Origin of the sequence: Acanthopleuribacter pedis (assembly GCF_017377855.1) — a bacterium.
GTDB classification, from domain to species: Bacteria; Acidobacteriota; Holophagae; order Acanthopleuribacterales; family Acanthopleuribacteraceae; genus Acanthopleuribacter; species Acanthopleuribacter pedis.
Map to the genome: position 1 here is coordinate 1 of NZ_JAFREP010000005.1, position 57,671 is coordinate 57,671.

The following is a 57,671-nucleotide window of genomic DNA, read 5'->3' on the forward strand; positions in this document are numbered from 1 at the left end:
CGGAAAAACGCAACAGCGTTTCGTTCCCGTCGGCGACCTGTTGGATTTGGAAGGGGGCACCGTCCTCGGCTTGGTGCAGGGTGGTTTGGTTAAGGATGACGCGGTAGGCGGCGATGTGTTCGGGCTGGGCGAAGGAGACGGCGAAAGTGAAGTTGTCGCCGGCGGCAAGGTGGTCGGGGGCGGTGATCGCGGGTTGCGGCGGCTGGTCGTTAAAAGAGAGGGTGATGCTTTGTTCGGCGCTGTTGCCGGCGCGGTCGGTGACCAGATAGGTAAAGCGGTTGTCACCGGGTTGAAGGGCGAGGTCGGGGTCGCGGAAGGCACCGTTTTCCAGCACGACGGGGTTGCCGTCGCGGGTGAGGCTGAGCCGGTCGTCGTGGTCGTCGGCGACCCGCCCGACGAGGGTGTAGGGGGTGCGGTTGACCCGCGCCCTGTCGGAAACTCCGGTGAGGGTCAAGGTGGGTGGTTGCGTGTCGCGGGTGAGGGTCAAACCGCGTTGAAACGGTGGATCATCGCCATGGGTGGCGGCTAAAAAGAAGCTGTTAAAACCGTCGTTCAGCGTGAGGGGGTGGGAAAAGGTACCGTCGGGATTGACGGTGACGGCAAGCGACCCAAGCGTCACGACACTGTCGGCGGGTGTTACGGTCCCGGAAAGGGTGACACTGTCCTCGCGGGTGAATTCAGGCAAGGGATCGAGTACGACGGAGGGAGGCTCTTGGGCGAAGCAGACGGCACAAGCCAAGGCAAGCCAAACAAAGAAGGACCGAATCATGACAACACACCTACAGTTTAAAAAATGAGCCGTCGCCCGGTTAAAGAGAGGACGCCCCAAGCAGGTGCCGCAACAAAGTTAGTGAAGAAGTGCAAAACAGGGCGGCGCCGTTCGGTTTGGGGTGTGCGATATTCGGTTTTAACAGGGGTTTGGGTTGGTCCAGTATTTTAAAGGATAATACGTGTTTTGTGTTGTTTTCTTTTTTGGTGGAGAATATCTGTTTTGTGTTGTTTTCTTCTTGCGTGATTTAAGTTGTTTGTTGAGAAATGCTTGTGTTTTGTCCGCGACTGCTTCGCAAAAGCGTTCGATTTCCGCCTCGTTGTTGACGTCGTGAACCGCCGCGCGGGTGATGTTCGAAAATTTGGCGCGTAGGGCTCGGTTTCGCCGTTGTCTCTTTCGGATCAAGCATTTCACCTAAGAAGCGCTGAAGCAGAAAATGGACGAGGATGGAATCCGTGTTGATGTCCGCGCTTGGTCGCAGGCTGTCTAAAAACCAGCTGGTTTTTGGGGGTTAACATGTTTACCCATCTCGGAGATCCCATGGGCGGCGGAACCTGACCCTGTCCTTGGCCGAAGCATGTATGGTTGTGGCCTGACGAAGGTGTTGCCGATTTTTGCGCCCATGGCTTGTCCGCGTCCCGCCTTCAGGCTAAGCTAGCCCGAACTATCGAACAACCAAAACGAGGGTGAGGTATGACTGTGATTCAAAGTGCCTGGCGCGACGAAGACGCCGAAGCGTTCCGAGGCCAATTTGCCGAACAGGGGGCCGATTTGGCCGACCGGGTTTACACCAGCCGTTTGCTGGGAAGCGATCCCGGGTTGGTGCTTCACGGCGGCGGCAATACCTCCGTGAAAACCCAACAATGCGATGAATTGGGCCGCCCCGTTGATGTGCTCTGCGTCAAAGGCAGTGGCTGGGATTTGGGCGGCATCGCGCCGGCCGGCCTGCCCGCGGTCGCGCTGAAACCTTTGCTCGAATTACGTGAATGTCCCAGCTTGAGTGACGAAGCGATGGTGAATGCGGTGCGCCGCTGCCTGATGGACGCCTCGGCGCCCAACCCCTCGGTGGAAACCCTGCTGCACGCCTTCCTGCCCCACAAATTTATCGACCACACCCACGCCAACTGGGTGTTGGCTCTTGCCAACCAACCCGATGCCGAGGCGGTGTGCCGCCGGGTTTACGGCGACACGATGGGCATTGTGCCCTACATCATGCCGGGTTTCGACCTCGCCCAAAAGGCGGCCGAGGTTTATGAGGCCGATCCCTCGGTTGAAGGTTTGATCCTGATCAATCACGGTATTTTCACTTTTGGTGACACGGCCCAGATCGCCTACGAGCGCATGATCGATAAGGTCGCGCTCGCCCAGCGTGAATTGCGCAAAAATCCCGCGATTCGGGTTGCGCCACCGGCCCCGTCCGTTTTGGGCGCGGTGGTCAGCGAGACGCAGCGCCGCGTGCTCAACCATTTGCGCTCAGCCCTGGTCACCGCCGCGCATTCCCGCGGCGCCCAGATTTTGGTGGTGCGCCGCAATCAAGAGATTTTGGACTTCCTCGAACGCGATGATTTGGATGATTTGGCGCGTCGCGGGCCGATTACACCCGACCATGTGATTCGCACCAAACAGAAGCCGCTGATCCTGCGCCCGCCCGCCGCCCCCGATCAGGTACGCGGCTATCTGGAAAAAGCCGTCGCCGACTATGTCGCCGAATACGTGACCTACTTCGAGACCCAGCAGAAAAACAAGGGTACCGACAAAAAACGACTCAATCCGCTGCCGATTGTGTTCCTGATCCCCGGTTTGGGTCTGGTCACCGCCGCGCCGACCCGTTCCGCCGCGGCCGTCGCCGCCGACTTGTGGCAGCAAACGCTGGTGGTGCAACGCGCCGCCGAACCATACGGGCGCTACCAACCGCTGAACGACGCCCACATGTTTGACATGGAATACTGGTCGCTGGAACAAGCCAAACTCGGTAAAAAGAAACCGGCGCCGATGGCGGGCCGGGTGGTGCTGGTCACCGGTGCCGCCGGCGGTATCGGCCGTGCTTGTGCCGAAATCTTTGCCGCCGAGGGTGCCAACCTGGTGTTGGCGGACGTGGACGGGGAACGTTTGAGCGAAACCCGTCGCGCCCTTGCCAAAAACCACAAGGTTGGGATGACGACCCTTGCCGGTGATATCACCGACGCGGCTTATGTTCAGCGTTTGTGTGACCACGCCGTCACCCTGTTTGGCGGGCTCGACTGCGTGATTTCCAACGCGGGGCGCGCCTTTACCGGACCGATTGCCGAAACGACCGACGCCCTTAAAGCCAGCTTGGACATCAATCTTTTGTCGCACCAGTACCTTGCCGCCGCGGCGAGCAAGGTGATGCAAGCCCAGGGGCACGGCGGTTGTATTTTGTTCAACGCATCCAAAAGCGCCTTTAATCCCGGCCCTGGGTTTGGGGCCTACAGCGTGGCGAAAGCGGCCTTAATCGCCCTCGCCAAACAGTACGCGGTGGAGTTGGCCGGCGACCAAATTCGCGTGATGGCGGTTAATGCCGACCGCATTCGCACCGGCCTGTTTGACGAGAAGTTGGTCGCGGAGCGTGCCGCCAAACGGGGTTTGGAACCGGCCGCTTACTTCCGTGCCAACATGTTGTCCGTCGAGGTGACCGCGGCGGATGTGGCCCGTGCCTTTTTGCACCTTTACCAATCCGCCAAAAGCACCGCCACCCTGTTTACCGTGGACGGCGGCAATATCGCCGCGTCACCGCGATAGTTGAAAGGAACTCCCATGCAACACGAACGTTTCCGCAAGCACGGAAAAGACGTTATTGATTGGATTGCGGATTACATGACCAACGGTTACGACGGTCCCGTTTTTCCCAAAACACAACCCGGTGAGGTGCTGGCGCAATTGCCCATGGAACCGCCCCAAGAAGCCGAGCCGGGCGAGCAGGTGTTCGCCGATTTTGAATCGCTGATCCTGCCCCACACCACCCATTGGAACGATCCACGTTTTTACGCATACTTCCCCGCCAACCACAGTGGCCCCGGCATTTTGGGTGATCTGCTGTCGGCCGGCTTGGGTGTGAACGGCATGAGCTGGGTCACCTCACCCGCGGCAACCGAACTGGAAATGCGCATGATCGATTGGCTGGGCCACATGCTCAAACTTCCCTGGCGTGGTTGCATTCAGGATACGGCCTCCACCGCCACCTTCTGTGCCTTGCTCGCGGCGCGGGAGCAAGTTGCCGATGTGAACCAATCCGGTTTTTACCAACAACAACCCATGACCGTGTACGCGAGCAAACACGCCCATTCCTCCATGCAAAAAGCGGTGTGGATGGCCGGTTTCGGCGAGCGTTACTTGCGGCTGGTGCCGGGGAACGACGACGATTTCGCCATGGATGCCGCCGTTTTGGCCCAAATGGTTGCCGAGGATATCGCGGCCGGCTTTCGGCCTACCTTCGTGATGTCCACGGTGGGCACCACCTCCTCCACCGCGATTGATCCCGTTCACGCGGTGGCCGATATCTGTGAAGCCAACAACATGTGGCATCATGTGGACGCGGCCTTGGCCGGCACCGCCGCCATTTTGCCGGAGATGCGCTGGATCCTCGACGGAACCGAACGGGCCGATTCCTTCTGTTTCAACCCGCATAAATGGATGTTCACCAACTTTGACTGTTCCGTCCTTTTGGTGAAGTCGCCTGACGCACTTAAAAAAGCGATGGCCATTAATCCCGAATACCTCAAGGCCGGCCATGACGCGGTCGTCGAGAATTTTCGCGATTGGGGTCCCCAGTTGGGGCGCCGTTTTCGGGCGCTGAAACTGTGGTACGTCATTCGCTGCTTCGGGGTGGCCGGTTTGCAGGACAAAATTCGCGCGCACCTGAACATGACCCGTTGGTTCGCCGACCAAGTTCGCGCCGAACCCCGCACGCACCTGCTCACCGAGCCCAAAATCAACACGGTATGCTTCCATTTGGACGACGACGCGGCGACCAAGGCTTTGATGAAAGCGGTCAACGACAGTGGCGAAGCCTATCTGTCACACACCGTTTTGCGTGATCGTTATGTGATTCGCGTGTCCTTCGGGCAGATTCACCAATCCCAGCAACATGTCGCCACCTTGTGGGGGCTGATTTCCCGGCTGTTGCCCTAGGCGGTCGGTTGTGCCCACGAATCGAACCTTGGCGCGGGCGCCCAACCACTTGTCCCATCTGTCGTCGCAACCGATAGGATGGTATTGACGGCGGGATGACCGGAAGGCGCCGGCCCGCCACCCCAAGCGAAGGCGCGCGAAATTTCGCGCTTCCTCGCAATCCTCATGCGACGAGGTTTGCTGTATGAAAGGAAAGGATATGCTCCGCACTTTGGCGTATCGCCCGCCTTATGTGACGGTGTCCTTCACCCTTTTTCTTTTGATGTGTAATCTCTGGACCATCGCCTTGGCCCGTTTTCCCGACGCTTCTTTTTTTCGGGACCGCGACGCCTTGGTCCAGCTCTACCTTCAGCACCCGGATGTGGTGCTGGAAGGGGACAACTACTGGTACGCCAACAACCCCAGTTTTATCGCCGGCGTACATCGAGTGAATCCGCAACAGGCGGCCCGGCTGGTATCCCAGATTGAGGCGCGCTTCGCCGAGGTGCCCGCGCCCGATGCGTGGGTTCAATTGCCCCGCCGCTTTGACGCGGCGCCCGGGGCGGGTGTCAGTTCCGCGGGCGCGCGATTCAAAGCGCTGGCGCATAAGCTGATGTTGGCCAACGGCAAGTACCGGTTCGCCCTCAAAGCGCACGCCTTTGAACCCATTAACCTCATCACGTATTTGTTCTTTCACGCCAACTGGTTTCACCTGCTCATGAACGGGTTTATGTTCGTGCTTTTTGTGGAAACCCTTGAGTATTGGGTCCGTCGTCGCTGGTTGTTCGGGGCGTTTTTTTGGGGGGGCGTGTTCGCGGGCGTCGCCTACCTGGTCGTTTTGCCCAGCGCCGCCAATCGCTTTCTGATTGGCTTCTCGGGTTCGGTTTTTGTCGTGATGGGCATGTACTTTTTCTATTATGTAATGCCGCGGCTTCAGTCGCGAGGTCGCGATTTTCTCGTTGCCTCCGCACCGCCCGGATGGCCGATTGCCGTCGCCCTGATGCTGTACCTTCTGGAGCTGGTCGTTTTAAAGATTTGGGTTGAGCCGGCCGGCGCCGCTTCTTCCATGCCGGGCATTGCCATTGCCCATGTGGCCCACGGCGCCGGTTTTCTCTTTGGGCTGGGTGTTGCCGCGATGACCTATCGCAAGGGGTTGTACCCGCTTAACCCGCTGCTGGCCAACCCACGCTGCTTGCGGGAATCAGCTTGGCTGGAAGCGCGACCACCGGTGCCGCGCGAGGAGGCCCCGATCAAACAAAGTGCCCAAAAAGCAAGGCGGCGTCCCGACGAGGCGACGGTGCTCGCGGCCTACTGGGAACAGGCGTGCGCGGCTGATGAACCCTTTTACCTGGCCGAGTCGGGCACTTTTTTGTTTGACCACTTGATTGCGCGGCAATCATGGCGCGAGGCTCTGACTGTCTGGGAAGAACTGGACCGTCTCGTCCCCGGCTATCGTTTACCGACGCGGTCTTTGTGCGAATTGATCGAAGGGCTTGCCGGCGCGGGTTATTCAGAAAGCGCGCGGACCATCTTGGAAAAAACCCGCCCCAAGTTTTTGGACAAGGAGCGGGTCGCACGGGTTTTGTTAAACCGAACCGAACAAGCGGTTTTTGGCAATGGAAATTAGGCGTTTTCGCCTTTTTCCAGTTTGATCATGCTGAACCCGGTGAAGCCGTAAATGGCGGAAATGATCGGGTTAAACATGTTGAAGAAGCAGAAGTACCAGTAGGTGCCGGTGGCGACGCCGAGCGTGGTTGCCATGTAGGCGCCGCAGGTGTTCCAGGGAACCAGCACCGAGGTCAAGGTGCCCGCGTCTTCGAGGCAGCGCGACAGGTTTTGCGGGGCCAGGCCGCGGTTTTCGAATTCCGCGCGGAACATGCGGCCGGGAATCACGATGGCGATGTATTGATCGCCCGCGATGATGTTCATCCCCATGCTGGTGGATAAGGTCGCCAAAACCAGAGAACCGGTTGAGTTGGCGAGCTTAAGTACCTGGCCCGCGATGACCTCGAGGGAGCGGGTTTTTTCCATCGAGGCCCCAAACATCATCGCCGCGATGATCAGCCAGATGGTGTTGAGCATGCTCGACATGCCGCCGCGGGAGAGGAGTTTGTCAAAGGCTTCGTTTTCCGTGCTAATCGCAAAACCGCTGTGTAGGGCCGTCCAGCAACCTTTGACCAGGGCGGGGAAGGTGCTCATGGTGTCGTCGTTGACAAAAGCCAACACGGTTTGTTGTTGGAACAGCATGGCCCAGACGGCGCCGATCAATGCGCCGATCAGGAGCGCGGGAAAGGCGGGCATTTTTTTCATGACCAAACCCAGCACGATCAGCAGTGGCACCAGCATCAGAGGTGAAATGGTGAAATGTTCGTTGAGCAGGTTGAGGTAGGTGGCCAGATCGGCTTCGCCGGTGCCGGGCTGGTAGACAAACCCGAGGATGGTAAAGAGGATGCAGGCCAGGATCATGCTGGGCACCGTGGTCCAGAGCATGTGGCCGATGTGGGTGAAGAGGTCCGTGCCCGCCATCGCCGGGGCCAGGTTGGTGGTGTCGGAAAGCGGCGAGAGTTTGTCACCGAAATAGGCGCCGGAGATGACCGCGCCGGCGGTGGCGCCGAGGTTGAGATCCAATGCCGTGGCGATGCCGACCAGCGCAAGACCGATGGTCCCTGCGGTCGTCCAAGAACTGCCGGTTCCGAGGGCAACAAAGGCGCAGATGATGCACGAGGCCACGTAAAAGATGGTGGGGCTTAGGATCTGCATGCCGTAATAAATCATGGTGGGCACGATGCCGGCGAGAATCCAGGTGCCGATGAGGGAGCCGACGATGAGCAGAATGAACATGGCGCCCATGGAAAGTGAAATGCCGTGAACCATGCCGGCTTCCATTTGTTTCCAGGTCAGTCCGTTGCGCATGCCGACGAGGGCGGCGACGATACTGGATAACATGAGGGCGATTTGGTTGGGGCCGTAGCTTGAATCGCTGCCGTAAAACTGAACTGAGACAAACAAAAGGAAAATGAGTAGGGCGACCGGCGCCAATGCCTGGAGCAGGGAAGGTGCGGCCGGTTGGGGGGTGGGTTCTTGCTGTTCCATAAGGGAGTCCTTCGTGCAAGCTGAGCGCATCCAAGCGCGGTGAACCGCGCGGGCGATGGAGGGCGGCGACAATAAGACCGCGAATCCAGAAAAAGGGTGGCTCAAAAAAATAATGCGGATGGTCACGCTTGCGCCAAGGGCTTGTGGATTCGGGCCCGGAGGGGTGCCCGCCGGGGGTGATCAAAAGCCGAAAAGGGTTGGCTGGGCCGCATACACGGCGCTTTTAGCGCAAAAAGTGGAGCATCGCATCAGAAGGTTACCATCGCGGCGAACGGCAAACCAAGCGAAATGATCGGGGGTTGGGCGGTGGCGGGGACTTTGGTGGGGGAAAATAGAAGCAGCCGGCATAAAGTGTTTACGATGGTTGTTTTCTTGGCGGCAAGTGGATTCCCTGGATGGAATGATTGTTAAATTTTTGTTAAGTGATGGAGAGCGTGATTTTTCGCATGGTGTTCGGGGTTTCGCGGGGGCTAAGTTATCCTTGGAAAACCCGCGAAAATTCGCTATACTTGGCCCTTCGTAAGCGCTTGATCGCTGATTCACCCACTTCTCGTGGGTCCGCCCACGGCTTGTGGGTTAGGCTATACAAAGGGCTTAGCATCGCATTTCGTGTGCTAAGGCGTGATTTAGGACTTGGGGTCCATGCATAAACCTGAACCCAAGTGACAAACATAGCAGCAGGATGGAGGGGGACAATCCACCTGTGACTATGCTTTAATCTTGAGTTCTAACCTTCTCAAATCGAGTGACTTTGGCAATGTGTTGTGTTGGGAGCGATGACTCAGGCTGCTTCCCGACATGGGGCGAATGACACCCGGTTTTCCTCTGAGGACCGCAAGTAAAGCATGCTGATTTATGGTTTCACCTTGGGGACCGATGTTTCACCGCTCCTGTTACTCGTGCTGGGTTGAAAAATTGACGTTCAAATCCCGAAAAGAGTGAACATCCCTATGACCAGCCTCTCTTCTGTTTCTACCTATTTAGAATTGCTGCGGTGGCGAGCCCAGGATCGGCCCGATCACGCGACCTATACCTTTCTTGAGGATGGGGACGGCAAAGAAGCGATCCTTACCAATCACGAATTGGACATTGAAGCGCGTGCCATTGCCGCCAAGCTCCAGTCGGTTGCGCGACCGGGTGACCGTGCGCTGCTGCTGTTCCCGCCGGGTTTACCCTATATCACCGCGCTTTACGGCTGTCTTTACGCCGGCGTGGTGGCTGTTCCCGCCTACCCGCCGAACCGCGCTTCCCTGCAAAAAAACATTCCGCGTCTGCTGTCTATTATTGAAGACGCCCATGTGAATGTGGTGCTTTGTAATACCGACATTCACAGCATGGCCGCCTCCTTATTTGAAGATGAACGGGGGAACGGTCCTCACTTTATTCCGACCGATCAGGTTTCCAGTGATTGGGCTTACGACTGGAGCGAGCCGCGCGTCAATGCCGAGGACATCGCGATTTTGCAGTACACCTCGGGCAGTACCGGCAAACCCAAGGGCGTGATGCTCAGCCATGCCAACATCTTGGATAACTCCAAACAAATCAGCCGCTGCTTTGGTGTTCATGCGGGCACCGTCGGGGTCATTTGGTTGCCGCCCTATCACGACATGGGTTTAATCGGCGGTATTTTGCAACCTTATTACAGTGGTATTCGCGTCATCATGATGGCGCCGTTTAACTTTTTGCGGCGACCCATGCGCTGGTTGCGTGCGATTAGCCGTTACCGCGCCACCTCCAGTGGTGCGCCCAACTTCGCTTACGAACTTTGTCTCCAAAAAGTGACCGAGAAGGATTTGGCCGAGCTGGATTTGAGTTCCTGGGAATTGGCGTTTAACGGGGCCGAACCCATTGCGCCGCGCACGCTCGACCGTTTCGTTGACACCTTTGGTGCCTGTAACCTGAGACCTGAGGCCCTGTATCCCTGTTACGGGATGGCCGAAACCACCTTGATTCTGACTGGCGGCAATCATCGCGAAGCCCATGTGATTCGTCGTTTCGACGAGGAGAAACTGGAAGAACATGCGGCCGTGCCCAACGCCGACCCCGAAACCTCGCGTGCCCTCGTCGGTTGCGGGGAGCCGGTCGCCGATCATTTGGTGGAAATCGTGGATCCCCAAACCCACGAACGTTGTGAACCCGGCGTCATCGGCGAGATTTGGGCCTCCGGTGCGAGCATTGCCCAGGGTTATTTCAACCGTCCCAAGCTGACCGAGGCCGTGTTTCAAGCGCGTTTGGAAGCCTTCCCCGGTCGGCGTTTCCTGCGCACCGGCGATTTGGGGTTCTTCCAGGACGATGCGTTGTTTGTCACCGGTCGTCTCAAGGATCTGATCATCATTCGCGGCCGCAACTATTACCCGCACGATATTGAACGCGCTGTCGAAACCTGCCACCCGGCGATCCGGTCCGGCGCCGCCGCCGCCTTCTCCGTGGAGATTGACGGCGAGGAACAACTGGTGCTGGTCCAAGAGATTCTTCGCAAGTGCAAACCCGACCAATATCCCGAGGTGGTTGAGGTCGTCCGCCGCACCATTTCCGAGGCGTTTGAGGTTCGCGCCCATGGGATTGTCCTGATCAAGCAGGGCAGTATTGCCAAAACCTCGAGTGGCAAAATTCGCCGCAGTACCTGTCGCCAGTTGTTTCTCGACGGCGAGCTGGAGGTGCTGGGTGAGGACTTGTTGTCACAAAAAACGACCGGCCACGACGAGGTATTGTGCCGTCAGCTGGTCACCGACATGTTTGAAACCACCGAGCCGCGAACGCGCCGGGTGCTGTTAACACGGTTGGTGAGTGAAATTTTACGTGGCCAACCAGGATTGGCGGAGGCTAAAATTGCCCCACACACGACATTGAGTTCCGTCGGCGTGGATTCCGTCACCGCGACGGAAATAGCCAACTTGTTGGAAACTTACTTGGAAGTGGATTTGCCCGTGGTGTTCCTGCTCGAAGGGCCGAAAATCCAAGAAATCGCCGAGGAGTTGCAAGCGCTGAAATGGTCCTCGGACGCCGCGCTCTTGGAGGCAGGCAGTGATCGATATGCCGACCTGCATTCTCGCAAGCAGCGCGGGATTCGCCGTGCCGCCCGCAAGAGCCGCAAAGAAATTGTCCTGTCTTAAGGGCGATCATTCGGCTCACTTTTAATCACTTAATATCTTGGCTTTTTAGGAGGCCGGTCATGTGGGAGATGAATGGTACCGAGGTTGCGATCATCGGTATGAGTGGTCGCTTTCCCGGCGCCGCTTCAGTTGATGCGTTCTGGGAGATGCTCTGTGCCGGTCGCGACGCCTTTGTGCCATTGAGCGACGAACAGTCCTTGGCCCTGGGTGCCGATCCGCGCTTTTTACAGATGCCCGCCTTCAAACGGGTGATGTGTGCCATGGGTGGTGTCGACCAGTTTGATCCCGATTTTTTCGACATCCCCAAATCTTTTGCCAATGTGATGGACCCGCAGCAGCGTATTTTTCTCGAGTGCTGCTGGGAAGCGTTTGAAAGTGCCGGCTACAACCCATCCGCCGGCGGCGATGTTGTCGGTGTGTTTGCCGCCGCCGACCAAAGCAGTTATCTCATTTTTAACCTGATCCCCGAAATGCCGCGCCTCATGGGCGAAATTACCATCGACGATATGGAATCGGCCAACAGCAACGACTTTGTCGCCAGCCGGGTTTCCTACCACCTCAACCTGACCGGTCCCAGCTACACCATTAAGTGCGGTTGCAGCTCCGCCTTGGTTGCGGTTCACAATGCCTGCAACGCCTTGCTTGAGGAAGAGTGCGACATGGCCTTGGCGGGCGGGGTTTCGATTTTGGTGCATAAACTGGGCGGTTACTTGGCCGAGGAAAAAGATTTCCACGCCAAATCCGGGCGCATGCAACCCTTCGACAAAGACGCTTCCGGGTTTATCCGCGGTGCCGGCGGCGGGGTGGTGCTGCTCAAGCGCCTCGAAGACGCGTTGAGCGACGGCGACAACATCGTGGCCGTCATTCGCGGCTCCGCGACCACCAACGACGGTGGCGACAAAGCCCAGTTCAGCTCCTCCTCGGTCAGCGGCATCGCCGCCGCGGCGATTGAGGGTTTGGCCGTAAGCGGCGCCCACGCCTCCTCGCTCCAGTACCTGGAGGGCATGGGTTTGGCTTGGCCGACCGACGACCATATCGAGGTTCGTGCCCTCAGCCACGCCTTTCGTGCCGACGGTGCTTTGGAGAACGAATTTTGTCTGTTGGGTTCGCCCAAGGGCAACATCGGGCACCTCTCGGCCGCGTCCGGGATCGCCGGGTTACTTAAAGCGACCTGTGCCGTTGACCGCGGCTTTATTCCCAAAATCGCCAACCTCGAACATCCCGATCCCAAAATTGATTTCCCCAGTACCCCCTTTGTCCCCGTGCTGGAGAATCAGGAATGGCCGGAATCCAACGGCCCGCGTCGGGCCGGGGTGAATATCCGCGGCGCGGGTGGAACAAACGTGTTTATGGTGGTGGAACAAGCCCCGCCGCAAGAACGGCAGACCCAGCGGCGCGCGGCCTATTTTTTCCCGATTTCCGCGCGCACGCCAACCGCCTTGGCGACCATTCGCGAGAACTTGGCGACGTTTCTGACCGAACCCAAGCAGCGTCTCCAGCCCGCTGATGTAGCCTTTACCCTACAAATCGGCCGCAAACCTTTTGCCCATCGCATGGGTTGGGTGGCGACCTCCCTGGAGGAGTTAATCGAGGCCTTGCGCGGGGACGAAGCACCGGTTGCCTTCCGCGGCGCCCACGAGGTTTCCGAAAGCGTGGATCCCGTGTTTTATTACGGGTCGGTGGATGAATCCCGGCTCTTGGCCGAACTGCACTTCATTCACGACGAACCCATTTGTTCCACCATGTTTATCAACCTCTGGCAACGGGCCGGCCTTAACAACGACGGCGGTTTGGGTTTCCTGAAGCGGGTCAAAGAAACCAACTTGGACGGCTTGGAAGAAGTCGACAAAGCCGTGGCACACCTGCTCGCTTGTTATGTGATTACCGACTGGTGGCGCTTCCGCGGCGTGACCCCGCGCGCGGTGGTCGGGCAGGGTTTGGGCGATTTGGTCGCCGCGGCCGTGGCCGGTGCCGCCGGTTTGCCGCAAATGGTGGCGCTGCTGCGGCAATGCCTGCAAGCAGGCGGCGAGGTGGGTCCCGACGATCTACCGGTTCGTTTTAAGGTACCCGAGTTGACGTGGTACTCCGGGCTCATCGGCGGTGACAGCGGCTTTAAGGGCATACCTGTTCCCGAATACATCGAGCATTACCGCGCCGGGGCCTGTAAAAAAGACGAGGCCTTTGCCGAAATTGAAAACGCCGGGTTTATGTACATCTTTGATGTAAGCGGCAAGGACCAACCCAGTGGTGTGGAGCCCGCCTTGGAGGCCAACGGCTTGCGCGTGGCCCACGGTCCCTTTACCGACCACTTCATCCTGTCGCAGGTTGCCGAGCTGTGGCTCGCGGGTGTCGACGTCCAGTGGAAGCAGTTTTACGGCGAAGACCATCCCCACCGGGTCGCCTTGCCTTCTTACCCGTTCGAGCGGCAACGCTGCTGGGTGGATCGCCAATCGGCCACCCGCCCATAACCAAACCGACGACCTGCAAGCACAAAAGCCGGCGATCCGGTCTCGAGGATCACCGGCTTTTTTGGTGGGTTCGGTGGCTACCGCGGGCAGAAACCGTTGTTGTTGAGCGAAGCGATAAAGGTCAACACGGTTGGATTGGCGGTGGAACAAAAGGTTTCCGGTGTTTGCCGGCGGGCATAACCCAAGGCGAGGGTGCAGACCGTGGGGAACACTTCCGTCGAAACCGAGGTGCTGATACCGCGGGTGTTGGTGACGGTTAAGGTGTAGACGTCGCTGGATTCGATCAGTTCTTGGATGAACACCGTGCTGGTGGTCTCGTTTTCCAAAAGCATGCCGTTCCGTGTCCAACGATAGGTCACTTCTTCTCCCAAAATTGGGGGAATACTTAGGACGAGCTGGGTCGATTCGCACTTAAAACTTTGGGCCGGTGGAGCTTGAACCTCGGGTTCGGTACAGCCTGCCAAACGTGCCCGTTCCAAACCGGGTGGACACAGGGTGGGGACCACCACGTCGACCCCGTGAAACGCGGGTGGGGCGGCGTATGCCGGCAGGGTTTGGACGACCCGCATGTTGGTCGGCTCGCCGAGATCGATGACGCTGAGGCCCGAGGAGGAAAAGCCGCCGGTTGCATAGAGGTAGCGGTCTTCAGCCACCGTGCGGGTGATGGAACGGCCGTTTCTATCGAATTCACCGATCATTCGCGGTTCCGCCAAATCGGAAATGTCCCAGGCCTGCACGTGAAAGTACTTAAGGTAGATGTTGTCCCGGCGGTGTAAAATCCCAAAGTGGTTGATATCGAGTTCCCCTTCAAGCTCCAGCCGATTGTTTACCAAACGAAGCACGAGGATGACATCAAAACGCCCTTCGCCAACCAGCAAAAGGTCGTCCTTGAAATGAAGTTCGTTAAACGGTCGGTGGGCACTTGGAAGGAGGTATGTGAACAGGGGCCGGGAAAAATCGAACGGGTTGGCGGGGTAAAGATACACGCGTTCGTCGTCCATTCCCACCAGGTAATCGTCGACTTGGGCACTCGCGTGGTAACCGAAGAAGTGGCGCCGCGTGATTTGGTCGCGGTTGGACACGCCGTAAATGAACAAACCTTGGGTGTCGGTCGATAAACGGCTGTTGATCTGAACCCGTACCATCTCACCGGTAAAGCCGATGTGGGCTTCATCGCCGCCAAGGTTAAAATCGGCCAAAACCCGAGGCGCGACTTCGTCGGACCAGTCGATAAAGGCAAGTCGTCCCTCGGAAAACCCCACCACCAGCTCATCTTGGAACGCAAGCGCGGTAAAACGTGGGAATGCGGTGCGAAGCGCGTGTTCCGTCGCCGAGAATTCGGCGCCGTAGGTCTGTACCGAAAGCCGATTGTTTTTGATGCCGAGCACGCGGTTGCGTGAACCGTCCATCAGGCAGGGATAACAGGGAGAGAAGTCGTTGTCGACCTGGGTGGGTAGGTCCGGTCGACTGACATCGTATTGGATGACCGTATCCTCGTTTGCCGCCAGCACCAAGGACCCGTCAACCAAGATTTGAACGCCCTGGCTGAAGCCTCAGCGTCGGTCCCGGCCCAAAAGGAACGGTTCCTCTGGATTGGAAACGTCGAACACATAAAAACCGCTGCCGGAATCCAATACCAGAAAATCGTCGTTGGGTAAAAAGGCCCCGTTGTAAGGGCTCGAAATGCCTTGGATGTTGCCCAGGTACCTTGCCTCGCTCTCGCTGACCAGTTCCACGATTTTCGTGCCGCTCCCCCTGGGAATCACGTAAAAAATAGTGTCCTTGACGAGGATGTTGATTACCTCGCGGTCGTACCCGGGATAATCGGGGATTTCGATGGTCGTGGGTCGCGGGTCGACGGCGTTGCGGTTGAACCGCACGAAGAAACCGCCCCCGCGGTAGTTTTCGGTTAACACGGTGATCATGTCGTCGACCACGGCCATGTTGCGGACGTGGGCAACGTGACTCAAGTCGTAAACCGCGGTTTCGACGGGTTGATCGCGGTCGGCCAAGCTGTAGGTGTGTAGGGCGTTTTCCGTGAGTCGGAACAAGGTTTCGCCGTGAATGTGGAGCGCGACCAGCGCGTCGGCCGGGGCGGCGATTTGGTTGAGCAAGCGAACCTCGGACAGGTTGTTGAGTTCGTAGACGTCGATGCCTTCACAGGCCCGGTGGGCGTAAATGCGGTCCGAGGCATAACGAAAGGCATCGTATTCCTGCTGAATGAAGCTGGATTGCCGGGTCCAGTTGGGCGGGGTTTGAGCGGTTAGTGAACAGCTTGCCGCCATGAAAAAGCTGAAAAGAATGAAGTGACGCATGGGGTGCTCCTCCAACGAGCGGGGCGTATGGTTTTGTTGGCGGGTTAGGATCTTGCTTTGATAAAGAGATGTTCCGCTCAGCGACACCCGAAGGTTCGGGGCGAGCAAACCGGCCGGCGATCCGACGACCGGTTGCGTCCCAGTGTACCGAGAATTCTTTTCACAGGTTAATGTGGGGTTCGTGCTTGGTTAGGGACAGGTATCGCCGCTGTTGATCGATGCGGCGAAATCCAACACCGTGGGGTTCAGGCGGTCACAGAAGTAGCCGTCGGTTTGCCAGCGCGCATAAGCGGACGACAAATCACAGGTACCGCTGATCACGTCGATATCGATCAGGGTTGCAAAATCACAGGTCCCACTCACCGCGCAACTGTAGCGAACCGGTGGGCCTGCCTGGCCTTGCACCGCCAGGGTGGTGCCGGTTTCGCCCGGGATCACCTCGCCGTCGCGCATCCAGATGATGTTTTGGTATTCGCCAATGAGACCGGAATCGATGACCGTGTTTTCCCCTTCACAGACAACAACCCGCGTTGGGGGATCGTTGAAAATGGGCGGATCACAATCGAAAAAAGAGACGCGAGCCAAGCCGCTGGGACATTCGGTGATAAACAAACCCTCGTTGCCTTGTATCGCCGGATCCCCGTTTAAGCCAGTCACCGAGAGCGTGGTTTGTTTCGGGTTTCGGATATCGCTAATGTCAAAGTGTGTGGTTCCATATAAACCCGAGACAAACAAGCTGTTGTTAAAGGGGGTACTCAGGCGTGCCGGTCCCCACGGGGGGTGGCCGAGGGGTGCCGTGGTGATGACTTGCGGGTCGGCCGGGTTGCTCATGTCTAGCACGATGAGGCGGCTGTCGGCGATGTACAAAACGTCGCCCATCCACAGGAAGGCGCGTGCGCCCATAAAATGCGAGGAGAGGAATTGAATGCCGCTTGGTGTGAATTGGAAAATATTCCAACGATGGCCGACGGTGGTCAAAATGAAGTTGTCTTTTAAAAACACGCGATCCTGGTCGCTGTAGGTATCTCTATCTGAGATGGGTGACCATTCGGCCAAGGGGGTGTGCAGGTTCCAGGGGTTGAGTGAATAGATGGAAATCTTTCTGTCTTTAATGCCGACCAAACGGGCGCCGTCCTGGTGGCTGTCATCGAAATCGAAGAAGTCTACCTGGAAGATGCGGTTGATGTTGGCCACGTTAAACACCCGCAAGCGCTGATTGTCGCGTGCCTCGCGGTCCAGAATTTGGGTGTACAAGTAGTTGTCGGAAAAGCTGAGATCGGCGCGCAAGCCGCCCACGGTGAGGCGTTGGGTGACGCGCGGTGCGTCGGGGTCCGACCAATCGAGGAACCACAGCTCGCCGTCACTGAAGCCGACGACCAAATCGTCGCGCCAAGCCACGTCCGTAAAGGTGCCGTGGGCCTCGCGCAAGCTGGTTGTGGTTGTGGCGATTCCGGCGCTGTAATCCTGAATGGTGAGGCCGTCGTAGCCGGGCGCGAGGAGGCGTTGTTCGGCCGGATCGATCAAACAAGGTTGGCAATGGGCGAATTCCGCTTCGACCAGTTGGGGATTGCCGGGGTTGGCCAGGGAGAATTGGCGGATTTGGGTTTCGGAAATTGCCAGGAGTAGCTGCCGGTCCAGCACCAGTTGGGCCTCGCGTTCCGCGTCAATTTCCGAGGGAGCGGTTGTACGGTGGATGAGACGACCGGGCGTACTGACATCATAGACGTACAACAAGTCTTCGGTCTGGACCAACAGCACCTCGCCGTTGTCCATCAGTTTGAAATCAAACCCATTTAGGACGATTTCCTTGGTGTCGGTGACCACCGCACCCGTGCCCACCTTAAGGGTTGCCGCGGAAACCCTTCGGAAACCCAAAAGATAAACCTGGTCGCCCTCTACCACGATCTTATCGTAGCCGGTCCGATTGTCGTCGATGATGGCGAAGGGCGTTTCTTCTAAATGGGGATGGTCGAGCGCAATGCGCGTGATGCCGTATAGGGGAAAACCGATAAAACCATGTTCGTATAAGGTGCCCCCGTCCTCACTCACAAACCATACCAAATAGGTTTCGCGGACCCGGCGCTGGTTCTCAAAAACCGGCATGACGGGGTCACTGAGGTCGTACCATTGTAGATAGGTCATTTGCTCGGCCAAGGCGTTTTGGAGAAACAGTCGATTGCCGCGAATCCGTATGTCTTCCACGGTGTCACCAGGCAACGGAAAAAAGTTGAGATGGGTCAAACGGTTGTCGGCGTCGAGTTGAAAAATGTCGATGCCTTCACAAGGGCGTGCGGCATACAGATAAGAACCGGCGTAGGCAAATTCGGTATAACCTTGTTGGGTGAAATCTTTGCGATTCGTCCAAAAACCGCTGTCCTGGGCAAAGGTGGCAAGCCCGGCTGTCGCCAAGAGCAGGAATATACAACGCATGTTGGTCTCCAAAGGGTGGTGAAATATAAAAGTTGAATGTGAGAAACAGCCGGCGGGGGGCGCGACCCTCTTTGTCGCCGTCTACTTAGGTACGCGCGCTTCTGAACAAAATCCAATAAAGAAAAAAATTTCGCCGCGGCATGGGGTGATCAGGGTGCCGGGTTAGCGGGGCCGCGTTGCTTTCAACGGCCGTTGAAAAAAGCACGGTGCAACAAAAAAGGGAAAGGCCGCGGCCTTTCCCTTTCGTAATTTGGTTGCCCCGGAAGGGCGCGTTTAGGTGAGGGAACGCTCCATTTGCGTCAGGGCACGGGCACCGGCCTTGCGCAGGATGAGCGCCATTTCCTTGGCGAACGGTGCCTTGGTCCCCTTGAGGCTGCTGAGCATTTCCTCGACCTGCTGCTCCTTGACCATGTAGAGGCGTACCGTTTTGACCAGGTCCTCATCGGTCAGTTTTTGCAGCCAGGAGATGCCTTCCGCGTAAACAATTCGCGCCGCCGTATCCGCCGAGATGATGGCATCCAGGTAGCTGCGGGGAATGTCGCGGAAAAGGCGTTCCTTGAAGCGATCCACCAAAATGTCGGGGACGTAGCTGTAGACAATGTGTTGGTTCAGCGAGGAACGCAGTTCTTCATCGGAGAGTTTGGCCAGGTCCACCGCGACCAAGTCGGTGACGCGGTTGATGACGTTGGAAAGCACCAGCGACAGCTCAACCAGGGTGCTGCTTTTGCCGGCCTCGCGCCATTCGGACAACAGGAGTTTGGCCTCGTTGTCGGCTTTTTGGCGTAACTTCTCCAAAACCTGGGACACGTAGATGTCCTTGATGTCCATGAACTCTTCCGTGGACAGGATGAGTGAGGCCAGGATTTCGAAGGAGGAACAGATCACGCCGCACTTGTTGGCCGAGCTGTCCTTGAACATCAACATGCCCTCTTTCTGCAAGTTTTTGCGGGCCGTTTCCGTGAAAAAGATGTTGGCGCCTTCGACCACCGCTTTGGCGGTCAGGCCACCGCCGGCTTTTTTGAAGAGTTGCCAGGTGTCGCTGTTCACCGTGTAGGGGCGACCACCCGCGGGGATGAAGACATCGGCCTCGGCCAGCGCGTACAGGTTGTTGCGGGTACGGGTGTTTTCGACCGTGTCCGCGGGAATCACGAATGCCTTTTCATTGCCGCTCAGGTGTTCCGCGTTGAACTTCATGATCGATTCGCTTTCGTTGACCAACCGCAAGAGTTCGGGCCAATGCAGGCCCTCGGGATCGTAGGCCGCACCGAAGCCGTCGGCCACCGCGACCACCTTGGCGTTGTCGCCGTATTCGCGGTTGAGGATTTTGAGCTCGTTGCCGGCCACGTCGCCGTCGGGACCACCCGTCATCTTTACCGTGAAGGATTGCTTGCGGGGGTCGATGCCCAGTTCCAACAGCAGGTTGTCGAGGAACACGTTCACGCCTTCACTGGTCACGCCGTATTCCTTGTGGTTGATACCCGCGCCTGGTTTCGAGGACATAAAGGCGTTCGGGTACTTGTAACCGCGGCGCTGTGCCTGACGCACAAAGGCTTCGATCAGGTCGTTGGTGCAGTTTTCATCGGGGCCGAGGTAGATGTTTTCTTCGTGGCCGAAGTAATCGATGATGTTGCTGTCCAACTTGCCGGACTTGGGATCGGTCGTGATCAGGTTGAGGATGGAATCGACCGCACCCAACGCGGCGGTTTCTTTATCGGCATCCGGGGAAAGCAACAGGATCGCCTTGGCGCCGCCCTCGGGAATGTCTTTGTTTTTCAGTTGCTGTGCGTAGGACAGGCCGATAACCTCGTCGAACAAACCGGCAAACGAGGCCTCGTACTGACTGGCGTCACGGGGCATCAAGATGCGCATGCCCCCGCGCGCCGTGTCGCGGAAACGCACTTGGAAACCGCGGTACTCGCGGCCCAACATAAAGAAAAACCCAAAGGGTTTGTTGGGGTAAAACTCGGGATTAAGGCAGTCGGGATCCATGCGGAAGGACAAACCGGTTTTGCGCGGGAAGAAGTAGTTGGTTTTGAGAATGTGGCGGATAAAGTTAAGCGACTCGCTAAAGATATCCTTCTCAATGCGGATGTTGATGTCGCCGATCCCCTCGAGAATCTGCGCTTCGAACTTGTTGATTTGGTCCTGGTTGCTGCCCGCCTGGCGTGGGTCAAAACGCGCCTTGAAGAGGTCGACCAGCAGGCGCAGGATTTCCGGGAAGCGCGTGAAGGTTTTGCGGACCCGTTCTTCTGAGTAGTAGTATGGGTTGCGCTTGCTCAGGAAGATTTGCGACCAAACCGAAATCGAGCGAATGAGGTTGATTTCGTTCAGTGAGAAGTCGCCGATATCGGGACCGCCGTGGCGGCGCCACATCGAATCGAAGTGATCCGTGTCGACCCAACGCAGTGATTTGCAGGCTTTGTTCAGCTTGAGGAAGGGCACCATTTTGCTGCTGACGCGCTGCCCCTCGGTGTGCCGGAAAATGAAGGTAAACACCGTGATCGGTGTATCCGTATGGGCGTTGACCTCGGCGAACATACAGCGGTTGACCTGAAACTCGTAGCGATCAAACAGGTACAACAGGCTGGCCAGCGTTTTGGCGATGGGCATCTTTTTGTAGGCAATGTCGAGGCGCGCGTATTCGTTGAAGTAATCCGGCACCAAGTGCGTCACCGCGTCCTCGCGATCTTTGGCGAGGTGGAACAGGCGGTACAAACGCGCCATGCGTTCCGGGGTGGTGTGAACCACCATCTGGTCGTCCAGGTTGCGAATGAAATCCTTCATCGCCTCCGGGTTGTCTTCTTTTTTGAGCAGATCCAGCGCCTTTTCGACCTTGGCGCGGTTTTTCTCGTTTTCCATGTCCACCGGCGAAAATTCGTTGGTGAAGAAGGTCGAGATTAACAGCAGGCGGTCGTTGGACGTGTACATCGCGCCGTTGGTGACCTGGTGGCGGCGAACCGACTCGGCAATATCGAAAAAGACCTGCTCGTCGTTGCCGGGCGCGAGAAAGGTCGTTTTGGTACGGTGCCGGTTCCAAAGTTGTAACTTTTGCTTACTTTCGAAGATGTGACCCGTAATAACCGCATGCAAATCGCGCACTTTTTCGGCGCGTGGTGTTGTTTGGTAATAAAATTGCGGCATGTTTGAGAAAAACCACGGCGTTAAAATGGCGATCGATTGGTCGATGGCAACCCGCGCACTTTCCTTAATGTCCTCAATGTATTCTTCCAGCTCGCGGCCCTGTTTCCCTTTGCTGTTGAGTTGAACCAGGGTGTCGGCGCCAAATAAGTTGGTACCGATGCCGTCGTCGAGCAACCATTCATCAATATTTTGTTCCTGATCCAAAAGAACCCCCTTGTTATCTCGGCTGTTGCCGATCCCCGCAACCCAGCCGACAAAACCATGAGCCGGTTGAAGTTGCGGTACTTTTGGAACCCCGCTGATTGTACCTGAGCCGTGGACGAACGGCGAGGTGTTTTGTTGGGATCGTTACAGGGCGACGCGTTGCTCCGGCGCCGCCGCGGATGGGACGGGATCGCGTGTCGTTTGATGGTTTGTCTGCTGGAGTAATAGTGTTTCTAGGTTACCAAATGCAGGCCCGATGCTCAAACAATCGCGGCTGATTCAGCTTATTTTCGACGGGTCCATGTGTCATTGTCGAAGGAATCACGGCGAATCTCGGCCACGCGGGCGGCGTTGCCTGGATCCTCACCGGGCAAGGGCTCGAAGTCGATCCCGAAACCGGCCGCGAAAGCGTCGACCAAACGCTGTACCAGCGCACTTCGTTCGGGTAGGGCCAAACCCGCGTCGCGATAGTGATTGCTCAGCGAGGTCATCAGCTCACCCATGTCCAGATTGGAGCCGGTGATCGCCGCCAGGATCTCGGTACGCGCGTGCAGGGGAATGCTGCCGTGCTGCAGGAAGGCGCCTTTGCCGCGTTTTTGTGCCGAACCGATCATCTTCTTGCCGCCGCGTTCGATTTCAGAGCGCGACATGGACGCGAAACAGGGCGTGTGGCGCATCGAACGCACCTTGGCCGGGGCCGGTTCTTCCGGGAACATGGCGCCGCTCGCGGATTCGCCCAAGTCGGTGAAGCGTTTGAGCGCGCGTCCGATGGCGCAGTAGTTGTGGGAGACCTGATTGTTAAAGGGTTCGCGCATGGGTGCAATCAGGCTGTAGGTGATTTCGTCCGTGTCGTGGAGCACCGCGCGTCCGCCGGTCCAGCGGCGCACCAGCACAACGCCGTGTTTTTCCAACTGTTCCTCGTTCACGGTGCGGCGCCATTCCTGGTGGTAACCCAAGCTGAGCGTGGGTTTGGCCCAGGCGTAAATGCGCAGGATCGGCCGGTCGATGCGGCCTTGTTCGAGGGCCTCGAGAAGATACTGGTCAATCGCCATGTTGGCGCCGGCTTCGCGGGCCTCGGCTTCGACCAAATGGTACCAGGTTGTCATAAGTGTCCCTTTTCGATGGGCGGGGGCTGATGGTGCGACCCGCTAAAAGAAAAGCGCGAAACCGAAACTGGTGCAACAGTTGTCGGCCCGCGCCTGTTTGATTGTGTCGGATGGAGCGCCCTAGCTGGGGCCCCGTGGACGCATTAGCGTCTGATCAATTCGTTGATATCGGCGTATTTGAGGTTCTGGTCTTGGGCGACCGCTTCGTAGGTCATTTTGCCTTGGAAGGTGTTTACACCGTTGCGCAGGTGGTGGTTGCGACGGATGGCGTCGATCACACCGTTGTTGGCGATGAACAGCGCGTAAGGCAAGGTGACGTTGGTCAATGCGAAGGTCGAGGTACGGGGTACCGCGCCCGGCATGTTGGCCACACAGTATTGGGTTACCTCGCCGACCTGGAAGGTGGGATCGTCGTGGGTGGTGGGACGGGTCGTTTCAATACAACCGCCTTGGTCAACCGCAACGTCGACTATCACGGAACCGGCCTTCATGTTGTTTTCGATCTGGTGACGCGAAATCAGCTTGGGGGCGTTGGCGCCGGGGATCAACACGCCGCCGATCACCAAGTCCGTGTGTTCCAGGTGTTTGCTGATGTTGTATTCGTTACTCATCAAGCAGGTTACGCGCGCGCCGAAGACGTCGTCGATGTACCGCATGCGGTCGACCGAGGTTTCGAAAATGGTGACCTGGGCGCCCAAACCAACCGCCATTTTGGCAGCGTTCATGCCCACGATGCCGCCGCCGAGGATCATGACCTCGGCAGGTGCGACACCCGGCACACCGCCCAACAACAGGCCGAGCCCGCCTTTGGTGCGTTGTAACCAGTGCGCGCCCACTTGGATCGACATCCGGCCCGCCACTTCACTCATGGGTCCGAGCAACGGCAGACGACCGTCGTTGTCGGTAATGGTTTCGTAGGCGATGGCGATACAGCCGCTGTCCATCAAACCTTTGGTTTGATCGCGGTCCGGCGCCAAGTGCAAGTAAGTAAACAGGATTTGGTCTTCGCGCAGCTGTTCGTATTCTACTTTCTGCGGTTCCTTGACCTTGATGACCATTTCGGCCTTGGCGAAAATCTCTTCCGCCGTATCGACGATGGTGGCACCGGCTTCCACGTATTCTTCGTTGGTGAAACCACTTCCCATGCCCGCATCTTTTTCAATGAGAACTTGGTGGCCTTTGTTGATGAACGTTTTGACATTGGCCGGGATCAAGCCGACCCGGTATTCCTGATTTTTGATTTCCTTGGGCGTACCAATAATCATGCCGTCGTCCTTCCTTCCTGATTTTTCTGTGCTGGAAACAGAGGCTGAAACCCTTCGTACTTAAGGAACAGCAAACACCGCTATTTTTTGCGGTTGCTTTTGTTCGTATCTTTTCCGGTCTTGGAAACCTCGGGGCCCTTTTCCTCTGTCTTCTCGGCGGCTTGAGCATTTTGAACGGTTTTGCCGTCGAGCATGTGGGAATAACCCTCAAAGAATCCGCCTGGCTGATTGGTGAAGACTTTGGTTTTGATGTCGCCGATCAGTTTCCCCGATGCCTCGACCGTGATCTCCTCCGCCGCATCAATGTTGCCTTCCACCTCGCCGAAAATGGCAATGCTTTGGCACTTAATGCTGCCTTGGATGCGACCACTTGCTGCAACAACAATCCGTGACGCGCAGTCCAATTCCCCCTTGATTTGGCCTGCAATCCAGATGTCTTCTTTCGAATCCAGTTTCCCTTCAATCACAAGGTTCGGGCCGACGATGGTAGAATCGCCGCGACCTTTTGTGAATACCTCGGGTTGGCTCCTGGTTTCGTTTTTGCCGTTGCGCCGTTTGTCCAACCAGCCCATTCATTTGCTCCCGTTTCCCAAGCAAACCCCTTGGGTCGCCGGGCTTTGATACATCACTCACGGGGCCTTATCTTAAACCTAAACCAGGGCGAAGCAAAACATGGAATCGGATTCGATTCACTTTTACGCTTGTTGGGGTTGGATTCGGTTCAATCTAATGGGCCGGAACGGGTGACGGTTGGTCCGATTTTCGCGGTTTCATCGCTCACCATCTTCCGTGTGTCGCGCGGTGACCGACCGAAAAACAGTCGCTCACGCCGGTTGACGGTGAAAGCGGGAGACGGGATTCGAACCCGCGACACCTAGCTTGGGAAGCTAGTGCTCTACCAACTGAGCTACACCCGCATCTTTTTTGTAAGAAGGCTCGGCCTATTTTTACACCTGTTGCCGCTTGTGAAACAACCATTAAAATGGGCCGAGTCAGCATTTTCCTGTGAATGATTCGTTTGTCGGTGCCTTCCGTCCCTCGCGCCAGCCCGTCAGCGCTTCCAAAAGGGCGTCGATTTCGGCGCGTTCGTTGTAAAAATGTGGGGCGATGCGCAGGTAGCCGTCCGGGGTGGCCACCGCAAAACCGGCGCGATCCATCGTCTGCACGCAGGATTTCAGTGCCGACGCCGCCAGTGGGAAGCTGACGATGCCCGCGTCACAATGATCCGTCAGCACTGGGAACGCACGGGCGGCCAGTTGTTCGCGGGTGTATCGGGCCAAATCTTGGATTCGTGTCGCAACCTTGTCCAGGCCGACCGTCAACAACATCTGGAGCGCCGCGTCCATGCCCGCGTAGGGATAAGGGCTCATGGTGCCCCACTCGTAGCGCGTCGGTTCCGCGCGGTAGGCCCGCTGGTAATCCACGTGGCCCCCGCCTTCAAACAGAAAGTCAACCGGACGTTCCTGGCTCAGCCAACCCGCCAGGCGCGGTCTTAACTTGGCTTGCCAATCCGGGTTGACGTAGAGGTAGCCGCAGCCCTCTGGTGAGAGCAGCCATTTGTGGGCACCGCTCGCCACGAAATCGAGCGGTGTTTGTTCCAGGTTGAGGCGCAGTGCCGCCAGACCTTGAATGGCGTCGACACAAACCGCCAAACCGAAGCGTTCGCGCAAGGAGGAGAGTTGCGCGAGATCTTGGGTCCAGCCCGTTTGGTACTGAACCCAGCTAACCGCCATGAGTTTGGGGCGGCGGGCCATGACCTTGTGGAAGGCCGGGGATTCGTCGGCAAGGTCTTGGAGCGAGAGCCAAAAAACCTCGAGATGGTGATCGCGGGCCGCTTGGAGCCAGGCCAAAATGTTGGCCGGGAACTCGCCGCGGATCAGCACCAGACCGTCACCTGCTTGCCAGGGGAACTCTTGGGCGACCGCCGTGATCGCGTGGGTCGTATTGGCGACCAGGCCGATGTCGCCGACCGCGCAGCCCAGCATTTGGCTTAAGTGGCCGCGCACCGCGGCGCGGTGGTGGTTGCCTTGGGTCCAGCCGCGCATGCCGTGTTCGGCGTAGGTTTGGATCATCGCCGTCATCGCCGCTTGTACCGGCGCGGCCAGGGGTGAAATCGCCGCGTGATTGAAGTAGCCGCGATAGCGTAAATTGGGAAAATAGGTTTGGCGGTAATCGACCATGGAAACCTCGTTATGCTTCGGATGTGACCGCGGCAACCACCGCGTCGACTTCGATTTCGACCAAGTGCTCGGGATCGATCAGGCGGCTAACCGCAACCATGGTGGCGGCCGGGTAAATAGCGCCAAACACCTCTTGGTGGGCGCGCCCGATTTCCTGCCAATCGTCGATCCGCGTAACAAACATGCGGGTGCGCACCACATCGTTCAGGGTCGCGCCCACGGCAACCAGTGCCTTTTCGATGATGGCAAAAATCGCTTTGGCCTGGCCGTAAGGATCGCCGACGGCCAGGACCGTGCCGTTGGGATCGGTGGCGGTGGTGCCGGCCACGTGAATCGTTTGGCCCACGCGCACCGCGCGGCAGTAACCGACCTTTTGTTCCCAGGGAGAACCGCTAAACACACGGCGGGGAGAAGGTTGTTTCATGGCGAGTCCTTTCAGTGGGGATGGTTCGGGGCCATCATCGCACATTTTGACGCAAAAGGTCGCAAGATGCCTCGGAGCCTCACGCGGCCATGATCCCGCCACATGCCGCCGGCGTCACGGGATCAACCTTGGCGTGACCTTCGGGTTCGTTAGGGTGTTGGGTCACATTGATGCGCGATCTTTGATGTGTAGCTCCGGGTCCTCGGGGTCGAAGACGAGATATTGGGTTCCCTTTGTATCGGTCCCTACAATGGAAAGCCGGGTTTTTGTGAGCGTGTTTGCTTTGATGGTTCCGTAGGTGTACTTAAAGGGACGTCCGTCGGCTTTGCGTTTGCCGTCTTCGTCGTAGAAGTGATTGAATTGTAGTGAAATAGCACCATAAAAACTGAGATGTGTCGATGCTTTGTAGCGCATCTTGCCAACCTGATCGTTTGAGGCATAAACGGGATCGTATGGGTCTTGGTAGATTGGTTTCGACTTTTTTGATGTTCCCGTTTCGAAACGGGAAACGATACCTAAGCCCGGTTCGATCAGATAGTGCATCTGGTTTGCGCCAATTAAGTATTGCGCCTGGTCCTTGCTCGCGGAGAAGGTACCTCTCGCTTGGATTTTCTGATTTGCGAAATCGATAAGTGCGTAGGCTCTTTCCTCTGACAAGGTGCTATAAGACATGACACCGATTCCCTGCGCGTAGGTGTTCACGGCGATGCTTCCTGCGACTGCTAGCGCGTCATAGCCTTCCCAGCGATTAATGAAACCGGTTTGCAGCAATGTGCCCGTAAAGCTCAGTTCGGCATACTTACTGCTGAGATTATCAACGAGGAAAATAGAGTTGTGCCCAGGGATAATCGTTGAAAAAAGCGAGTGGTTTAAGCGCTCATCGCGAACTTCGAGGCATGTTTCTTGGACGTAATCATAAATGACGAGATAACTCTTTGGTCTTCGCGCGTTCGGAAAGACCCAGGCAAAGGTTTTGTTGTCGATAGAAGTCGAGGAAACAATGTCTTGGAATGAAACCTCGTCAAGTTCCACCTTGCTTACGGCTTGGTTTTCTCCTATCAGCAACATTAATCCAACAAGAACCCACATCGCGTACTCCCAAAGTCAGCATATTTATTTTTTCAAAGGCGACATCCCGTGCGGTCGTGCTTGATTGTCCCCCATTTGTACCGCGCATTTATCTGGGAAAAGCGGGGATTTTTTTGACCAATAGGTCGCGGATTGAAGGGTTGGATGGGTGCCTAGTGAGGGGTGAGGTCATTGGGGCCTGACCTGTTTATCGGCCGCGCGCCGCTTCTAAACTTTTTCACGGAAAGGAGAAAGCCGGCGATGTTTACCAGAAGCGACCCGGCTGTAACCAGGGTCGTCGTGGGGCCGCCCCTCCGGGTGAAGGTGCCGGCCGTGCGTTGATCCCGGCCGGTGCCCATGGTAAAGTGGTCGGTTTGCCGGGAGAAGCACCCGCGCGATGCGGTTGCGGCGTTTCTTTTTTGACGATCCATACCCGTTTCTCCCGCTCGCATTCGATGCGAATAACGGTTTGCGGCGCCGCCACATTACAGTTGAAACATTGAGGGCCATCGTGATTAGTGTTAGTGATTTGACTTTGCGGTACGGCAGCCGCGTGCTGTTTGAAGACGTCAGCATCAAGTTTACGCCGGGCAACTGCTACGGCATCATCGGCGCCAACGGGGCCGGGAAATCGACCTTCATCAAGCTCCTCTCCGGCGAGATTCCCACGCAAAGCGGCGATGTCCACATGACGCCCGGTTCCCGCCTCGCCGTCCTGAAACAGAACCACTTCGAGTACAACGACTACGAGGTGCTGGATACCGTGATCATGGGCCACAAACGCCTCTATGAGGTGAAGAAAGAGCGCGACGCCTTGTATGCCAAAGCCGATTTCACCGATGAGGACGGCGTGCGTTCCGCGGAGCTTGAAGGCGAGTTCGCCGACCTCAACGGTTACGAAGCCGAATCCGAGGCCGGCTCTTTGCTCAACGGTTTGGGCATCAAAGATGCCGATCACGCCAAAAAGATGAGTGATCTCGAGGACTCTTTTAAGGTTCGTGTTTTGTTGGCCCAGGCCTTGTTCGGCAACCCCGACATCCTGCTCCTTGACGAACCCACCAACCACCTTGATGTAGCGTCCATCACCTGGCTGGAAAACTTTCTGTACGATTTCGAAAATACCGTGTTGGTTGTGTCTCACGACCGTCACTTCCTCAACAAGGTCTGTACCCACATTGCCGACATCGACCGTTGCCAAATGAAAATGTTCGTCGGTAACTACGACTTTTGGTACAAATCCTCGCAATTGGCGCTGGCCCAAACCCAGGACCGCAACCGCAAAAAAGAAGACAAAATCAAAGAACTCAAAGAATTCATCGCGCGTTTCTCTTCCAACGCATCCAAGGCCAGGCAGGCCACCGCGCGCAAAAAGCAACTCGACAAACTCAACCTGGAAGACATCAAACCCAGCTCCCGTAAATACCCCTACATCATCTTCCAACCCAACCGCGAAATCGGCAACGAGGTTTTGGAAGTGGAAGGGCTCAGCCGCACCATCGACGGCGAGTTGATGTTCAAAGATGTGACCTTCCGCCTTAGCCGCGAAGACAAAGTGGCGATTGTGAGCGACAACGGTTTGGCCATCACCGCCTTGATGCAGGTACTCGCCGGCGAAGCGCCCGCCGACAGCGGCCACTTCAAGTGGGGCGTGACCACTACCCAGGCTTACTTCCCCAAGGACCACGACAGTTTCTTCGACGTCAAACTCAACCTGGTTGACTGGTTGCGTCAGTACTCGGAGGAACAGGATGTCAACTTCGTGCGCCAGTTTCTCGGCCGTATGTTGTTTTCCGGCGACGAGGGGCTGAAAATGGCCGGCGTTTTGTCCGGTGGTGAGAAAGTGCGCTGCATGTTGTCGCGCATGATGATGTCCGGCGCCAACGTGTTGATGTTCGACGAACCCACCAACCACCTTGATCTGGAATCGATCACCGCCTTAAACGACGGCATGATCAAGTTCGGCGGTTCGCTGATGTTTACCTCCCATGACCATGAGTTGACCCAAACCGTTGCCACGCGCGTGATTGAGCTGAAAACCGACGGTGGTATTGAAGACCATCTCGGCAGCTACGACGAGTACTTGGAAAAACGCAACGCGGCCGCCTCGGCCTAAGTTTGCGTCAAAACCCTCAACCTTTGCCCCGTGTGGCGGCCGTTGTGCTTGCCGCGGGGCGCTCTCGGCGCATGGGTGCGCGGCGCAAACAGTTGTTGCCCTGGGGCGATAGTATTTTGTTGCGGGCCGCCTTGCAGCCTTTCACGACCCTGTCGCTCCAGCGATTGGTGGTGGTGATGGGTGATGAAGCGGAAGTCGCGGCGCCTTATCTCGCGGATGTGGATTACCAGTTGCGGGTCAATCCAAACCCCGATGCCGGGATGGGTCACAGCTTGGCCTTGGGCGCCGCCGCGTTGCCGGCCGAAGCCGATTGTTTTTTTGTTGCGCTCGGCGATATGCCCTTGGTGCGACCCGCCACCTTGCGCACCTTGCTGCAGGCTTTTGCCGAAACGTGCCGCCGCGGGGTTGCCGCGCCCGTGATCGTACCGGTTTTTGACGGGCGGCGAGGTCATCCCGTTTTGTTTGACGGCGCCCGACGCGCCGCATTGACCGGCCTTCAGGGCGACCGCGGCGCCAAGGAACTGCTGCGCCAATGGGGCGAAGCCGTGGTGCCCTGTCCCGTGGACGATCCGGGTGTGGTCGGCGATATCGATCAGCCGGACGATTACCGTCGTTTGTTGGCCGAGGCCGGGATTATTTAATCTTTGGCGTAAAAAAGTGCCTTTTCCAGGTAACCCCGGCCTGTTAACTTGTTTTGCCTTTGGATTTGTCGTACTTTAGGAGTAATCACGTTTCGTCCGCCCTGTTTTCTAGAAACCTTTATCTCGGCCTCGCTCAACCGGTGCGTGGCATTTTCGGATAACCCATGTCGCAAATTAACAATGCCGACGATTTAGCCCTACGCGGGTTTTTACCGAGTGTGGTGTCGCCCAATCCGACACTCGGCGGTCAGGGTATTGGTGGACGTGGCGGGCGCGGCGGTCGCGTTGACGCCGGGGATCGCGATACCTTTGACTTTGACGAACTCGAACAAAATACCGTCGATGCGTTGGCCGACGAGCAAGACGAGGCTGCCGCTTCCGAGGGCGAATCCGGCGCCGGTGTTGCCGCGGGCGGCTCGCGCGGACTGGGCGCAGCCGGTTTTAACGCCTACGAACAAAACCAAGAGCCACCGCCGTTTCGCGGTAATTTTGAGAACCAACCCAATGTAAGCGCCGGTTTTGCCTCGTTTTCCTACCGGGTCCAGAATGAACCGACGCTTAGTTTTGGGGCCCTCGGCGGCAATCTCGATCTGGTTGGTTAAGCCGGGTGCCAGATTACCAGGGCAAATCCTGTTGGACGGGCACATGGTAGTGGTCGAGGCGGTGACGGATGCGCCATTCCGACCGTTTGCCCAGGCACCAGGTCGAAACCGGGGAGTAGCCGGCTTGGCAATAACCGTAGGGTGAGACCATCGCGCTGCCGCAGCTTGGGCAGTTTTCGTTTTCGCTGGTGGTCGCAAACACCGAGTGGCAGCTCATGCAAACGGTTAAATCCGGTGCCGGTTGTAGCTGGCTAATGCCCGCGTTGCGCGCCTCACCCAGCAAACGCTGGAGCAAACCCGCGTCGTTGCCGGTGCCGCCGTGCAGGAACAGCACCGTGTTGTGCAAACCACTGAAGAAGCGGTGCAGCTTGCCCTCGTGGCGGAACCGTTCGCGCCAGCCGATGGCTTTAAACGGCAGGATATTGGGGCCCTCGGTATAAATCGGGTGGGATTGGTCCGGTTCGTGGATCAGGTAGGCACCCGCATCCTTGGCGTGGCGTTTGAAATCGAGGTACGCGAAGCGGTAGGCGACGTTGTCGTTTTTGGTGCAGGACAACAGCATCCGCATTTTGTGAATGCGGTTGCGCACCCCAATATCGCCTTCAATCGCCGTCAGGATTTTGATCGCGGTGTTGGTGATCGCCTCGGCCGAGCTAGACGGTGAGCCGTTGAGGGCCGCCGCCGCTTCACCCAAACCGATGAGCTGCATCGGTTGGGTCGCCTGGTCGATTTTCAAAAAGGGCTGGTTACCCAAGCGGTGGCGCAAGAATTGGAGCGGCCCGCGGTTGCCGTAGGCCATCAGGCGCGAAATGAACAGCCGTTTCTGGCGGTGCGCCGTGACCGACACATTAAAAATACGTTCGACTTCTTGCCAAAAACCTTGCTCATCGCGGCCGAGCGCCATGGTTGGCAGGTTCACCGCCAGCGAACTGAGCGAAAAGCCGCGCATTTGGGCCGGATGCTGCATGGCCTTGAGGTAGTCGGAATCGTTTAGATTGAAATAACCCATGGCGCCGCAGTCGCGGCGGCTATCGCTAAAGGCGATGCGTGGGTTGCCGTGGCGGAAGGCGACCTCAACCAATTTTTGGTGCAGGTGGTCCCAAGGCGCGTTGCGTTCGTTGAGGTGAAATACAATTTGGGGTGAATGCCAGGGGTTGCCGCGCGCATCGCCGTTGGCCAGCGCGTTGAGCAAGACCTCGTTGAAACGAACCAAGGTTCGGCCATAGTCCCCGTAACTCCGGCCCATTTTTTCGCCGCCCGGCCCCACCGCGAGGGTGCTGACCAAGGTTTTCGGCAGATCCAAATCAAAGTCCAAAATTACCTGGCGATACAGGCCGCCGCGCTCCAAATCAAGCTGACCGAATTCGTACAGCATTTGCTGGGCGAACTGGTCCAATTCCGCCTCGTTCATGGGTTCCAAAAAGGGGAGCAGCAGCGTGTTGACGTGGCCCCAGTGGATGTCGCCGGCGAAGTGGTTCTGCAGTTCATGGGTGAAGCGGATCAAGTGGGCCAGCAGGACGTCCGCGTGTTTGGCGGGCCCGGCCGAGGGCGCGGAACGCATGACCGGCAGACCTTCGTGTTTGAGGTAATCGGGGGTCAGAAAAACGTGGTGGGGTCGGTCGATGGCGCCGAGGTGAAGCAATTCGAGGCGGCCCTCGTCATGGGCTTGGACCACGTCCTGCTGGTAAATGCGGCGGCAGGCGAATTGGGCCTTAATGCGTTGGGCGATGCGTTGCGAGGTGGCTTCCGGGTTTTGATCGGCGCCGGCCCCGTAACCGACGGGATGGTAAATATTGAGTTCCACATCGCTGAGCGACAGTTCCAGGGATTGCAGCGGGATGGCGCCTACGGGGAACCCTTCTTGGCGCAAAAGTCCGGTTACCCAATGCAAAACAAGCGAGGGCGGGGTTTGTTCCAGGCCCAGATGGTGGGCGTTGGCCTGCACGCGGTGAATGACCTTTTGAATGACCTCGCCGGGGATTTGGCTGTCTTTTTGGAGGGTCTCGCGTAAACGGTTGAAATCCAGCGTTTGCGGTTGGTGGTCCATGCTCCGAAAAATGGAGGATTGGAGTTCCGACTCGGTCAGTTGATCGAGGTGTAAAGAGCTGGCACCGCGTGAGTTGTTTGGTTGTTTATTGCCAACGCTAACCAAAGCTTCCGGCTCCCTTCGATGACCTATCCCGGCACAAGGTGAGGGGTTGATGAGCGGGATATTTGCGCGCGCGGTCTTAAAGTGCACCGCCGTTCCCGTGCATCATACCAAAGATCGCCAACCATCGCTTCTCCGTTTCCATTTGATGAGGGAATGGCTGGGCAATGTGTCGGATTGTGGCTGACCCGGCGAACCGCGGGGGGTGGGTGCCGGCCCCTGCAGGGCCTACACGCCGGGAACTCCCGAGGACCCTGGGTAACGGGTTGTTCCACAACCCGTTACCCAGGGCTGAAATCCGTTACACCGCCGGTGTAACCAGAGGTGGTTCGCCGTTGGCTCACATTTTAAATCAGTGGTGGACCCCGCGTGGCGGTGTGCGTACCCGCGTAGGGGTACGCCGGATCAAGCAACGTGCGTGGATTACGAAAACCCGGAACAAGCCACGGACGCAGATTATGCAATGCCGCAACAAGGCACGGACGCAGGTTACGCAATGCCGGAACAAGCCACGCGCGTGGGCACGCAATGGCGGTCAAGGCACGGACGCAGGTTACGCAATGCCGGATTAAGGCCACGGACGCAGTTTAGGCAATGCCGAATCAGTCACACGCGTGGATTGCGAACGTGGGGCTTCTGCTCACCCGAGCTTGCGCATTTTGCCGCACCATATCCAATCCTCGTGGAGGATGTAGCGGCGCTTGTGGTTAAAACGTACGTAGGGCACACCGTCGGTTTGGTAGAACATTTCGAACTGGTCGTCGAGCAATTCGAGCATGGCGTCGAAATGACCTTCATTCTCAAAATCCCAGGGCGTGCAAATCGATAAGGTGCCGCCGGGTTTCATGATGCGCATGATTTGCACCAGGACCGCGGCCGGGTCGTCAATTAAATCGAGCACATGGCCGCAGTGGACCCAATCGAAAAGCGGCTCATTAAACGGCATTTGCTCGATGTCGCCGCAGATGACGGTGGCGTTGTCGACCGCCTTTTTCTTGAACGAGGCGCTCTGACGGCCGCGCGAGGGGTCAAAGAACTGGGTATTGATCTCTTTTTGGCGCAGCAAATGGTTGGCCGTGGCGGCCAGGAAGAAGTTGCGCTCCAAACCGATGACTTGGTTGCACATTTCCGCCATCTGTTGGGTCATACCGCCTTGACCGCAACCCAAATCGAGACCCAGGGAGGGGTGGTGCGCGCCGATGGCGTCCAATACCAAATCTTCAGGGGTCTGAATCTCAAGGTCTTGAATGAAGCTGGGCAGGCCGAGGTTCTCCCAAAAGCCGGGATAACCTTCACCGAGGATCTCGGAATCCATGGGCAGCGGTTCCGGCTGGGCAAAAAAGCCGTAGCGTTTAAAGAACCATTCTTTGATGTCGTCCTTTTCACCCATCTGCGCCATGGCCCGACTCACCGCCATGAGTTCGTTGGTGAGGTATAAGTCAATGTCGGGTTGTAGGACGGGCGTGCCGCAAAGGCGCGGGTAAAGGTCGTCTTCCCCGTCGGCGCCATACAGCCAGGGTTCAATCTCGGCCAACTTGGTTTCGCTTTCCGGGCTACAAACGATTTCGAGAAGAGACAGATCGTGATAGGTCATAAGCGGCACCTTCCAGGCAAAAAATGAACATCGTGTCGGACCGAGGTAGGGGTGGGTTGTGGGAACGGGGTTTGGCTCATTCTAACCCGGAGTATGGGCGCGTGGGCGAGAAAAACGGGATGGGATGGATATGGTGTTAACTTAATGCTTCGGCGGCGATTGTCAAACGCTTTACCTGAACTTGGTGTCGCGCGGGGTTTCCCCCGTGAACTTCTTCACCAACAAAAAAGGCCGCCCGAAAGGGGCGGCCCGTTGCCATTGGGTGGGTAAACACCCGCTTTAGAATTTACGACCAATCCAGAAACTGAACCGGCTGGACGAGGGGAACTCGTCGAAGTTGGTGCGCTTGGCCCAGGTCCAGTGGACGTCCAAACCCAGCAGGTTCATGCTGATTTCAACCCCGTAGGCGCCCAGCAGGTAGCGGGGATCGGGGTTTTCCGGGTCCCAGGGACGGGAGAGGGGGTCGTTGGGATCGGCGTCCGTGTCTTGGAATTCCCATTCGAAATCGAAATCTTCGAACCAGGTGCCGCCCGCGTCGACGAACATGCCGCCGCGGATGTTGTAAAACGCGAAACCGGGGAATTGCAGACGGTCGATGAGTGGGAAACGCAGTTCGAATTGGGTCAGGAACCGGCGTGAACCGACGAACTCTTGGTAGCCGTAATCGCCGCGCAGGTTGTTGTTGCCGCCGAGCGCGAAGAACTCGGGTGTGTCGCCGTCCGAATGGTTGTAAATCGTGCGGAAGGCGATCAACGAACGTTGGGTCAACTCGCGGTAAGCGCGGAAGTCGAAGCTGTAGGTTTCGTAGTTGTCGAGCACCGTACGCACGCCCACGTCAAGGGCCGTCCCGTGTTGCGGTCCCCAGCGTTGGTAGCGCAGGGTATCAAACGAGAAGTTGATGTAGGCGTAGGGTTCGGTGAAATCCACGTTGGTAAACACAAAGGACGGTTGCGAGGGGTCGTCCTCCGCGCCCGGGTTGGGAATGAAGCGGAACACGTCTTGGTCCGACATACCGCCGCCGATATCAACCCGCGAGAACAGCGAAAACGGATAGCGCATGTAGCCGCCGAGCTGCACGTTTTTGTAACGACGCTCCAAGCGGGCACGACCGGAAGCCGAGGAGAACGTAAAGGAATCGACAAAAAACTCCTGTAGCGACTGGAAGCTGGCGCCCCACTGCAGCCGACGTGTGCGGTTGAGGTAGTTAACGTAGTAATTTTCAAGGCTCGAAACCGAGTAGGTCGTGATATCCAACACGTGGTCGCCCAAGGTGTCGGAAAAGGAAATCGCCGAGTTCGATATGAAGCGACCGTCGTCCGTGGCGCCCACGTTCACGTTGACGTTGCTAATCGAGAAGTTGTTGCGCAGGCGGTACTTTTTGTACTGCTCGTCTTTTAACTCGATGTTGGCCGACATGTTGTAGTTTTTGACGTTGGCGAAGTTGTCATTGGCCACGTCGTAAACCGCCTCACGCGCTTCCGGTTTATCCATGCGGTAAACCCGGTAGCGGCCCTGGTAATAGGCGGTGAAAATTAGCTGACGCTGTTCTTCACCTTCCTTGTGGTCGAAGATCACCCGTTCCTGTGGCGAAAAGGCCCCGGTCAGGATGTTGGTGTACTGTTTCTTAACACCCGATTCCAGATCGAGCTCGTAGATGTTGTAGATGTCGTCGAAACGGTCGGAGGCAAAGTAAATCGACGTCATGTCGGCGCTGTAGGCCGCCTGAATGTCGTTGCCCAGGCCCGAGGTTAACTGAACCTTGTCGCCCTTAGCCAAGTCCAAGACGAAGACCTTAAAGAAGCCGTTGCGCGAGGAAGAGTAGAGGACTTCTTTGCCGTCCGGGCTCAGGCGCGGGTTGCGGTCCAGGTGCGGGTCGTTGGTCAGGTTCAACAGTTGTTCCGTGTCGCGGTTGTAGCTAAACACGTCGTAAAAACCGTTGACGTTGCCCACGAAGTACAGCAGGCTACCGTCCTTGGAGAACACCGGCGACTGGGCGTCGCGCAGCCCGTCAAAGATCACTTCTTGGCGAATGGAACCCTTGAGCACGTTGACGATGTACAAACGGTTAGAGCCTTCCTTGCGGGCTGAGAAGACCAATTCGTTGCCGTCACTGCTCCAGGCCAAATCGTTGATGCCGCCGAAGGCGCCGACATTGATCTCGTTGTAGCGGTTGGTGTAGCCGCGGGTCAGGTTCTTGAAAATGCGGCCGTCTTTGGTCGAGATCAACACCAGGTCCAGCTCGTTTTTGATCGGAACGATGGCCGCGAACAAATCGCCGCTCGGCGAGAGTTCGGGAGAGAGCGTGGTGATCGCGCGCCGCGTGCGAATTTCACGGGCGTAATCGTCCGGCTCTTCTTTTTCCGGCAGCAGGGTCACGTACCGCTTGCGCAGGTATTTGCGGAACTGGCGGTCAAAATCCTCGACCGGCATCTCGAATGCCCGTTCAATCGCGGCCGGTACGTTGCCGGTAATGTTTTTGCGGTACTGCCACAGGAAGTTACGCACCCCCTCGATGCCGTACTGCTCTTCAATGAACTTGAAGGCCGCGTGACCAATCCGGTAGGCGATAAACGACAGCGAGTTAAAGTTGCCCAGTGAGGAAAAGTTCGAGGAAATCGCCGCGTCGCGCAATACCATGCGGTCCAGGTTGTCCTCGTCGTCGGCCACATAGGACGCCATCCCTTCAATGAACCAGGTCGGCGCGTTGGCCCGCACAATCGAACTGATGCGGTTGTTGTAGAACATGTCGTACTGGAAAATGTGCGTCAGTTCGTGGGTGAGCAGGCTGTAGTTCTTTTCCGGCTCCTGATCAAAGGGCAACACCATGCGGCTCTGGAAGGGTTCGGCAAAGGCACCGACCGCGCGCGGAATAAAGCCGGGGAAGATGTTGGTGAGTTCGAACTCTTCGTGGGTCTTGAAATAAATCAAGGGCACCTTGAAGTTCAGATCGTGCTGCAACTTTTCGGAAACCTGGCGGTATGCGGCCTCCGACATATCCACCACGGTCGGCAGCAGGTTGGCCGCCGATTCGTAGTAATACACCTTAAAGTGTTCCGAGTGGTAAACTTTCCACTCGAAGTTTTCATAGGGGATTTTGTTTTTCCCCCGCGCCATCGCGGAGGGGACCAGGACTCCGAGGAGCAACCCGATCATGAGCGCGCGCGGGCCCACCCGTGGACTGCGCGTGTTGGTTAAAAGCCGGCCTTGATTCAAGACAGATACCTCCTCGGCACGAAACGCCGGTTATGGGAACCGGACATCAGGGACGAATGTGACGCCTCGACGGTTGTCGCCGAAACGCCGCGCGTAAAAGATGTTAGGGAACGGTTGGGACTGAACACTCAGAGCAAAGATCGTTCCGCCTTAACGACGGTATTGGTAAACAAACCCATGACCCGGTCGGAAACCCGTTGCAACAGCTCGTTGTAAACCAGTTGCTCGTCGACGTTGTCGCCTTCCAAATCGGTTGAGTCGCGCATTACCCCGCGGTAAAGCAGCTTGCCCTCATTGAGTTCGTATACATAAACATGTAACTCCAGGTTGAACCCGGTCACCTCGACAAACTGGCTGCGGTTGTAACGGCGCCCGAAGGAATCCGTCGAGCTGACTTCTTTGAAGCCGCTGCGGTCCAGAATGTTGAAGGAGATTACGCCGGTGATGGCAAGGGTTTCCTCCGCGTGGAGGAAGTTGAATTGACGGAAGAAGGGCTGTTGCCGTGCAAAAAACTCGCGGGGGTCTTTTGCACTCAGGTCAACCTTGTCTTCTTCCAGGATGTCCATCACCTCGTTGCGTTTGAATTCGCGAGTGAAAAAGTTGATCGCCGTTTGTTCCGTATCGAAATCAACCCCTTTTACATTGGCCACGAATCCTGGAAAGTACAGGTAATCGTAGTTGGTGAGATCCAACTTGGGCGGCAGAGGCAGCTCAATACGAACGGACTTCCCGGCGCCCCCGCAGCCGTAAAACAGGCATGCAGCGAGCAGCAGGGTCAAGCGGCGGGCGTTAGTATGCTCGATCATGGCCGGCCTCCTGATTCAGGTTGTGACGTTTGTTTGACGGGGCCCGTTTCTTGAGGTTCCGCGCCTTTACGTTGGCGCTCGCGGGCCAATTGCCGTTGGTGACGCTTGTAGAAACTCAAAAATCGCTTGTAGTTCTTGCGAATGTCGTTGTTGTCTTCGTTGAGCTCCAGCGCGCGCTTGTACAGGTCGAGTGCCTGCTCGTAATCGCCGATGGACTCGTAGGCGACCGCCAAGTTGTTGGTCGCGCGTGAGTTGTCCGGGTCGGCTGCACGTACCTTTTCCCAGCGGAAGATGGCCTCGCGCCATAAATCGTACTCGGCCGCCTTGCGTCCGAATTGAAGCTCCTCGCCGATGAGGACGCGGTCCAGTTTGGGTTTGCGTTTTTGGGTCGAGCTACCGCAATTCCATGCGGTACATGCGAAACCCAACAACAGCAATACGGTTGCAACAGCCTTCATGTGTGCTCCTTTGAAACGGATCAATCGGGGCCTGCCGGTACGTAGAAAACACCCGTTGAATTCAGGTACTTAAATGAGGAAAACGCCAGTATCCCGAATTCTATGCCAAAAGAGGCCGATATGCCCACCACTTCGTCTAAATATCTTTAAAGCTAAACTGATACTTTTCACCTATAGAAACTTTTTTACGGCGGCGATCAAGGCCCCGCGTCCCCTGGATGCTGCACTGTCATCCGTTGGCGACGCCCCCTTGAGGGGACAGCCGTGCCCGTCGCGGATCTTTTTGGCCTTACCCCGCGTGCGCCCGCGTTTTTGGGAAAACCACGTCCTGTATTTTTCGCCGGGCCGTCCTTGACCCGGCCGCATCAAGCGGTTAGGTTAGAACTACCAACCACACGCTTTTCTCTCTGCAACCGAACACACCGAGCCCCTTGCATGTTGCGAAAAGATCCTGGCTTTTCACTTGGTGGCTCGTGAAGGTTGCTTAAAATGAACGATTTACGAAGGAAGCTGATTCTGGCCGTTTCAGCGCGGGGGCCACTCGCCTTGTTGCGCGCATACCAACAACACCGCATGGAGCATCCCGGTGCCGCCTGTGAGGCACATTTGGCGCGGGCTGTCGAAGCATGCCCCGCTTCCGGGGACGCCGAGGTTTTTTTGGCCCGCTGCCGTTCCGCCTCGATTGAGGTGGTGACCTTGCTCGACGATCATTACCCGGCCCTGTTGCGACCCCTGGAAGATCCGCCCCTGCTGCTTTTCTACCGCGGCGACCCCCGCGCTTGGGGACGCCCCTGCACCGCGCTTGTCGGCGCCCGGGCTTGCTCCAATTACGGGGCCGCCGTTGCGCGTCGCTTTGCCGTCGAATCAGCCCGTCGCGGCGTGGCCGTGGTTTCCGGGCTCGCGCTCGGCATTGATGGTTTCGCCCACGACGCCGCCGTTTCCGCCGGCGGCTGCAGCATCGCCGTGCTGGGCAGCGGCTTGAACGCCGTTTATCCCCGGGTCCACCGCCCCCTCGGCGAACGGCTCATCGCCGCCGGTGGTTGTTTGATCAGCGAGTTTCCCCCCGACGCCCCGCCCAAGCCCTACCATTTCCCCATTCGCAACCGCATCATCAGCGGTTTGTGTCGCGCCGTGGTCGTGGTCGAGGCCGCCCTCAAATCGGGAAGCCTCATTACCGCACGCCATTGTTTGGATCAGGGGCGCGAGCTTTTTGCCGTGCCGGGACCCATCGACGCCGTCGCCGAACGGGGCACCCACGCCCTCATTCGCAACGGAGAGGCACAGTTACTCGACCATCCCGATCAATTGTTCGCCGGTGAGCCTTTGACAGGGGATCAAAAAAATTCGGATCAACAAACAAGCAACGCTTGTTTTACGGATCCGCTCGCCAAAAAAATTTACCTGGCCCTTGACGCTTTTGTGCCTCTACCCTTAGATAGAATACGGGCCAAGCTTGATGAAAACGTCGAGATCGGCCTCGTGATTGCGAAACTTTGCGAACTTGAAGCCCAAAAATGGGTTGAGAGTTATCCCGGTCAGTGTTACCTTCGCAATCCGTTGCGAAACGTGGTTTAGGAGCGCTCCATGGCAAAATCCCTCGTCATTGTGGAATCCCCGGCGAAAGCCAAGACAATTAACAAGTACCTCGGCAAAGACTTCAAGGTACTTGCATCCATGGGGCATATTCGTGATTTGCCGACCAACAAACTCGGTGTCGATCTCGAACACGACTTTGAACCCGACTACACCGCCATGGCGTCCAAACGCAAAATTATTTCCGAACTCAAGTCCGAGGCCAAAAAGGCTGAGTCCGTCTACCTCGCCCCTGACCCTGATCGCGAGGGGGAAGCCATTTGCTGGCACCTGCAACAGGGTGTCATTCCCGAGGGCAAGCAGGTTTTCCGGGTGATGTTCAACGAAATCACCAAAAAAGCCGTTCAAGCCGCCATCGACAACCCCGGCGCGGTGAACATGCACCTCGTCGACGCCCAGCAAGCACGGCGCATCCTCGACCGCCTAGTGGGTTATTTGATCAGCCCCGTGCTCTGGAAAAAGGTGAAGCGCGGTATCTCCGCCGGCCGCGTGCAGTCCGTCGCACTGCGCATGATTGTGGATCGCGAATACGAAATCCTCGCTTTTGATCCCGTTGAGTTCTGGACCTTCGTCGGTCTTTTCGAGGGCAGTAGCAAGCCCGAATTCAAAGCCAAGCTCGTTAAGTGGCAAGGCGAAACCCTCAAGCAGGGCAACAAAGACGCCAAGCGCAACATCGCCAACGCCGAGCAGGCCGACGAAATCGAAAAAGCTCTGAAGGCCGCCCAGTTCGCCATCTCCAGCGTGAAACGCAAGGCCAAAAAACAAAATCCACCACCGCCGTTTACCACTTCCAAGCTTCAACAGGAAGCCTCGCGGGCGCTGGGTTTTACCGTTAAGAAAACCATGATGCTGGCGCAGAAGCTTTACGAGGGCATTGAAATCGACGGCGATCCCGTCGGTCTGATCACCTACATGCGTACCGATTCGATGCGGGTCAGTGAGGAAGCCATCAACCAGGTGCGCGAGTACATCGGTGAACAGTTCGACGACACCTACTTGCCGGCCGAAGCGCGGCGGGTGAAGCAGAAAAAGAACATCCAAGACGGTCACGAGGCCATTCGACCCACCCACGTGGAGTTTTCTCCCGAGTACCTGGCCAAACGCCTGGAGAAAGACGAAGCCCGTTTGTATACCCTGATTTGGAAACGTTTTGTCGCTTCCCAAATGGCCGCCAAGGAAATGGACGAAACCGTTTTGGAAATTACCGCCGCCGACGGGCTCTTTGAGGCCAAAGGCCTGGTAACCACCTTCGCCGGTTTCACCACCCTTTACACCGAGGCCGGCAGCGAGAAAAGCGAATCCGGTAACGACTTGCCCAAACTGGAAGAAGGCGAAATCCTCAAGGTGAACGAACTGGAAAAGAAACAGAACCACACCAAACCGCCTTCGCGCTACACCGAAGCCTCGCTTGTTAAAGCACTTGAAGAAAACGGGATCGGGCGTCCATCGACCTATGCCGCCATCATTGCCACCATTCAAAACCGCGATTACGTGGAAAAACGCGAGGGCCGTTTCCTGCCTTCCGATCTCGGTGTGGTTGTTACCAGCTTGTTGACCACCTCCTTTCCCGATTTGATGGACACCCATTACACCGCCCGCATGGAAGGCCGTCTGGACGAGGTAGAACACGGCTCTTTGACATGGAAACACCTGCTTTCCGACTTCTACGGTGGCTTTGCCGAGCGCCTCAAAGAAGCCGAAGAGAAGATGCCCAACATCAAGCGCGACGGCTTGGAAACCGACCTCAAATGCGACGAGTGCGGCAACCCCATGGTGATTAAAACCGGTCGGTACGGCCAGTTTCTCTCCTGCTCCAATTACCCCACCTGTACCGCCGCCAAACGCATCAAAGACCTCAGCCCCGACGACACCGAGATGCCCATGCTCAAGGGCATGATCGGCAAAGTGAATGAGGCGCCCGAGGCGCTCAACAAGCCTTGTCCCGACTGTGGTCACGATTTGGTGCGTCGCAACGGCCGCTACGGTGAATTTATCGCCTGCTCCAATTACCCGGATTGCCGTTACATCCACAAAGAGTTGGTCGGCGTGAAGTGTCCCAAGGGCAAGTGCGACGGCGATGTGCAAGTGCGTAAGTCCAAAAAAGGCAAGGTCTTTTACGGTTGCACCAAATACCCCAAATGCGACTTTGTTTCCTGGGACAAACCTACCGGCGAAAAATGCCCCAACTGTCCTGCGCCAACGCTTTACGAAAAGGTGCGCAAGAAGGAAACTACGCATTATTGCAATAACAGCGAATGTAAGTTTTCAAAGGTCATCGAACCCGAGGAAGCCGCCGCCACTGTCTAAGACAAGGTCCCTCGCTACACCCCTTTTTTCAGGGATCTCAAATCGGGACTTGCGTCCGCGCCGGCTTGCGCCTTTAATGAGGGTTCGTTTCCGCCGCCCGGTGGGATTGTCTCGGCGATCCTCACCGCTTCAGTTCTTTTTGCGGCGTAGAGGAGTTGTCACCCATGACGCAATCGTCGATTCAGGTCAAAGGCGCCAAAGAACACAATCTCAAAAATATTGACGTTACCCTGCCGCGCAATGAACTCGTGGTCATCACCGGGGTCTCCGGTTCCGGGAAGTCGTCGCTCGCTTTTGACACCATCTACGCCGAGGGCCAGCGTCGTTATGTTGAATCGCTTTCCGCATATGCGCGCCAATTTTTGGACCAAATGGAAAAACCCGATGTGGAGTCGATTGAAGGGTTGAGTCCCGCGATTTCCATCGAGCAGAAAACCACCAGCCGCAACCCACGCTCCACCGTGGCGACCGTGACCGAAATCTACGATTACCTGCGCCTGTTGTTTGCGCGCATTGGAAAACCTCATTGCCCCCAATGTGGTGAACCCATCGAAAGCCAAAGCGCCTCGCAAATTATTGAAACCATCATTGGCTACGAACCCAAAACCGCCTTGCGCTTGCTGGCGCCCGTCGTGCGGGACCGCAAGGGCGAGTACCGCAAACTGTTTGTCGATCTCAAAGCGCGCGGTTATACCCGTGCCATTGTCGACGGTGAGGAGGTTCGCCTCGACGATCCACCCAGCCTCGATAAAAACTACCGCCACACCATTGAAGTCGTGATCGACCGCATTAAGGTCGACCCCGAGAAACGGGACCGCATCGCCGACAGCGTCGAATTGGCCCTCGAACTGGGTGAAGGGCTGCTTAAAATCGACTTTCCCAAGGACCCCGAGCGCGAGGCCGTGACCATGAGCGAGCACCTGGTGTGCTTGAGCTGTACCCTTTCTTTCCCGGAGTTGCAACCGCGCGACTTCTCCTTTAACTCGCCCCACGGCGCCTGTGGCACCTGTGACGGGCTTGGTGAGAAACGGGCGTTTGATGAGGATTTGGTCGTCCCGGACCCCAAGCTCACGCTGGCCAAAGGGGCCGTCGCCGTCCTCGAACAAATCACCGATTCTTGGCTGTCCAGTATGGTTGAGCAGTTGGTCGCTTTTGAAAAGGTCTCCAAACACAAACCGTTTAACGAATTACCCGCCGAAACCCGCAAGCGCTTGCTTTACGGCGACGATCAAGAACGGACCTACAAATATGAGGGGGAACGGGGTCGTTACGCGTTTGATTTGACCTTCGAGGGCGTCATTCCCCACATGCAGCGACGGTACCGCGATTCCCAATCGCAACGCGTGCGCGAAATGTTGCAAGCCTTTATGGCCATGAGTCGCTGTGTTTCCTGCGGCGGGCATCGTTTGAAGCCCATGTCGCTGGCCGTGAAGATTCGCGGTGAGAACATCGCCCACTATACCCACCTCTCCGTGGCCGACGCCTTGGCCGCCTTCGAAAACCTGGCCCTGGTCGGGAACGAGGTGGTGATTGCCGAAAAAATCCTCAAAGAAATCAGTGAACGCCTGCGTTTCCTCAACGATGTGGGGTTGGGTTACCTAACCTTGGATCGTTCGGCCGGCACCTTGTCCGGCGGCGAAAGCCAGCGCATCCGTTTGGCGACCCAGATCGGTTCCAAATTGACCGGTGTTCTGTACGTGCTGGATGAACCCTCGATTGGTCTGCACCAGCGCGACAACCGTCGCTTGCTGGATACCCTGAAGAGCATGCGCGATTTGGGCAACACCGTTTTGGTGGTGGAGCACGATGAGGAAACCATCGCCGAGGCCGATTTTCTCGTGGACATTGGGCCGGGCGCCGGGGAACACGGCGGCGAGGTGATCTTCGCCGGCAAACCCGAGGCCATCAAGGAACATCCAACCTCGCTGACCGGCATGTTTTTGAGCGGTCGCGAGTCCATCGAAATGCCGACGAAAAGGCGTACCTTCAACAAACGCAAAATGGTGAAGGTAAAAGGCGCCGCCCAGAACAACCTCAAAAACGTGGATGTGGCTTTTCCGTCCGGTGTGTTCACCTGTGTGACCGGTGTTTCCGGTTCCGGGAAATCCACCCTCGTTCACGAAATCCTCAGTAAATCCGCGCAAAAATTGCTCAACCGCTCCAGCGTGCGACCAGGGAAACACAAGGAAATCAAAGGGCTGGATCAGTTCGACAAGATCATTGAAATCGATCAGTCGCCCATCGGTCGCACCCCGCGCTCCAACCCGGCAACCTATGTCGGTTTGTTTGGGCCGCTGCGCGAATTGTTTGCCGCCGTTCCCGAATCGCGGGCACGTGGCTACAAACCCGGTCGTTTTAGCTTTAATGTCAAGGGTGGGCGCTGCGAAACCTGCGAGGGCGCCGGGGTCATCAAAATTGAGATGCACTTTTTGCCCGATGTCTACGTGACCTGCGAGGAATGTAAGGGACGGCGTTACAACCGCGAGACCTTGGAGATTCGCTACCGCGGTAAAACCATCGACGAAGTGCTGAACATGACCGTCGAGGACGCCAACACCTTTTTTGAGAACGTCCGCCAGATCAAAAACCGCACCCAAACCTTGATGGATGTTGGTTTGTCCTACATCCGGCTCGGTCAACCGGCGACCACCTTGTCCGGTGGTGAAGCGCAGCGCGTCAAACTCAGCAAAGAGCTGAGCAAACGCGACACCGGCAACACATTGTACATTCTCGACGAACCGACGACCGGCTTGCATTTCGCCGATGTGAAGAAGTTACTGGCCGTGATTCAGCGTTTGACCGACCACAAAAACACCATCGTCGTCATTGAACACAACCTCGATGTGATTCGCTGTGCCGACTACATCATTGATATGGGTCCCGAGGGCGGTATTGGCGGCGGGCAAGTGGTTGCGGTCGGAACACCGGAAGAAATAGCCAAAACGCCCGGCTCCCATACCGGTGAATTCCTGCGGCCCCTGCTGTTGCCCAATTAAACTAACGCGCGCCGCCACCGGGTTTGCCACTGTAAATGTTCAGCATTTCGATGATCAGCGGTGTGGTTGCCAGCGAACGCGGTGACTCGCCGCGGTCGTTTTGGAACTCGGCCTCGGCCTTGTTCTCTAGTAACGCGATGACCGCCGCCGGGTGGGATTTGGAAACCGCCCACATCAACGGGGTCCAACCCGCCGCGGTGCGTTGATGGACGTCCGCGCCTAATTTGAGCAATTGACACAGCAACAGGATTTTTCCTTTACCGGCGGCAATGGTTAACGGGGAACGGCCGCGGTCGTCCTGGTGATTGATGTTGGCGCCGGCCTCGTGAAGGATCGGCAACAGGTAGCGGTGCTCCTGGTTGGTCGCAATTAGGAAGGCCGTGCTGCCTGAGTTTTCCGTTGCCTCAAGGTCGATCTCCTGTTGGAGCAATTGGGTGACTATGGCCTGGTTGCCGTTAAATACCGCGTACATCAGCGCTGTTTTGCCTTGGTCGTCTTTGCGGTTGATGTCCGCGCCGCGCTTGAGGAGTTGCTGAACCAGGGTGCGATCACCGCGCATGCAGGCGATCATCAGCGGGGTGGTGCCGCCCTCGTTGGCGCTGTTAATGTCGGCGCCCTGCGCCAACAAAAAGCCGAGCATGTCGCTGTTGGCCCTTGCCGTGGCCCACATGATGGGGACCCAGCCGTTGCCGTCGGTTGCGTTGAGGTCGGCGCCGCGTTCCAGCAGAAATGCGACGACGTTCGGGTGACCGGCCTGGACCGCCAGGTTGAGCATCGATTGGCCGCGGTGATCCTCGGCTGTTAGCGGAAACCCCTGGGATTCGAGGTATTGAATGAGGTCGAGATTGCCTGATTCTAAAGCCAGGGTCATGGCGTTGCGACCTTGTTGGTCCGTGGCGTGTACGTTCGCGCCCAACCCGACCAGGCACTTGCACAGGTCGAGGCGACCGTCGTCGATGGCCGCCAGCAGTGGGGTTAGGCCTTGTTCGTCGCCGTGGTTGATATCAGCGCCCGCTTCGACCAACAACGCGGCAACGTCTTGGTCATTGCCCTGTTGGATTTCTACCACATCGCCGACCGCCTGTTCGCAATCGCTCGCGGGATAAAGCGAGCGGCTGAAATAAAACAAAGCATTGCGGCCGGCGCCGTCAATACGGCGGACATCGGCGCCCATCTTTAGAAACAGGGCGACGAGTTCGGCCTGGCTGTTGCGACAGGCCCACATTAAGGCGTTGGCGCCGTTTTTGTCCATGGCGGCCAGAGAAATGCCGCGACCAACCAGAAGGAGTGCCGTGTCTTGGTGCCCGCCGTAAGCGGCCAGCATGAGCGGCGTGACGTCGCGCGGTGCGCGTACAAACAGGTCTACATCCGCTTGGATCAAGTGGCGTACCACCTCGGTGTGACCCAGTGCGCAAGCCCAAAGGAAAGGGGAGAGGCCGACGCGGTCGCGGGTTTCGAATTGGGTGCGGAAATCGAGCAGGATGCCCACCGCTCGGGTTAGACCGGCCCGGGCCGCCAGCAAGGCCGCGTCGGTACCGTCGTCCTTGCGCGCGTTGGGATTGGCGCCGTACGTCATGAGCGCGCGCAGACAGTTTTCGTAATGTTCGTTGTCTTTGGCTTCCTTGAGGCACCACATCAAGGTGGTCCAGTTCATGTGGTTGACCGTATTGGGGTCGGCCCCGTGTTCCAGCAAATTGCGGGCAACCGCCTCGTGGCCGCCGCCGCAGGCCCACATCAGGGCCGTCATGCCCCATTTGTCCCGCGCATGAATGTCGAGACCCGCGCCGAGCAGGCGGTCGGTCACTTCTTTTAAACCGTTGCGTGCGGCAAACATCAGCAGGGAGGATTGGTCGAGGTTGCGGTTGGCGGGTTGGGCGCCCAGGTCGAGGAGCAACAAAGCCGCTTTTTCGTGTCCCTCCATCGTGGCCCACATCAAGGGGTTCATACCGCGGCCGTCTTTGTGTTCCAGGTCGGCGCCTGCCTTGACCAGCTTCAAGATAATGCTGTTCTCACCTTTTCGAGCCGCCGTGGTTAAGGCGGTTTCACCCTGTTTGTTTTTGGCGTTTAGCGCGGCGCCGCGATTGATCAGCCATTCCGTCATGTCGGTTTGGCTCGCCGCCGCGGCCGCGATGAGCAGCGTGTTCCCGTGGAAATCGCGGGTTTCGGGCGAGACGCCGTCGTCAACTTTCGCCTTGAGTTCGGTCAGTTGACCGTTGCTGACGAGATCGTGGACGCTTGTTTTTTCATGGGAGGACGCGGCGTCGATGCCTTGGTTTTGTTCAGCGGCCGAATCCGGCTCCGAGGGGTGCGCCATGAAAGGTTCCTTTACATCGTATGGTTTGACGGCGAGTGCGTGCTGAAAGGAGGTCGCCTCGTTGAAAAGCAAGGGCCGTCGCACCATGTGAACGCCCCTGTGAACGTGGAAAAGATGCCCTACTATAACCTAAAAAAGGCGGGGCTTCGTGGCGATTTCCACCAAACACTTGGGCCCCAAGCATTTGAGACGGACCTCTCGTGATTAAGCTGAACAAGGCTTCAGCGATTAAGTGTCGTACTTCGAGGTGTTTGGGGGAAAGAGCGCGCGGTGGGTTCGGCAGGGTATGGCGGCGGAATACGGGGCGGGAACCGGGACCTTGTCGTCATCGCAAAGGAGGCGGACGGATTGGCCGAATCTCTAAGGAAAACAGGGTGATATGGGCTTTGGCCGCGATCTGGATCCGCGCTTTCCGCGCGAAGGGCGTCGTCTTTGCGCGCGGTGTCGGGTTGTTGTGGCGCCTTTGCCCTGGGTGTCCGGGTTGACGGTCCGTGTTGTATTTAACTGATAGATAACGTCTTTTGAACCATTTGTCGTTTTGCGAAACGTGCCGCGTTGTGATGATTCACGCATTCCGGCGGCTCACCTCTCGAAAAACGCGCGCCAATGTCGTAGAATTTTCGGGAACTCCCTCATAGGACGGTCTTTATGAGTCAGCATTCCCTTCCAGGTCCCGAAACGCCGGTTACGGTTTTTTTGGCGTGCTTTAAGCGTGCCTTGGTGCCCGATATCAGTCCGGTAGGTATGGGTTTGCAGACCCCGCATACCTTGGCTGTTGGTAAGAATTACCTTTTTCAGATCCATTGCCAGGGCCATACCTTTTCGGTGATGGGTGGTGTGGTTCGTTGGTCCTTGAGTGAGTTGCGCCCCGACGATACGGGCTCTTCCGTGCCCCTGTATTCCGGGGGCATTGAATTCGATATTCCCCGATCCTACACCGAACAAAATTTGTGGCACCTGCTCAAGGAGAATTCGCCCGGCGAAAAACGCATTGGTTCGCCGCGCATTGAGCCCTTGTACCAGGTTTTCGCCGATGTGTTTGAGGCGGTTGACAGCGAGGTTGGCTTTCTTGCCAACGGGGATTTGGTGTTTTCTGCACCACGCCCGTTTGATCCCGACGGGGAGTGGGACCTCATTCTCGCCTGGGGTGAGCGCCATGTTGAAATTGTCGGGCGGGTGGTCCAGGTCTCCAAAAAAGACAACCAAAGCGCATATTTATCGGTGCTTGAGGTAATGAAATGCGAACCAAAGGGCGAAGAGTTACTTAATCGGATGCGCGCTTCGTTTCCGCGATCCTAGCGCATGCCTCCCGGCTACCGCGAGTAAGGAACTGTGCACAACCGTTGGTTGCGTTAGGAGGGCCCCAAAGAAACGAATCCGGTGGTGTTTCTTCAAACCATTGTCGGTTAGGGGTTTGACGGAAAATGTCGCCGTGTTACGCGGTTTTTGGGTTGTGTCTGCCGTTGGGTAGGTAGGTGGGTTTGGACGTTTGGGTGATGAGGGCGTTCACGCACATCCGAATCATGCTGATATAATGAAGACCTCTTCGTTGTTATCACGTGTCAAGGGCTCGCCCCGAGCGAGCCAAGGTGTTTGAGGTGCTGATGCCCCAATGCCGTCGGTCGTTCTTTCGGATCTTGCCGGGTTTTGTCAAAGAATGGCTTAGCTCACTTTTGTTTTTGCCTGGTTTCGGGTAAAAATCGAACTGAAGCGCCATGGTTCATTAATGGTTCATTGCAAGGAGTTGCATGTGTCGCAAGATATTGTCCCCGTAATTAGTCTCGCTGATCGGGAAATCGATTCACAGCTTATCAGCCTGATTCCCATCAAGGTTTTGAAGAAGCACACGGTCGTGCCGATCAGTCGGCGGGGGTCTACGATTACGGTTGCGACTGCCGACCCCACCAATATTTTTGCCGCCGACGAACTGAAATTTATCACCGGCTACAACATTGAAATGGTCGTTGCCAAACGTGAAGAAATCGAGCAGTTGATCGGCGTGGTTCGCCTCGGTGGTGACGAGGTGCTCGAGGGCATGGGCGAGGAAAGCGCCATTGCCGCTTACAACGAGGCCGGTGACGGCAGTATTGATTTCGCCGCCGACTCCTTATTGGAGCTCGAGGATTTTGATTCTTTGGTATCTGGAGCTGTTGACGACATTGAGGTCGTGGAAGATATCGACGAGGGCGAGTTATCGGAGAACGTCGACGCCCCGATTATTAAGCTGGTTAACAGCATGCTGCTCAAAGCCATTCACATGAAGGTCAGTGATATTCACGTTGAGCCGTACGAGCGCCAGATGCGGGTACGTTACCGTCTGGATGGTGTGCTCAAAAACGTGATGACCCTGCCGGTGCAGTTGAAAATGCCGATTCTGTCGCGCCTTAAGGTTATGGCGCACCTTGACATTGCCGAGCGGCGTTTGCCTCAGGACGGTCGGATTAAGTTGAAAATCGGCAAGGGCCGTGAGATGGACTTCCGCGTATCCTCGCTGCCCACCTTGTTCGGTGAAAAAATCGTTTTGCGTCTTTTGGATAAAAGCAACCTGCAACTGGACATGACCAAGCTGGGTTTTGAAGAGTCTTCGCTTGACGTCTTCCGTCACAACGTTAGCCAGCCTTGGGGCATGGTGTTGGTTACCGGGCCGACTGGATCCGGCAAAACCACCACCCTGTATTCGGCTTTGTCTGAACTGAACAAAGAAGATACCAACATCATGACTGCCGAGGATCCCGTCGAGTACAACCTGTTGGGGATTAACCAGGTGCAGATGGCCGACCAAATCGGGCTTAACTTCGCCGCCGCGTTGCGTTCGTTTTTGCGTCAGGATCCCGACGTTATTCTGGTTGGTGAGATTCGTGACTTTGAAACCGCGGAGATTTCGATCAAAGCCGCCTTGACCGGTCACCTTGTGCTGAGTACCCTGCACACCAACGATGCACCCAGTACGGTTAACCGTCTGATTAACATGGGGATTGAGCCGTTCCTGGTCAGTTCTTCCGTGAACTTAATTTTGGCGCAGCGGTTGGCACGTAAGATTTGTTCCAAGTGCGTGGGGCCGGCGGAAAGCAACGTGGCCGCCATGGAGCAGTTGGGCATGACGCCCGAGGATATTCGCGAGGTGACCCCGATGAAAGGTCAGGGTTGCGCGGTCTGTTCCAACACCGGTTGTAAAGGCCGGGTCGCCTTGTACGAGGTGATGGCTTTGTCGCCCGAGATCAAGGAAGCCATCGTGATGGGCGCAAGCGCGACCGAAATCAAAGAACTCGCGGTTGAAAACGGGATGGATACCTTGCGTCTGGCCGGGATCAAAAAAATCAAAGCCGGATTGTTGTCGCTGGAAGAAGTTTTGCGTGTAACCAAAGGCGACTAACCAACCCGCTTGTGGACGAATGCGCCGGGCCCTGTCCGGGGCATTCCTGTTCATGAAACGCCTGGCGACGGAACGGTTTTTTACCAAAGGCTGTCTGTTGCCGTGCCTGGCAATAACCCCACCAGGCGCGGGTTGACCTCGCGTGGATAAATGACCGGGGTGAAATCCCGGTGGGTGTGATCCGGCCTCACGGGGAAAAACGACCGGGGTGAAATCCTCGTGGGTGGAGGTCTGCCTTGCGCGTGTTCTGTAGGGACACGCACACCGTAGAGCGAGGTCCACCATTTCTTGAAGGGACTGGCGGTGGCACCCTCAAAAATGAACCTTGAAGTCTGGACCGGGAATTGTTGAAGCCTTGAGCGATTTTGGAAGCCCGGTAATGCCGGCACCTTCAGCGCCTGTTGGTCGTGAACCCCAAGCACCCAGGGCGTTGCCCTGGGCTGTCATAGATAACCCTTTCAGGGTAGCTTGAGGTAGTTCGCCTTTGGCGAACCTTCAAATCAATGGTGGTCCCATGGGAGCGGTGTGCGTGTCCATTCAGGACACGCGGGGGCGGCGCCCGAGCTAGGCGTCCGCGGCGCGTGAGCCGTTGCCATGAGCGGTTTCGGCAGCAGGGGGCGTTTCAGTGTCCGGGGTAAATCCGCGGCGCCCCATGAGCGGTTTCGGCAGTAGGGTGCGGTTCCGTGTTCGGGGCCGATCGGTGGCCTGGGTGATCTATTTGGTTGATTAGCCGACCAGGCTTAACAGGCTACCGCGTTCGCTTTGTGCTTGGCCGTTGGCGCCGTAGGTAAAGGGGGCGCCGAAGTTGCCGCCGCCGAAGTTGCCGGGGCCGCCGTTGCTAATTTGTTGCGCAATGGCGCTGGGCGGCGCATTGTTGCCGCCGGCACGGCCCAGGCTATTGGCGGCGCTAATGCCGTTGCTTGGGTTGTTATCCGTGCGATTGGCGCCGTCGAGGCCACGTGCCCCGTTCAGCCCCAGGCCGCTGCCGACAGCGGCGGTCGCTGCCTGATTTGCGTTGTTTTCGCCCGTATTGGGGCCGGTTGCTCTTTGTTCAGTAGGGCCGGTGGCGGTAGGGCCGGTCGTCGCGGGGTCGGCGGTGGGCGCTTGCGCTTGTGGCGTTGTCGCTTCTTCGCCTTCTTCAGGGTTGAGTTGTTCCTCCGCGATATCGCGTCGTGCTTGGTTGGCCATGCGGTCGGCCTGCGACGCGACCCGGCGGTCCTGGGAAGAGGGTTCGGCCGGGGCCAGGGCCGCGCGTTTAATGCGTTGCGCGCGCTGCAGGGTCGCCTCGGGATCGTTGGGAACCGAGGAGGTGTCGATTTGGACTTCGCCGCCGACCGCGTAGCGTTTGCCGTCGGGGCCGCGTTGGTAATCGTAGGTAGGACCGCCAATGGCCAAATCGCCGGCCGCCGACAAGTGCGCTTGTTCGTGGGTGCGTACCTCGCGGTCTCTTGCCTGCAACCGGCGAACGAGATCGCGTTCCGATTCGGTCAATTCGCCGGGTTGATCGTTTTCTTCCTCATCCTCTTCGCCGCGGGATTCGCCGCCGCTCGCGGGTTGTTGTGCCGTGGTGGGTTCGGCGGTAAAGGCGTTTTCGGTTTCGGACGTTTCCGCGTCCGCCTCGCGGTTGACACCCGCTTGGCTGATGGTGGCCTGGTCCCCGTCCTCATTGCGCAGCACGAGACCGTCCTCGGGTTCCGAGCGCCTGGGCTGGGACACGGGGGGGGCGGGAGAAAAACGACTAAGTCCGTCATTTTTTTCCGGTGCGCGTGGGGAAAAAGTCCCCAGACCGGTGCCGCTGCTACCGGTTAAAGCCGAGGTTGTACCGAGGGTCATAAGCTAAAGGTTTGCCTTTGTTGGTTTTGAGGAAGAACGTAGGCAGAGCATACGCGGATAGTTTCCTTATCGGAAGAACCAAACTGCGCCTAAAGACCCAAACGCGTTCTAACAGAGGGTGTGGCATTGTTAGAGGCAACCTGCTCTACGACCCGGCATCGGTACAGGGCCTTGTCGTGGTCACTGGTGCCGCTCCGCGCATTAGCCACCGCCTCAAAAAATGCCTCACCCCAAACATCTTTGTGTAAAAATTGGGTCATGCTTGGGGTTTGTTTTTGACCCAGCCTCTTGCCAGGACTATAATCGTAGGCGGAACCAGTACGTACTCATAAATTGTGGAAGAGTTCGCTGGTTCAGTGAGGAGGTCCGCGATGATTGAACCTGGATCCATCAACGGTCTGAACAACACGGATCGGGCCAAGTTGGATGCAAAAAAAGCCGACCGCGCGGAAAGTGGTTCGGCCAACCGTCGTTCCGGCGGCCCGGTAGCTGATTCCTTCAGCTCATCCGCGCCAAACCAAGCCGCTCCCGTTTATACCAGTGCCGGTATAACCAGTTCCTCCGCAACGAACGAGAAAGCGCAATCCGCGGCACGCCAACGGGAAGCCCAAAGTGACATTGATGCGGACGAAGCGGAATCGCTCGTCTCTAATACCTTGGCGCTTTTCGGAGCCGATAGTGAGACAGCCGCTGTTGCGCAATCAGCCGGCCTCAATGAAGCACGAGTGCTTGAGCTGATCGCCTGACGCCCTAACTGGTTTATGTTTGAAACGCCCTTCCATCCCCTGGGATGAAAGGGCGTTTGTCATTTGGGCTTGCGGGCCGTGACGTACAGTGTACTTGCGAGGCGCTTCGCCTCCGGGAAGCGGGTTACCAAGGCGTCCGCGTATTTGATCGGAAACAAAAGCGCGGTGAGCCCGCCTTTAATGAGTGTGTAGCCGCGTGGGTAACGCAAGCCGCTTAGGACGTAGCCCCATTCGCTGAGCAGGTTGACCATGGCCGAGCAGGGGCCCGCGTGGATGCCGACGGTTACCGCCTCAAAACGACTGAAGGCCGTCGCCAGGCCTTCGTGGGTCCAGCGGCTGAAATCGGCCGGGTGCCCGTGGTAGGGAAACAGGAAGGGGGCGATGAAAAAAGCGGATCCGCCGGGTTTTAGCGTTCGAAAGGCTTCCGCGATCACCCTGTGTGGATCGCGCACGTGTTCCAGGACGACCTCGCAAACGACCCCCGCGAAACTGTTGTCCCGGAAGGGGAGTTGGTGGGCGTCCGCGACCACGTCGACGCCGGGAAAATCATCGATGTCCAGGTGAACCGCCGCCGGGTATCGGGTGACGCCGCTGCCGATAATCAGTTTGAGGTCGGTTTGGTCTATGACGGCTGCCTTGGCTAGGCGCCAGGATTTGCCCGGGAAGTATTCTGAAGAAATTACGCGGCGTAGCTGTTGCATGAAGCGGTTGGGGCGGCGGTAGCCGGCGTCCATCAGGCTGCCCTCGGTGCTTTTGAGTAACTGTTGGGTGTCGTGGTTGGTGTCGATAAAACGGAACATTCCCGCGTGTTGCTGGAAGGGGGTGTTGCAGTGGGGGCAGTGGTTTTGCTCTTGTGAAAGGTCGTTGGCGTCTAACGCTAGCGCCTGGCGGCAGTTGGTGCAGGCCAGAAGAGGTATCCATGAATGCATGCCGGCTCCATTGAGGTCACTTGCCATATTGGTAAATAAGGCCCGACTATGCTAGCATACTTGCACTAAAACCAGTGGGGAACGGAATGTCGTATGTCCTGCGCTACACCGTTGATGGAACGGAAAAAGAGTTCCCGATCAGCGGGCGGGAAATTATTGTTGGACGCGCGCCTGACTGCCATCTCGTTTTAAATCAGCCAGGTATCTCACGCCATCATTGTAAAATGACCGTGGAAAGCGGTGGCGTCTTTATTTCCGACCTCAAATCGAAGAACGGTACCCGTGTCAACAACATTTACATCAAACGGGTGCAATTGGGGAACGGCGACCAAATTTTAGTTGCCGAATTTATGCTGGGCTTCCACCAAGCCGGGCCTTCTACCATGCCTTTTCCGTCCGAGCCCGAGCGGCAAAGCGACCAAATGGTGTTGCTGTCCGATCAGAAAGAATTACACGAGGAAGCCGGCACCATCATCCGCCGCGTTAATGATTTTCAGGACATTATTGCGAGTAAGGATCCGCGTCAGGATGAGGCGCAACGGATAACCACCGTTCTGATTAAGGTTGCCGAGGCGCTGATTGCCGTGAACACCTTGGATCAAATTATCGGTAAACTTATGGACCTGATTTTCGAACACCTGCCGGCGGATCGCGGCTTTTTGATGCTGCGTGACGAAAACGAACAACTGGTGCCCAAGGTGGTGCGCCACCGTGAGCATGGTGAATCAGACAACATTGAAATTTCGCGGACCATCGCGGAAAAAGCCCTGAACGACAAGATGGCGATTTTGACCACGGACGCCCAGGTTGACCCGCGTTTCTCGGCGGGTGAGTCGATTCGGTTTTTGGGCATTAAGTCGGCGATGTGTGTGCCCTTGTTTCACAAAGAGAAAACGATTGGGATTTTGTATTTGGATTCGCCGACTTCGGCGGCCATTTTCGGGCCGAATGATCTGGACCTGCTTACCGCGATGGCCAACTTCTCCGCGGTGGGTATTGAGCAAACCCAGCTAAACGAAAAAATTCTTCAGGAAACCTCGGTGCGTCAGCGCTTGGAGCGTTATCACTCGCCCAGCATCGTAAACCGCATCCTCAAAAACATTGCCGGTGGGCAATCGGAAGGTGAGGAATACAACCTACGGGTTCAGGAGCGTGACGTCACCATTCTGTTCGCGGACATTGTCGGCTTTACCCCGTTTTCGGAAAAATTTTCGCCGAACCGCATCGCCGAGTTATTGAACGAGTATTTTTCGGCCATGACCGAGGTTATCTTTCGCTACGAAGGCACGCTGGATAAGTACATCGGTGACGCCATTATGGCCATCTTCGGGGCCCCCAACAATATGTCCGATCACCCCTATCGCGCCGTTTGCACCGCGCTCGGGATGATGGAACAGTTGGAGGTGATCAACCGGAACAGACCGCCTTCCGAGCAATTCGCCATTCGCATTGGGCTCAACACTGGGCGCGCCGTTGCCGGCGACATCGGTTCCATTAAGCGGATGGAGTACACCGTGCTGGGAAATACCGTCAATATGGCTTCGCGGATCGAGTCGATGGCGTGCAAAGCGGGCCAGGTTGTGATTGGGGAGAACACCTACATGGCCGTAAAGGATCAGTTCGAGTGCATCAACCTCGGGGCGATCCAGTTGAAGGGGATTAGCGAAAAAGTGAATGTTTATCGGGTTCTTGGATTTGCCAAATAGGTGTTGTGTCTCACCGGTTGCCCCGGATTTTGGCTTTCTCTGGTCGTCGTCTTTCGTTATAAATGGGAGCAGCCTTTGTGGGTTGTACCGGTGGCCGGCTGTTGATTGCTTGCGGGAAGCCGTAAATTGGAGTTTTTCATGCGTAAAGTTCTAGTCCTGTGTGTTTTGGTGGGGATGGTCGGTTGCGGCCCCCAGAAAAAGGTCGAAACGGATGTACAGCAAGAGACCCAGCAGGAATACGATTACAAAAGAGCGCTCCAGAATTATCAAATCGGCGTGAATTACCTCAACAACAATCAGGTTTTGGAAGCCGTTTCCGCGCTTGAGCAAGCTGTTCAGCAAGATCGTGGTAATTTTCGTTACCAGCACGCCTTGGGTTTGGCGTACTCCATGAACGGCGAGCTTGCCAAAGCGGAACATTCGTTAAAGCAAGCGCTGGCTATTAACCCCAACGACTCGGAAAGCTACAATTTGTTGGGTTCGATTTACGTGGATCAGGAACGGTTCGAAGATGCGGTTGCCGCGTTCCGCAAGGTGATTCGCGACAAAAACTACAGTCAGCCGAAGTTTCCCTACTACAACATGGGATTGGCG

The 57,671-nt window shown here is 57.1% G+C and carries 36 protein-coding genes and 1 tRNA gene (1 of these 37 running past the window's edge); 16 read left to right on the plus strand and 21 right to left on the minus strand.

All coding sequences use genetic code 11. The annotated features are described in order from the left end of the window. The coding region (locus J3U88_RS06765; protein WP_207857761.1) for a hypothetical protein at positions 1-769 on the minus strand (769 nt) is incomplete at its 3' end. Positions 770-1,462: 693 nt separating this feature from the next. Here J3U88_RS06765 and J3U88_RS06770 point away from each other — a divergent pair. The 3 genes from J3U88_RS06770 (at position 1,463) to J3U88_RS06780 (ending at position 6,524) form a co-directional block, all read left to right on the plus strand. After that, positions 1,463-3,529, plus strand: coding sequence for a bifunctional aldolase/short-chain dehydrogenase (locus J3U88_RS06770; protein ID WP_207857763.1), 2,067 nt, complete (start codon positions 1,463-1,465; stop codon positions 3,527-3,529). Positions 3,530-3,544: 15 nt separating this feature from the next. Further along, positions 3,545-4,918 (plus strand): pyridoxal phosphate-dependent decarboxylase family protein, encoded by a 1,374-nt coding sequence (locus tag J3U88_RS06775; protein ID WP_207857765.1) that lies wholly within the window; start codon positions 3,545-3,547, stop codon positions 4,916-4,918. Between the two features lie 184 nt (positions 4,919-5,102). Then, positions 5,103-6,524, plus strand: a complete 1,422-nt coding sequence (locus tag J3U88_RS06780) for a rhomboid family intramembrane serine protease (protein ID WP_207857767.1) — start codon at positions 5,103-5,105, stop codon at positions 6,522-6,524. Here the strand turns inward: J3U88_RS06780 and nhaC are convergent. Then, complete coding sequence (gene nhaC, locus J3U88_RS06785) at positions 6,521-7,990, minus strand: Na+/H+ antiporter NhaC (RefSeq protein ID WP_207857769.1); 1,470 nt, start codon at positions 7,988-7,990, stop codon at positions 6,521-6,523. The two genes, J3U88_RS06780 and nhaC, sit on opposite strands and share 4 nt — an antisense overlap. Before the next feature lie 950 nt (positions 7,991-8,940). Between nhaC and J3U88_RS06790 the strand changes: the two genes are divergently transcribed. Together J3U88_RS06790 and J3U88_RS06795 are read left to right on the plus strand one after the other, a co-directional pair. Then, positions 8,941-11,103 (plus strand): AMP-binding protein, encoded by a 2,163-nt coding sequence (locus tag J3U88_RS06790; protein ID WP_207857771.1) that lies wholly within the window; start codon positions 8,941-8,943, stop codon positions 11,101-11,103. A 59-nt stretch (positions 11,104-11,162) separates the two neighbouring features. Then, positions 11,163-13,571, plus strand: a complete 2,409-nt coding sequence (locus tag J3U88_RS06795) for a beta-ketoacyl synthase N-terminal-like domain-containing protein (RefSeq protein ID WP_207857773.1) — start codon at positions 11,163-11,165, stop codon at positions 13,569-13,571. Between the two features lie 77 nt (positions 13,572-13,648). Here J3U88_RS06795 and J3U88_RS06800 read toward each other — a convergent pair whose 3' ends face one another. The 11 genes from J3U88_RS06800 to J3U88_RS06850 form a co-directional block, all read right to left on the minus strand. Then, positions 13,649-15,100, minus strand: coding sequence for a hypothetical protein (locus J3U88_RS06800; RefSeq protein WP_207857775.1), 1,452 nt, complete (start codon positions 15,098-15,100; stop codon positions 13,649-13,651). 24 nt (positions 15,101-15,124) lie between these two features. Next, a complete protein-coding gene (locus tag J3U88_RS06805) occupies positions 15,125-15,886 on the minus strand; it encodes an LVIVD repeat-containing protein (RefSeq protein WP_207857776.1) in 762 nt (253 codons plus the stop codon). A gap of 189 nt (positions 15,887-16,075) precedes the next feature. Beyond that, positions 16,076-18,316 carry an LVIVD repeat-containing protein gene (locus tag J3U88_RS06810; RefSeq protein ID WP_207857778.1) on the minus strand — a complete coding sequence of 747 codons (2,241 nt, stop codon included), beginning with the start codon at positions 18,314-18,316 and terminating at the stop codon, positions 16,076-16,078. 273 nt (positions 18,317-18,589) lie between these two features. Beyond that, positions 18,590-21,661 carry an NAD-glutamate dehydrogenase domain-containing protein gene (locus J3U88_RS06815; RefSeq protein WP_207857780.1) on the minus strand — a complete coding sequence of 1,024 codons (3,072 nt, stop codon included), beginning with the start codon at positions 21,659-21,661 and terminating at the stop codon, positions 18,590-18,592. A gap of 284 nt (positions 21,662-21,945) precedes the next feature. Then, positions 21,946-22,767 carry a lipoate--protein ligase family protein gene (locus J3U88_RS06820; protein WP_207857782.1) on the minus strand — a complete coding sequence of 274 codons (822 nt, stop codon included), beginning with the start codon at positions 22,765-22,767 and terminating at the stop codon, positions 21,946-21,948. 143 nt (positions 22,768-22,910) lie between these two features. Next, positions 22,911-24,032, minus strand: a complete 1,122-nt coding sequence (ald, locus tag J3U88_RS06825; RefSeq protein ID WP_207857784.1) for an alanine dehydrogenase — start codon at positions 24,030-24,032, stop codon at positions 22,911-22,913. Positions 24,033-24,112: 80 nt separating this feature from the next. After that, complete coding sequence (locus J3U88_RS06830; RefSeq protein ID WP_207857785.1) at positions 24,113-24,604, minus strand: bactofilin family protein; 492 nt, start codon at positions 24,602-24,604, stop codon at positions 24,113-24,115. 272 nt (positions 24,605-24,876) lie between these two features. Next, positions 24,877-24,949 (minus strand) — tRNA-Gly (locus J3U88_RS06835). A gap of 75 nt (positions 24,950-25,024) precedes the next feature. Next, positions 25,025-26,212 carry an aminotransferase class V-fold PLP-dependent enzyme gene (locus J3U88_RS06840; protein WP_207857786.1) on the minus strand — a complete coding sequence of 396 codons (1,188 nt, stop codon included), beginning with the start codon at positions 26,210-26,212 and terminating at the stop codon, positions 25,025-25,027. A gap of 10 nt (positions 26,213-26,222) precedes the next feature. After that, positions 26,223-26,636 carry a RidA family protein gene (locus tag J3U88_RS06845; RefSeq protein ID WP_207857787.1) on the minus strand — a complete coding sequence of 138 codons (414 nt, stop codon included), beginning with the start codon at positions 26,634-26,636 and terminating at the stop codon, positions 26,223-26,225. Positions 26,637-26,798: 162 nt separating this feature from the next. Continuing rightward, a complete protein-coding gene (locus J3U88_RS06850) occupies positions 26,799-27,725 on the minus strand; it encodes a hypothetical protein (RefSeq protein WP_207857788.1) in 927 nt (308 codons plus the stop codon). Positions 27,726-28,215: 490 nt separating this feature from the next. Here J3U88_RS06850 and J3U88_RS06855 point away from each other — a divergent pair, with 490 nt between their 5' ends. The 3 genes from J3U88_RS06855 (at position 28,216) to J3U88_RS06865 (ending at position 31,060) form a co-directional block, all read left to right on the plus strand. After that, the gene (locus tag J3U88_RS06855; protein WP_207857789.1) at positions 28,216-29,817 is read left to right on the plus strand and encodes an ATP-binding cassette domain-containing protein; all 1,602 of its coding nucleotides are present in this window, start codon (positions 28,216-28,218) and stop codon (positions 29,815-29,817) included. 44 nt (positions 29,818-29,861) lie between these two features. Beyond that, complete coding sequence (locus tag J3U88_RS06860) at positions 29,862-30,458, plus strand: NTP transferase domain-containing protein (RefSeq protein ID WP_207857790.1); 597 nt, start codon at positions 29,862-29,864, stop codon at positions 30,456-30,458. Positions 30,459-30,622: 164 nt separating this feature from the next. Next, on the plus strand, positions 30,623-31,060 hold the full coding sequence (locus J3U88_RS06865; RefSeq protein WP_207857791.1) for a hypothetical protein: 438 nt from the start codon (positions 30,623-30,625) through the stop codon (positions 31,058-31,060). A gap of 13 nt (positions 31,061-31,073) precedes the next feature. Here the strand turns inward: J3U88_RS06865 and nrdD are convergent, their stop codons facing one another. The 5 genes from nrdD to J3U88_RS06890 all read right to left on the minus strand — a co-directional run bounded on the left by nrdD (position 31,074) and on the right by J3U88_RS06890 (position 39,280). Continuing rightward, positions 31,074-33,107, minus strand: coding sequence for an anaerobic ribonucleoside-triphosphate reductase (nrdD, locus tag J3U88_RS06870; protein WP_207857793.1), 2,034 nt, complete (start codon positions 33,105-33,107; stop codon positions 31,074-31,076). Between the two features lie 742 nt (positions 33,108-33,849). Then, on the minus strand, positions 33,850-34,803 hold the full coding sequence (locus J3U88_RS06875; protein WP_207857795.1) for a class I SAM-dependent methyltransferase: 954 nt from the start codon (positions 34,801-34,803) through the stop codon (positions 33,850-33,852). A 279-nt stretch (positions 34,804-35,082) separates the two neighbouring features. Then, positions 35,083-38,016, minus strand: a complete 2,934-nt coding sequence (locus J3U88_RS06880) for a PD40 domain-containing protein (RefSeq protein WP_207857797.1) — start codon at positions 38,014-38,016, stop codon at positions 35,083-35,085. A gap of 128 nt (positions 38,017-38,144) precedes the next feature. After that, on the minus strand, positions 38,145-38,822 hold the full coding sequence (locus J3U88_RS06885) for a hypothetical protein (RefSeq protein WP_207857800.1): 678 nt from the start codon (positions 38,820-38,822) through the stop codon (positions 38,145-38,147). After that, on the minus strand, positions 38,819-39,280 hold the full coding sequence (locus J3U88_RS06890) for a tetratricopeptide repeat protein (RefSeq protein WP_207857802.1): 462 nt from the start codon (positions 39,278-39,280) through the stop codon (positions 38,819-38,821). The genes J3U88_RS06885 and J3U88_RS06890 overlap by 4 nt, the downstream gene beginning before the upstream one ends. A 489-nt stretch (positions 39,281-39,769) precedes the next feature. On the opposite strand from J3U88_RS06890, the gene dprA reads away from it, so the two are divergent. The 3 genes from dprA (at position 39,770) to uvrA (ending at position 46,176) form a co-directional block, all read left to right on the plus strand. Continuing rightward, positions 39,770-40,855, plus strand: a complete 1,086-nt coding sequence (gene dprA / locus J3U88_RS06895; RefSeq protein WP_207857803.1) for a DNA-processing protein DprA — start codon at positions 39,770-39,772, stop codon at positions 40,853-40,855. Positions 40,856-40,864: 9 nt separating this feature from the next. Beyond that, positions 40,865-43,180 (plus strand): type I DNA topoisomerase, encoded by a 2,316-nt coding sequence (gene topA / locus J3U88_RS06900; protein WP_207857804.1) that lies wholly within the window; start codon positions 40,865-40,867, stop codon positions 43,178-43,180. A gap of 164 nt (positions 43,181-43,344) precedes the next feature. Further along, on the plus strand, positions 43,345-46,176 hold the full coding sequence (gene uvrA, locus J3U88_RS06905) for an excinuclease ABC subunit UvrA (RefSeq protein WP_207857805.1): 2,832 nt from the start codon (positions 43,345-43,347) through the stop codon (positions 46,174-46,176). Position 46,177: 1 nt separating this feature from the next. On the opposite strand, the gene J3U88_RS06910 is transcribed toward uvrA, so the two are convergent. Then, positions 46,178-48,490, minus strand: coding sequence for an ankyrin repeat domain-containing protein (locus tag J3U88_RS06910; protein WP_207857806.1), 2,313 nt, complete (start codon positions 48,488-48,490; stop codon positions 46,178-46,180). A 648-nt stretch (positions 48,491-49,138) separates the two neighbouring features. Here J3U88_RS06910 and J3U88_RS06915 point away from each other — a divergent pair. Together J3U88_RS06915 and pilB are read left to right on the plus strand one after the other, a co-directional pair. Further along, a complete protein-coding gene (locus tag J3U88_RS06915; RefSeq protein ID WP_207857807.1) occupies positions 49,139-49,789 on the plus strand; it encodes a hypothetical protein in 651 nt (216 codons plus the stop codon). Between the two features lie 451 nt (positions 49,790-50,240). After that, positions 50,241-51,863: a type IV-A pilus assembly ATPase PilB gene (pilB, locus tag J3U88_RS06920; protein ID WP_207857808.1), complete on the plus strand. Its 1,623-nt coding sequence runs from the start codon at positions 50,241-50,243 to the stop codon at positions 51,861-51,863. A gap of 726 nt (positions 51,864-52,589) precedes the next feature. On the opposite strand, the gene J3U88_RS06925 is transcribed toward pilB, so the two are convergent. Next, positions 52,590-53,540, minus strand: a complete 951-nt coding sequence (locus tag J3U88_RS06925; RefSeq protein ID WP_207857809.1) for a putative metalloprotease CJM1_0395 family protein — start codon at positions 53,538-53,540, stop codon at positions 52,590-52,592. A 527-nt stretch (positions 53,541-54,067) separates the two neighbouring features. Here J3U88_RS06925 and J3U88_RS06930 point away from each other — a divergent pair. After that, positions 54,068-54,442: a hypothetical protein gene (locus tag J3U88_RS06930; protein ID WP_207857811.1), complete on the plus strand. Its 375-nt coding sequence runs from the start codon at positions 54,068-54,070 to the stop codon at positions 54,440-54,442. A gap of 59 nt (positions 54,443-54,501) precedes the next feature. Here the strand turns inward: J3U88_RS06930 and J3U88_RS06935 are convergent, their stop codons facing one another. After that, on the minus strand, positions 54,502-55,371 hold the full coding sequence (locus J3U88_RS06935) for a class I SAM-dependent methyltransferase (protein ID WP_207857813.1): 870 nt from the start codon (positions 55,369-55,371) through the stop codon (positions 54,502-54,504). 86 nt (positions 55,372-55,457) lie between these two features. On the opposite strand from J3U88_RS06935, the gene J3U88_RS06940 reads away from it, so the two are divergent. Beyond that, entirely contained in the window at positions 55,458-57,077 is a 1,620-nt protein-coding gene (locus J3U88_RS06940; RefSeq protein ID WP_207857815.1) for an adenylate/guanylate cyclase domain-containing protein, read from the plus strand. 138 nt (positions 57,078-57,215) lie between these two features. Continuing rightward, on the plus strand, positions 57,216-57,671 hold the 5' portion of the coding sequence (locus J3U88_RS06945; protein WP_207857817.1) for a tetratricopeptide repeat protein. 345 nt of this gene lie beyond the right edge of the window; 456 of the gene's 801 nt are visible here — the first part of the coding sequence; its start codon is at positions 57,216-57,218; the stop codon falls past the right edge of the window.

Coding starts and splice junctions, on each gene's coding strand:
- J3U88_RS06770 (WP_207857763.1), top strand. CDS start 1,463: ATGACTGTGATTCAAAGTGCCTGGCGCGACGAAGACGCCGAAGCGTTC.
- J3U88_RS06775 (WP_207857765.1), top strand. CDS start 3,545: ATGCAACACGAACGTTTCCGCAAGCACGGAAAAGACGTTATTGATTGG.
- J3U88_RS06780 (WP_207857767.1), top strand. CDS start 5,103: ATGAAAGGAAAGGATATGCTCCGCACTTTGGCGTATCGCCCGCCTTAT.
- nhaC (WP_207857769.1), bottom strand. CDS start 7,990: ATGGAACAGCAAGAACCCACCCCCCAACCGGCCGCACCTTCCCTGCTC.
- J3U88_RS06790 (WP_207857771.1), top strand. CDS start 8,941: ATGACCAGCCTCTCTTCTGTTTCTACCTATTTAGAATTGCTGCGGTGG.
- J3U88_RS06795 (WP_207857773.1), top strand. CDS start 11,163: ATGTGGGAGATGAATGGTACCGAGGTTGCGATCATCGGTATGAGTGGT.
- J3U88_RS06805 (WP_207857776.1), bottom strand. CDS start 15,886: ATGCGTCACTTCATTCTTTTCAGCTTTTTCATGGCGGCAAGCTGTTCA.
- J3U88_RS06810 (WP_207857778.1), bottom strand. CDS start 18,316: ATGCGTTGTATATTCCTGCTCTTGGCGACAGCCGGGCTTGCCACCTTT.
- J3U88_RS06820 (WP_207857782.1), bottom strand. CDS start 22,767: ATGACAACCTGGTACCATTTGGTCGAAGCCGAGGCCCGCGAAGCCGGC.
- ald (WP_207857784.1), bottom strand. CDS start 24,032: ATGATTATTGGTACGCCCAAGGAAATCAAAAATCAGGAATACCGGGTC.
- J3U88_RS06830 (WP_207857785.1), bottom strand. CDS start 24,604: ATGGGCTGGTTGGACAAACGGCGCAACGGCAAAAACGAAACCAGGAGC.
- J3U88_RS06840 (WP_207857786.1), bottom strand. CDS start 26,212: ATGGTCGATTACCGCCAAACCTATTTTCCCAATTTACGCTATCGCGGC.
- J3U88_RS06845 (WP_207857787.1), bottom strand. CDS start 26,636: ATGAAACAACCTTCTCCCCGCCGTGTGTTTAGCGGTTCTCCCTGGGAA.
- J3U88_RS06850 (WP_207857788.1), bottom strand. CDS start 27,725: ATGTGGGTTCTTGTTGGATTAATGTTGCTGATAGGAGAAAACCAAGCC.
- J3U88_RS06865 (WP_207857791.1), top strand. CDS start 30,623: ATGTCGCAAATTAACAATGCCGACGATTTAGCCCTACGCGGGTTTTTA.
- nrdD (WP_207857793.1), bottom strand. CDS start 33,107: ATGGACCACCAACCGCAAACGCTGGATTTCAACCGTTTACGCGAGACC.
- J3U88_RS06875 (WP_207857795.1), bottom strand. CDS start 34,803: ATGACCTATCACGATCTGTCTCTTCTCGAAATCGTTTGTAGCCCGGAA.
- J3U88_RS06885 (WP_207857800.1), bottom strand. CDS start 38,822: ATGATCGAGCATACTAACGCCCGCCGCTTGACCCTGCTGCTCGCTGCA.
- J3U88_RS06890 (WP_207857802.1), bottom strand. CDS start 39,280: ATGAAGGCTGTTGCAACCGTATTGCTGTTGTTGGGTTTCGCATGTACC.
- dprA (WP_207857803.1), top strand. CDS start 39,770: ATGAACGATTTACGAAGGAAGCTGATTCTGGCCGTTTCAGCGCGGGGG.
- topA (WP_207857804.1), top strand. CDS start 40,865: ATGGCAAAATCCCTCGTCATTGTGGAATCCCCGGCGAAAGCCAAGACA.
- uvrA (WP_207857805.1), top strand. CDS start 43,345: ATGACGCAATCGTCGATTCAGGTCAAAGGCGCCAAAGAACACAATCTC.
- J3U88_RS06910 (WP_207857806.1), bottom strand. CDS start 48,490: ATGGCGCACCCCTCGGAGCCGGATTCGGCCGCTGAACAAAACCAAGGC.
- J3U88_RS06915 (WP_207857807.1), top strand. CDS start 49,139: ATGAGTCAGCATTCCCTTCCAGGTCCCGAAACGCCGGTTACGGTTTTT.
- J3U88_RS06930 (WP_207857811.1), top strand. CDS start 54,068: ATGATTGAACCTGGATCCATCAACGGTCTGAACAACACGGATCGGGCC.
- J3U88_RS06935 (WP_207857813.1), bottom strand. CDS start 55,371: ATGCATTCATGGATACCTCTTCTGGCCTGCACCAACTGCCGCCAGGCG.
- J3U88_RS06940 (WP_207857815.1), top strand. CDS start 55,458: ATGTCGTATGTCCTGCGCTACACCGTTGATGGAACGGAAAAAGAGTTC.